General features: G+C 43.0%; 36 protein-coding genes, 1 tRNA gene, 2 pseudogenes and 1 CRISPR repeat array. Of the genes and pseudogenes, 32 read left to right on the forward strand and 7 right to left on the reverse strand.

Annotation, left to right across the window (positions count from 1 at the left end; genetic code table 11):
* The 7 genes and pseudogenes from LIZ66_RS20115 to csn2 form a co-directional block, all read left to right on the forward strand.
* Window positions 1-183: DUF6783 domain-containing protein (locus LIZ66_RS20115; RefSeq protein WP_408611558.1), on the forward strand; the 183-nt coding region annotated here is incomplete at its 5' end.
* A gap of 243 nt (window positions 184-426) precedes the next feature.
* Window positions 427-720, forward strand: a complete 294-nt coding sequence (locus LIZ66_RS14175; protein ID WP_226837023.1) for a response regulator — start codon at window positions 427-429, stop codon at window positions 718-720.
* Window positions 707-883 (forward strand): hypothetical protein, encoded by a 177-nt coding sequence (locus tag LIZ66_RS14180; protein WP_227200945.1) that lies wholly within the window; start codon window positions 707-709, stop codon window positions 881-883. Before LIZ66_RS14175 ends, LIZ66_RS14180 begins: the two co-directional genes overlap by 14 nt.
* A 196-nt stretch (window positions 884-1,079) precedes the next feature.
* Window positions 1,080-5,207 carry a type II CRISPR RNA-guided endonuclease Cas9 gene (gene cas9 / locus LIZ66_RS14185; protein ID WP_227200946.1) on the forward strand — a complete coding sequence of 1,376 codons (4,128 nt, stop codon included), beginning with the start codon at window positions 1,080-1,082 and terminating at the stop codon, window positions 5,205-5,207.
* 17 nt (window positions 5,208-5,224) lie between these two features.
* On the forward strand, window positions 5,225-6,100 hold the full coding sequence (gene cas1, locus LIZ66_RS14190; RefSeq protein WP_226837029.1) for a type II CRISPR-associated endonuclease Cas1: 876 nt from the start codon (window positions 5,225-5,227) through the stop codon (window positions 6,098-6,100).
* 4 nt (window positions 6,101-6,104) lie between these two features.
* The gene (cas2, locus tag LIZ66_RS14195; RefSeq protein ID WP_226837031.1) at window positions 6,105-6,410 is read left to right on the forward strand and encodes a CRISPR-associated endonuclease Cas2; all 306 of its coding nucleotides are present in this window, start codon (window positions 6,105-6,107) and stop codon (window positions 6,408-6,410) included.
* Window positions 6,411-6,433: 23 nt separating this feature from the next.
* Window positions 6,434-7,083 (forward strand): annotated as a pseudogene (csn2, locus tag LIZ66_RS14200) (type II-A CRISPR-associated protein Csn2).
* Window positions 7,084-7,132: 49 nt separating this feature from the next.
* A CRISPR array of direct repeats spans window positions 7,133-7,630; the repeat unit is 36 nt; unit sequence GTTTGAGAGTCTTGTTAATACGGAAGGAATTTAAAC.
* A 182-nt stretch (window positions 7,631-7,812) separates the two neighbouring features.
* Here the strand turns inward: csn2 and LIZ66_RS14205 are convergent.
* Entirely contained in the window at window positions 7,813-9,192 is a 1,380-nt protein-coding gene (locus LIZ66_RS14205) for an aldehyde dehydrogenase (protein WP_226837032.1), read from the reverse strand.
* Window positions 9,193-9,488: 296 nt separating this feature from the next.
* On the reverse strand, window positions 9,489-10,709 hold the full coding sequence (locus tag LIZ66_RS14210) for an iron-containing alcohol dehydrogenase (protein ID WP_195699072.1): 1,221 nt from the start codon (window positions 10,707-10,709) through the stop codon (window positions 9,489-9,491).
* A 368-nt stretch (window positions 10,710-11,077) separates the two neighbouring features.
* Here LIZ66_RS14210 and LIZ66_RS14215 point away from each other — a divergent pair, with 368 nt between their 5' ends.
* From LIZ66_RS14215 to LIZ66_RS20120, 6 genes and pseudogenes are all read left to right on the forward strand, one after another.
* On the forward strand, window positions 11,078-13,957 hold the full coding sequence (locus tag LIZ66_RS14215) for an NYN domain-containing protein (RefSeq protein WP_173716920.1): 2,880 nt from the start codon (window positions 11,078-11,080) through the stop codon (window positions 13,955-13,957).
* A 131-nt stretch (window positions 13,958-14,088) separates the two neighbouring features.
* Window positions 14,089-14,589: a transcription elongation factor GreA gene (gene greA / locus LIZ66_RS14220; RefSeq protein WP_118582273.1), complete on the forward strand. Its 501-nt coding sequence runs from the start codon at window positions 14,089-14,091 to the stop codon at window positions 14,587-14,589.
* Between the two features lie 409 nt (window positions 14,590-14,998).
* Window positions 14,999-16,768: a Na/Pi cotransporter family protein gene (locus LIZ66_RS14225; protein WP_148461683.1), complete on the forward strand. Its 1,770-nt coding sequence runs from the start codon at window positions 14,999-15,001 to the stop codon at window positions 16,766-16,768.
* A gap of 296 nt (window positions 16,769-17,064) precedes the next feature.
* Complete coding sequence (locus tag LIZ66_RS14230; RefSeq protein ID WP_227200947.1) at window positions 17,065-17,751, forward strand: response regulator transcription factor; 687 nt, start codon at window positions 17,065-17,067, stop codon at window positions 17,749-17,751.
* Complete coding sequence (locus LIZ66_RS14235; RefSeq protein ID WP_227200948.1) at window positions 17,748-19,082, forward strand: sensor histidine kinase; 1,335 nt, start codon at window positions 17,748-17,750, stop codon at window positions 19,080-19,082. Before LIZ66_RS14230 ends, LIZ66_RS14235 begins: the two co-directional genes overlap by 4 nt.
* Before the next feature lie 19 nt (window positions 19,083-19,101).
* Window positions 19,102-19,152 (forward strand): annotated as a pseudogene (locus LIZ66_RS20120) (DUF6783 domain-containing protein); the annotation flags it as partial.
* 35 nt (window positions 19,153-19,187) lie between these two features.
* Here the strand turns inward: LIZ66_RS20120 and nagB are convergent.
* Complete coding sequence (gene nagB, locus LIZ66_RS14240; RefSeq protein ID WP_173718210.1) at window positions 19,188-19,913, reverse strand: glucosamine-6-phosphate deaminase; 726 nt, start codon at window positions 19,911-19,913, stop codon at window positions 19,188-19,190.
* A 258-nt stretch (window positions 19,914-20,171) separates the two neighbouring features.
* Here nagB and LIZ66_RS14245 point away from each other — a divergent pair, with 258 nt between their 5' ends.
* From LIZ66_RS14245 to LIZ66_RS14305, 13 genes are all read left to right on the forward strand, one after another.
* Window positions 20,172-21,914 (forward strand): cache domain-containing sensor histidine kinase, encoded by a 1,743-nt coding sequence (locus LIZ66_RS14245; RefSeq protein ID WP_195391683.1) that lies wholly within the window; start codon window positions 20,172-20,174, stop codon window positions 21,912-21,914.
* Entirely contained in the window at window positions 21,889-22,644 is a 756-nt protein-coding gene (locus LIZ66_RS14250; RefSeq protein ID WP_227200949.1) for a response regulator transcription factor, read from the forward strand. Before LIZ66_RS14245 ends, LIZ66_RS14250 begins: the two co-directional genes overlap by 26 nt.
* Window positions 22,628-23,887, forward strand: a complete 1,260-nt coding sequence (locus LIZ66_RS14255; protein ID WP_227200950.1) for an ABC transporter substrate-binding protein — start codon at window positions 22,628-22,630, stop codon at window positions 23,885-23,887. The genes LIZ66_RS14250 and LIZ66_RS14255 overlap by 17 nt, the downstream gene beginning before the upstream one ends.
* Window positions 23,888-24,065: 178 nt before the next feature.
* A complete protein-coding gene (locus tag LIZ66_RS14260) occupies window positions 24,066-25,343 on the forward strand; it encodes an ABC transporter substrate-binding protein (RefSeq protein ID WP_195391680.1) in 1,278 nt (425 codons plus the stop codon).
* Window positions 25,344-25,426: 83 nt separating this feature from the next.
* Window positions 25,427-26,362, forward strand: a complete 936-nt coding sequence (locus LIZ66_RS14265; protein ID WP_227199100.1) for a carbohydrate ABC transporter permease — start codon at window positions 25,427-25,429, stop codon at window positions 26,360-26,362.
* A 19-nt stretch (window positions 26,363-26,381) separates the two neighbouring features.
* Window positions 26,382-27,236 carry a carbohydrate ABC transporter permease gene (locus tag LIZ66_RS14270; protein WP_148461675.1) on the forward strand — a complete coding sequence of 285 codons (855 nt, stop codon included), beginning with the start codon at window positions 26,382-26,384 and terminating at the stop codon, window positions 27,234-27,236.
* Between the two features lie 82 nt (window positions 27,237-27,318).
* Window positions 27,319-28,629, forward strand: coding sequence for an alpha-L-fucosidase (locus tag LIZ66_RS14275; protein ID WP_173716896.1), 1,311 nt, complete (start codon window positions 27,319-27,321; stop codon window positions 28,627-28,629).
* Window positions 28,630-28,635: 6 nt separating this feature from the next.
* The gene (locus LIZ66_RS14280) at window positions 28,636-29,886 is read left to right on the forward strand and encodes a Gfo/Idh/MocA family protein (protein WP_118582303.1); all 1,251 of its coding nucleotides are present in this window, start codon (window positions 28,636-28,638) and stop codon (window positions 29,884-29,886) included.
* A complete protein-coding gene (locus tag LIZ66_RS14285; RefSeq protein ID WP_118582306.1) occupies window positions 29,873-30,700 on the forward strand; it encodes an acyltransferase domain-containing protein in 828 nt (275 codons plus the stop codon). The genes LIZ66_RS14280 and LIZ66_RS14285 overlap by 14 nt, the downstream gene beginning before the upstream one ends.
* A 147-nt stretch (window positions 30,701-30,847) precedes the next feature.
* Window positions 30,848-31,777 carry a sugar phosphate nucleotidyltransferase gene (locus LIZ66_RS14290; RefSeq protein WP_195409690.1) on the forward strand — a complete coding sequence of 310 codons (930 nt, stop codon included), beginning with the start codon at window positions 30,848-30,850 and terminating at the stop codon, window positions 31,775-31,777.
* Window positions 31,778-31,813: 36 nt separating this feature from the next.
* Window positions 31,814-32,896 carry a phosphotransferase enzyme family protein gene (locus LIZ66_RS14295; protein ID WP_173716919.1) on the forward strand — a complete coding sequence of 361 codons (1,083 nt, stop codon included), beginning with the start codon at window positions 31,814-31,816 and terminating at the stop codon, window positions 32,894-32,896.
* Between the two features lie 237 nt (window positions 32,897-33,133).
* Window positions 33,134-34,150, forward strand: coding sequence for a UDP-glucose 4-epimerase GalE (galE, locus tag LIZ66_RS14300; RefSeq protein WP_118582312.1), 1,017 nt, complete (start codon window positions 33,134-33,136; stop codon window positions 34,148-34,150).
* Window positions 34,150-34,758, forward strand: a complete 609-nt coding sequence (locus LIZ66_RS14305) for an HAD family hydrolase (RefSeq protein ID WP_173716895.1) — start codon at window positions 34,150-34,152, stop codon at window positions 34,756-34,758. The genes galE and LIZ66_RS14305 overlap by 1 nt, the downstream gene beginning before the upstream one ends.
* 57 nt (window positions 34,759-34,815) lie before the next feature.
* Here the strand turns inward: LIZ66_RS14305 and LIZ66_RS14310 are convergent.
* Window positions 34,816-34,888 (reverse strand) — tRNA-Phe (locus tag LIZ66_RS14310).
* A 175-nt stretch (window positions 34,889-35,063) separates the two neighbouring features.
* Between LIZ66_RS14310 and LIZ66_RS14315 the strand changes: the two genes are divergently transcribed.
* The 6 genes from LIZ66_RS14315 (at window position 35,064) to LIZ66_RS14340 (ending at window position 41,525) form a co-directional block, all read left to right on the forward strand.
* The gene (locus LIZ66_RS14315) at window positions 35,064-36,920 is read left to right on the forward strand and encodes a DUF6020 family protein (RefSeq protein WP_173718213.1); all 1,857 of its coding nucleotides are present in this window, start codon (window positions 35,064-35,066) and stop codon (window positions 36,918-36,920) included.
* 161 nt (window positions 36,921-37,081) lie between these two features.
* The gene (locus LIZ66_RS14320) at window positions 37,082-38,080 is read left to right on the forward strand and encodes an NAD(P)/FAD-dependent oxidoreductase (protein ID WP_173718214.1); all 999 of its coding nucleotides are present in this window, start codon (window positions 37,082-37,084) and stop codon (window positions 38,078-38,080) included.
* Window positions 38,081-38,135: 55 nt separating this feature from the next.
* Entirely contained in the window at window positions 38,136-38,438 is a 303-nt protein-coding gene (gene trxA / locus LIZ66_RS14325; protein ID WP_118582321.1) for a thioredoxin, read from the forward strand.
* A 5-nt stretch (window positions 38,439-38,443) separates the two neighbouring features.
* Window positions 38,444-40,183 (forward strand): B12-binding domain-containing radical SAM protein, encoded by a 1,740-nt coding sequence (locus tag LIZ66_RS14330; RefSeq protein ID WP_173716893.1) that lies wholly within the window; start codon window positions 38,444-38,446, stop codon window positions 40,181-40,183.
* 210 nt (window positions 40,184-40,393) lie between these two features.
* Window positions 40,394-40,981 (forward strand): AIR synthase-related protein, encoded by a 588-nt coding sequence (locus LIZ66_RS14335; RefSeq protein ID WP_173735093.1) that lies wholly within the window; start codon window positions 40,394-40,396, stop codon window positions 40,979-40,981.
* Between the two features lie 43 nt (window positions 40,982-41,024).
* On the forward strand, window positions 41,025-41,525 hold the full coding sequence (locus LIZ66_RS14340; protein WP_173716891.1) for a tRNA (cytidine(34)-2'-O)-methyltransferase: 501 nt from the start codon (window positions 41,025-41,027) through the stop codon (window positions 41,523-41,525).
* Window positions 41,526-41,595: 70 nt separating this feature from the next.
* Here LIZ66_RS14340 and LIZ66_RS14345 read toward each other — a convergent pair whose 3' ends face one another.
* Genes LIZ66_RS14345 through LIZ66_RS14355 form a run of 3 tightly spaced genes read right to left on the reverse strand, consistent with a single transcriptional unit; the run spans window position 41,596 to window position 46,203 of the window.
* A complete protein-coding gene (locus LIZ66_RS14345; protein ID WP_173771763.1) occupies window positions 41,596-43,101 on the reverse strand; it encodes a sensor histidine kinase in 1,506 nt (501 codons plus the stop codon).
* A complete protein-coding gene (locus LIZ66_RS14350) occupies window positions 43,098-43,799 on the reverse strand; it encodes a response regulator transcription factor (protein ID WP_118582333.1) in 702 nt (233 codons plus the stop codon). Before LIZ66_RS14350 ends, LIZ66_RS14345 begins: the two co-directional genes overlap by 4 nt.
* Window positions 43,800-43,821: 22 nt before the next feature.
* Window positions 43,822-46,203 (reverse strand): endonuclease MutS2, encoded by a 2,382-nt coding sequence (locus LIZ66_RS14355; protein ID WP_227200951.1) that lies wholly within the window; start codon window positions 46,201-46,203, stop codon window positions 43,822-43,824.
* Window positions 46,204-46,275: the final 72 nt, after the last annotated feature.

The following is a 46,275-nucleotide window of genomic DNA, read 5'->3' on the forward strand; positions in this document are numbered from 1 at the left end:
TCTCCCACAAATTGTGACACACATCTTGCAGAAAGCCTTTTTCAAACACGCTCTAAAGCAGTTAAATCATCAATCGGCATAATCATTCACCTCAAATATATTTTATCGTTCCGATTTGCACAAAGGAATAACCTTATTGTACCTGCAAAGCAGTATGATTATGCTGATTTTGTGAGGAGATGAACGAGGACAAAGTTATATTGATCGAGTAAAAAAATTATAATATACTCTGCGTTACCGCTTAGAATAAGACACCATTGTATTTGTGGTTGTATCAGTGATGCTGAGAAGTGGACTGGTATTTGACTAATTTACCAAACTACAAAAAAACTCTTGTTGCTGGATGAACGTTTCTTAAACATAAGGGAAATAATGCACTTCATCATAAATTCAAAAAACTATGTTATTTTATAAATTGGAGGTGGAATGATGCAGAAGATTTTAATTGTCGAAGATGATATTGACATTCAGGATATATTGAAAAACCATCTGATTGATGCAGGCTATGAAGTTGCTGTTGCTTCTGACGGCGTGGCGGGGATTGCAATGTTTGATGATACAATCGACCTTGTGCTGTTAGACATCATGCTCCCTAAAATCGACGGCTATGGTGTATGTGAGGTCATTCGCAAAAGGTCACAAGTCCCTATTATTATGCTTACTGCGCTTTCGGATGAAGAAAACCAGTTGCGGAGGAGGGGGTATAATGATACCGGATGAGACTGTCAGTAAGCTGTGGAATCACCCGGAAAGAATAAAAGAGTCTAAAAGTCTTTTTGGGAAGGGGATTCTGAGCTATAGGGCTGTTTTTGATCTGAAAAGTGCAATCAGCATGAAATGTAAAGCTTATACAAATGTGATAAAAATAAATGAAAATACATAAAAGCAATGGTTGAAATGCCTAAGACATGATAGAATAATAGAAAATAAAAAAGCCGTGGAACACGACTTTTTCTGCCGCACCCTGCGGCGTCAGATGACGGTTTCGGGTTTCCCCTTATTTGAACTCGTCTTGTTAATACAGTATTACTGTAGCATCAGATATCGGGATTGTCAACTAGATTTTGGGAGGATTTCCTATGCATACAGATAAAAAAGCAGATTATTACGTGGGACTGGATATGGGTACCGGCTCCCTGGGTGGCGCGGTTATCGATTCGCAATATCATTTAATGAAAGTGAAAGGAAAAGATTTCTGGTTTGTCAGAGAATATGAGTCGGCACAGCCACAGCTGAAACGGAGAACACACAGAATCTCCAGAAGAAAATTACAGCGTCATCAGGTAAGAATCAGATTGCTCCGGTCTTATTTTGCAGAGGATGTGCTGAGACACGATCCACTCTTTTATATCCGCCAGGATAACAGCAAATATTACCGGGAAGACAAAGATTCCAGACTGAGGACAAAAGACAGTCTGTTCGCAGATCCCGGTTATGGAGACAAAGAGTATTATAAAGAATATCCTACGATTTTTCATTTGCAGCAGGCGCTTTTAAAAGATGAAGTAGCAAGTGAGGAACGATATTCCAGACTTTTGTATCTGGCGTTGATTCATCTGTTTGAACATCGGGGACATTTCCTTCTGAATACAGATTCCGGCGATTTGAATGCGGATATGGTAAAGGATGCCGGAGAAACGGTGATGAATTATATCTGCGAGTCTACAGAAGAAGCGAACGGTGATGTTTCTTATAAGCAGATCATAGAGAAACTGGCAGATAAAGAAATTTCCAGAAGTACCAAAAAAGATAAGATAGCTTCTCTGCTGGGAATAAAAAGATCGGACAAAAAGCAGATGGAGTTGGTCAAGTGTTTATGCGGTATGGATGCGGATGCCAGAGTAATGTTTCAGCTGGAAGCAGATGAAAAGATAAAAGTAGCATTTCAACAGGCGTCTTTTGAAGAAGAAAAAGAGGAAATCGAGGCGGCTGTTGGGGAAGAGTATTTTTTTATCATAGAAAGTATGAAACAACTGTATGATTACAGTCAGCTGCAGGCTGTGTTAAAAGGATTCGATTATCTTTCAGATGCCAGAGTAGCGATGTATAACAAGCATAAGGAAGATCTGAGACTTCTGAAAAAAGTGTATAAAAGAGATCTTGGTCAGGAAGCATATGACCGTATGTTCCGTTCCAGTGAAAAAGGAAGCTATTCTGCGTACTGCAATTCTCTGAATTCTACAGATTCGCTGGCGGCAGAACAAAAATATAGAAGAAACATGAAAAACGTGAAAGAACGTGGAAAGGGAGATCTGCATGACCGAATCAAGAAAGATCTGAAAAACCTTGCTAATGAAGAAACAACAGTTATTTTAAAAGAAATTGAACTGGAACAGTTTCTGCCCAAACAGATGACCGGAGCCAATGGAGTAATCCCCAATCAGGTACATCAAAAAGAGATGAAAAAGATTCTTGAGAATGCAGAAAAACATCTGGATTTCCTGAAAGAAACAGATGACAGCGGTTATACGGTTTCCGAAAGAATCCTGATGCTTTTTTCCAGAAATATTCCTTATTATGTAGGACCGGTAGGAAACGGATCAAAGACCGGCTGGGCTGTGCGCAGGGAACAGGGGCAGGTACTTCCCTGGAATATGGAACAAAAGATTGATATGAATGCGACATCCGAACGTTTTATTACCAATCTGATCCGTGAGTGTACCTATCTTTCCGGAGAAAAAGTACTGCCGAAGCAATCCTTGTTATATGAGGCATACTGTGTACTGAATGAAATCAATAATCTGCGGATCAATGGAAAACGTATCGTTCCGGAAGTAAAGCAGGATATCTATAAAGAATTATTTCAGGGTGTCAGACTGGGAAAGAAAGTAACCAGAAAAACACTTTGTTCCTATCTGATGAACCGGGGAATTTTGAAAGATGAGTCGGAACTTTCCGGTATTGATAAAGAAGCGAATGCCTATCTGTCATCTTATGGAAAAATGTATGCAGTCTTTGGCGAGCGGATGAGAGAAGAAGCAATACAAAAGGCAGTAGAAGAAATCATTTATTATGGAACTATCTATGGAGACTCGAAACTGATGTTCCGGAAAAAATTAGATCAGTATATCTCCAGTGGAATTCTTACGGAAAGTCAGGTAAAGAGAATCTCGGGTTACAAATTTAAAGACTGGGCAAGAATTTCCAAAAGTATGCTGTGCCTTTCTGGGCGTGATAATAGGACCGGGGAAATCCTTTCTCTGATTCGGGCAATGTGGGAGTATAATCTGAATTTTATGGAACTGCTCCACAGCGAAGAATTTACTTTTAAAGAAGAATTAGAAAAAAGAAAGCAGACGATACAAAAAACACTGAGTGACTTCCAGTTTGAGGATTTGGACGAATATTACTACAGTGTACCGGTGAAGCGGATGATCTGGCAGACGGTTCAGGCATTAAAAGAGATCACACAGATTATGGGGCATTATCCGAAACGAATTTTTATAGAGATGACCAGAACAGATGAAGAAAAAGGGGAACAGGGAAGAAAGAATTCCAGAGAAAAAAGACTGTTAAAGCTGTATGAGAATATCAAGGACGGAAGAAATTGGGAAACAGAAATAAAAAATGCCAGTGCATCCGGCAAACTCAACAGTAAAAAACTGTACCTGTATTATCTACAGATGGGAAAAGATGCTTATACGGGCAATGATATTGATATCGAGGATTTGTTTAAAGATAACAGATATGATATTGACCATATTTATCCAAGAAGTTTAACCAACGATAACAATATGGAAAATAATCTGGTGCTGGTGTCGAAAAAGATCAATCAGGATGATAAACAGAATGTTTATCCAGTGCCGAAAAAGGTAAGAGAGAATCCAAAGGTCCGGGAACTGTGGGCAGTTCTTCATAAAATGGGATTTATGAACGATGAAAAATATAATCGTCTGACGTCGAATGAAAAACTGACAGATGATCAGTTGGCAGGATTTATTGAGAGACAGCTGGTGGAGACAGCGCAGGGGGCAAAGGGAATCGCAGACCTTCTGAAATCTTTAATGCCGGGAACGGAAATAGTGTATGTAAAAGCGAGAAATGTATCGGATTTTCGGAAAGAATACAAGATGCTGAAAAGCAGACTGATAAATGATTACCATCATGCACAGGATGCCTATCTGAATATTGTGGTGGGAAATGTTTATTTTACGAAGTTCACCAGAAATCCTCTGAACTATGTGAAGAAGGAAGCACGGCGTGACGGCAAAAATTACAATTATAATCTTTACAAAATGTACGGTAAGGATGTAGTAAGAAACGGAGAAATTGCGTGGATTGCATCTAAAAATCAAGAACCGGGAGCGATTCGTCTGGTAAAAGAAGTGATGGAGAAAAACACTCCGATGATTACAAGGCAGACATTTGAACAAAAAGGGGAACTGTTTAATCTTCAGCCAGTAGGAAAATATTCTGCAAAAGCAGAAAATTATGTACCGTTGAAAGCAAAGGATGAAAAACTCCAGGATGTAACAAAATATGGTGGATATACTTCTTTGAAACCGTCTTACTTTGTTTTCTTCGAACATGGATCGGAAAAGAAGAGAAAGAAATGTTTTGAAGTAGTACACAGTTATTATGCTTCACAGATAAAAAATAAAGCAGATCTGACAAAGTTTCTGGAAGAAAAGGGATATAAAAATCCACGGGTGATTGCAGAGAAAATCAAAAAGAATGCGCTTATAAAATATAATGGATATTTTTTATATATTGTAGGAATGGATGCAAGAAAGAATGTGGAATTTTCCAATGCGACGGCGATGTGCCTGAAATATCCTTATGTACAATATATTTGTAAGCTGGAAAGACTACGTGCAGCGATGTTGTTGTCAGAAAAGCAAAAAATGAGTCTGCGCTGGGATGAAAAAGTAACAGGGGAGAAAAATCTGGAATTATATCAGGAATTGACAACGAAACATTTGCATGCAATCTATGCGGATCATCCAAAATGTATAGGAACATGTCTGGAAAATGGAGAAAGCTCTTTTAAACTTCTTGGCATAGAACAACAAGTGATGCTTTTATGTGATATTGTTGAGTATACCTCTTTTCAAAAAGGAACATTTTCGCTGCAGGCAATCGGCGGCCAAAAAGAAGTAGGAAGAATACGAATCTCCGGAAATATGACAGATGCAACAGAATTGAAACTGATCCATTATTCGATTACCGGAATGTATAAAAAAGAAGAGGATTTACTGCATATGTAAGAATGGGGGGAATGTTTATGAGCTGGCGGACAGTGGTAATATCCAGTACGGCAAAGCTGGATTATCAGATGGATTATTTGGTGATTCGTAAAGATGATGTGACTAAGATTCATCTTTCAGAAATTGAGAACTTAATGGTTGAATCAACAGCAGTTTCACTGACCGCCGCTCTTTTGTGTGAACTGACAAAGAAAAAGATAAAAGTAGTCTTTTGTGATGAAAAAAGAAATCCATCTTCTGAATTGATTGGTTATTACGGCGCTCACGATACGTCGCTGAAGGTCAGAAATCAGATTGCCTGGTCGGAGGATATCAAGAAACACGTATGGACAGAAATCGTAACGGAGAAGATACGAAAGCAGGCACAGCATCTGAAAATATGGGAACGGAAGGAAGCGGATCAGCTTTACGGCTATATCAGTGAAATCGAATTTGGGGATGCCACGAACCGGGAGGGACATGCAGCAAAAGTGTACTTCAATGCCCTGTTCGGAATGGATTTTACCAGAAGTGCGGAGAATGTTACCAATGTAGCTTTGAATTACGGATATTCGTTATTATTGTCTGCGTTTAATCGTTGTGTGGTGGCAAATGGTTATATCACACAGCTTGGTTTGTTTCACGATAATGTATTTAACCAGTTTAATCTGGCATGTGATCTGATGGAGCCATTTCGTCCATTTGTAGATCTGAAAGTAAAAAGGATGGCATTTCCATTCTTTGAAAAAGAAGAGAAACATGAGATGATCTCATTGCTGAAGGAAGAAGTGACTATAGCTAACCGAAACGAATACTTGACAAACGCAATCAGAATCTACACCAAGAGTGTTTTTGACGCATTAAACGATAATGATATATCACAGATAAAATTTTATAAAACAAATGAGTTATAGATATATGAGAGTAATGGTATTTTTTGACCTGCCGGTGATTACCAGTGCAAACAGGAAAGATTACAGGGAATTTCATAAATATTTGCTAAAAACCGGATTTTTGATGATGCAGGAGTCTGTATATTGTAAACTTGCGCAAAATTCCACGATGGCGGATGCGATTGTGGAAAATATAAGAAAAAATAAGCCGGCAGATGGACTGGTGCAGGTGTTGAAGATAACAGAAAAGCAATTTGGAAAGATGGAATTTATCATCGGTACGAAAAAGAGTGAGATCCTGGATACAGATGAAAGGGTGGTAATCCTTTGAGACTTGTGAATACCAGATTAGGGATGGAAATAGAACTATATGAAAATCAGGTTCTGAATCTGACCATCGAGACACCGGAACGATTTGCAGAAGTTGTATACAATGTTAGTAAACAGGTAGAAGGGGAAGAAGGAGACTTTATTCTTTCAGATATTGAAAAGGAACTCTCTCTGGAGAGAAAAGCAATCATGGTCAGCAATCCTCTGATGGTTAATTGTAATGAGAAAAAATTTTATCCAAACTTTATAAGAATCTGTCAGAGACAATCTCAGAAGATTACGCAGAAGAATTTGCAAGCGTGAATCAACAGATTTTATGCTTTATGGATAAGATTGTGAATACTTCTGCATATAATCTCACATTTGATATTGATTTTCCGGCAGCAGGGCTGATAAAATATTGTAATGTACATGTGGATTCCTGTTATCATAGTCTTGCAGAAAAATTTATAGATTATCTGAGAGCTATGAAAACAATCTGCAATACAGACATTGTGTTTGTGCTGAATCTAAAGCAATATTTCGGTATAGAGGATCTGAGAGAAATTTATAAACATTGTTTTTACACGAAAACTTGTCTGGTCAATTTGGAAGGAATAAAAACCAACCCAATCGAAGGTGACAGATATATAATCGTGGATAAGGATCTTTGTGTACTGGACCTGTCGTATTAACAGCTATCTGTCGAAAGATAGTAATGACTCGGTGAGAATCGGATTTGAGGTTTGAGAGTCTTGTTAATACGGAAGGAATTTAAACGATTCCAACGTCAAGGGTTATCGTGCAGCAGTTTGAGAGTCTTGTTAATACGGAAGGAATTTAAACAACAGAATAATAATGGTATCCTGTGGGTATGTTTGAGAGTCTTGTTAATACGGAAGGAATTTAAACCGTAACGGTGGTTTCGGATCAACTGACAAGGTTTGAGAGTCTTGTTAATACGGAAGGAATTTAAACCTCACCCGTCAAGAAGCTGAGAAGAAGTTGGTTTGAGAGTCTTGTTAATACGGAAGGAATTTAAACGCCCCTGCATGCTGTTTAACAGTCCGTCCAGTTTGAGAGTCTTGTTAATACGGAAGGAATTTAAACAGTCCAATAGAGGATCAGTAGACTGGCGCTGTTTGAGAGTCTTGTTAATACGGAAGGAATTTAAACTTTCGTCGTCGTTTGTCAGCCCTTGCGGGCGTTTGAGAGTCTTGTTAATACGGAAGGAATTACGCTAAAAACCAGCATAAAATATCAAAAAGAGTATGACAGAGATACAGAGCAGGAAATCCTGGCATTATTAGAAAAAAGCAGCAATGCAAAAGACTTTTCCTGGGAATCCAAAATTGAAGAGGTGGATGAAATTCAAAAGGACCGCGTTTATATCAATGATGTAAGGCTGCGGTCCTTTTGTTATATTATTTCAGAAACAGGTGTATCAGTTTGTCGTAAATCCGTCTGTAAGGCTGATATCTCATCGGCAGGTCGATCCATGTCTTTTTGTCTACAATGCTCTTGTAATGGGAAAAGGTTTCGAAGCCTTTCTGACCGTGATAGCCTCCCATACCGCTTTCCCCGAAACCGCCGAATGGCATTTCGCTGGTGGCGAGGTGAATGATCACATCATTGATACAGCCACCGCCGAAGCCACATTCAGAGGTGACTTTTTCGCAGATGGCTTTGTCCTGGGCAAAAATGTAAAAAGCCAGAGGATGTGCCATGGAATTTACATTTCGGATTACTTCATCTATGGAATTAAAGGTAAGGACAGGCATTACCGGACCGAAAATTTCTTCCTGCATTACGGCATCTTCGAAGGTTACCTGGTCCATGACTGTAGGCTCGATCTGTAAAGTCTCCGGACAGGCATTGCCGCCACAGACAACCTTGGCAGGATCGATCAGGTTCAAAATGCGGTTGAAATGCTTTTCGTTGATGATCTTTCCGTAATTTTTGTTATCCAGAGGCGACTTACCAAATTGCTTACGAAGCTGTTTCTGAATCTGCTTCAGAAGCTCATCCTTCACTTCTCTGTGGCAGTAAATGTAGTCAGGGGCTACGCAGGTTTGTCCACAATTCAGATATTTTCCAAATACAATACGTTTGGCGGCAAGCTTGATATTTGCAGATTTATCTACAATGCAGGGGCTTTTTCCCCCAAGCTCCAGGGTAACAGGAGTGAGGTGCTCGCTGGCATGGCGCATAACCTCTTTTCCCACAGCCTGGCTGCCGGTGAAAAAGATGTAGTCAAAGTGCTCCTGGAGAAGGCAGGAGTTTTCCTGGCGTCCACCCATAACAACGGCTACATATTCTTCCGGAAAACATTCGCGGACGATTTCGCAGATGATATTGCTGGTGGCAGGAGAATAGGCGCTGGGTTTTAATACTGCAGTGTTTCCGGCGGCGATGGCGTCTACCAGTGGATCAAAGGTGAGAAGGAAGGGATAGTTCCATGGACTCATGATCAGGGTGACACCGTATGGGGACGGCTTCATGTAACTTCTGGAATGAAACTGGGCAAGTGGTGTGTGCACTGTTTTTTCTTTGGAAAGAGAGCGGATGTGCTTCAGCATATAGGTAATCTCACTGAGAACGAGACCGGATTCGCACATATAGCTCTCGAAGCTGCTTTTTCCAAGGTCTGACTTCAGGGCAGCATTGATCTGCTCCTGGTGGGACTGGATGGAGGTTTGCAGCTTTTTCAGGGCAGTGATGCGAAAGTCAATATTTAAGGTAGCACCTGTATAAAAATAGTTCCGCTGCTTGCGGATGATTTCCTGGATTGCTTCCTGGGTCATGGGAAAGTCCTTTCTGAGTATTTATAATTTATTTGATGATACCAGTGTCAAAAGGTCAAAAAGCTGTTCGTGCTTGCACGATAAGGCTTTTGAGCTTGGGACACGCCAAATATGAGAAAGTAGCGATTTACGCAGTAAATCAGCGGATTTCGAATATTTGGAGGATTGCGGGAGCAGCGTAGCTGCGTAGCAATCCGGGTATCAAATGAGTGTCAAAAGACCTTTTGACACTCATTTAAATTGAGATTAATTCATGTAATGTTATAAAGGTGACAATATGGCATTTTACCAGCTTTTTATTGCACTGTGTTTTCTTTAGCCGGTATCAGCATATAATAAAATTTCTCCAGCTCCTGTGCATCCATCAGTACCGGTACCGGATACAGCGGATTCGCCTCTTTGTCCGCATAATGGGATAGCTTCGGAATGTCTTCTTCTTGGATTTCCGGGATGGTATCGCCGATTCCGAAGCGGGCCTTCATGTCTTTGACCGCCTGGATAAAGTTTAATGCGGCTTCTTCTTCCGGTGTTTCTTTGGAGGCAACACCGGCGGCAACAGCAAGGGCTGCCAGCTTCTTATAAATCGTTTTTCCGTAAGCTTCCAGAACATAAGGGAGAAGTACAGCGTTGGCAAGTCCATGTGGAACATTGTATTGTCCTCCCAGAGAATGGGCAACTGCATGTACATAGCCTACATAGGATTTTGTAAAAGCGCAGCCAGCGAAATAAGAGGCGCGGAGCATATTCCGGCGCGCTTCTTTATTGCTTCCGTCGGTGTAAGCAGTGTCCAGATTTTCGAAAATCAGCTGCACTGCATCCCGGGCATTTTTACGAGTGCCTGGTGTAGTGGAATTACCAATATAAGCTTCCACTGCGTGGGTGAGTGCGTCCATACCTGTAGTAGCGGTGATGAATGGTGGAAGGCTTAATGTGACCTTGGGGTCAAGCACAGCGTATCGGGGAATCAGCGGGAAGTCATTGATGGCATATTTATGCCGGGTTTCGGCGTCCACAATTACCGCTGCCAGTGTAGTTTCGCTTCCGGTTCCTGCAGTGGTTGGAACGGCGATAAGAAGTGGAAGCTTTTTGTGCACTTTCAGGATTCCTTTCATCTTTGCAAGAGACTGATGAGGTTTGGCGACTCTGGCACCTACTGCCTTGGCGCAGTCCATACTGGAGCCTCCGCCGAAGCCTATAATGGCCTGACAGTTATTTTCATGATAAAGTTCAAGTGCCTCAGCCACATTCACAGTGGTAGGATTTGCTACTGTTTTGTCATAAAGGATATAGGGAATGCTGCTGTCTGTCAACACTTTTTCAAGGCGGTCTGTAAGACCAAGCTTATGGATTCCTGCATCTGTAATAATCAGCACATTTTTACATTTTTTCTTTTTCAGCACATCGGGAACGGCTTTCAGACTGCTGATGATCTCAGGATTTCGGTATGGCAGGAATGGAAGGGCAAATTTGAATACATTCTGAAAAATCCGACAGTATATTTTTTTTAAGGGATTCATATGGAAGTTCTCACTTTCTGTTGATACACGCTCTAAAATATAACGTTGTATCAATCGGTTCTATTGTGTAATTGTTCAGTACCTTCACAGCTACATGCTTTGTGGAATAATTACTTTATTATTGTACTTTTTTTATCACGTATGAATTATACCATGTTATCAAATATTGTAAAGATAAAACAATTTTATTATAAAACAAATTTTGGCGTTCATAGCATAACACGCTCTGGTGATTTATTGAAAATAATGAAATAAACACCTGTGTCTCGACTGGCGCCTTCTGTTGTGATATACTGAAACAAGAGATTTTTACAGCAGGAGGCGTTTTCGTGGGTGAACAGTCAGAGAAAATAAAGAAAAATATTTGTATGGGGCTGTTGGCCCATGTAGATGCAGGAAAAACTACATTGTCAGAAGCACTTTTATATTTAAGCGGCAAGATACGAAAGCTTGGAAGAGTGGATCACAAGGATGCATATCTGGATACCTCTCCCCTTGAGCGCGAGCGGGGAATCACGATTTTTTCCAAGCAGGCAGTGCTGGAATTCCCGGAAACAAGAGTTACCATTCTGGATACGCCTGGGCATGTGGATTTTTCTGCAGAGATGGAACGTACCTTGCAGGTTCTGGACTATGCAGTGCTTTTGATTAACGGTGCAGATGGTGTGCAGGGACATACGGTGACTTTATGGAAATTGCTTGAGCGGTACCAGATCCCCACATTTATTTTTGTGAACAAAATGGACCAGGATGGAACGGATCACGATGCTCTTTTGACCGAATTGAAAAAAAGGCTGAATGAGAACTGCATGGATTTTTCAGAAAATGAAAATGCTGATGGGGATTTGGAACCGGAATTACCGGCTGGTGAAAAAGAACAGCAGAATTTGATGGAAAATAAATTTTCAGAAGAATTTCTGGAGAGCCTTGCTATGTGTGACGAGAAACTGCTGGAAAAATATCTGGAAACAGGAGAAGTATCCAGGAGAGAGATCACCGGTCTGATTGCAGATCGAAAGGTTTTTCCATGCTATTTTGGCTCTGCATTGAAAATGGAAGGAGTAGAGAAGCTGATCCGCGGAATGGACAGGTACACCAGATGTCCGGTATATCCTGAGGCTTTTGGTGCGAAGGTCTATAAGATTGCCAGAGACGATCAGGGAAACCGTCTTTCCTATATGAAGATTACAGGCGGGGCACTGAAAGTAAAAGAACTTCTTACTACCAGCAAGGGAAATGTGGCAGCAGGAGAGGACGTGTGGGAGGAAAAGGCTGACCAGATCCGGATTTACTCTGGCGCCAGATTTGAATTGGTGAAAGAAGTGCCCGCGGGAACCGTGTGCGCAGTGACAGGCCTTTCTCATACTTTTCCTGGACAGGGACTTGGCGTGACAGAGAACTCCAATATGCCAGTACTGGAGCCGGTACTGAACTATCAGATTATTTTGCCAGAAGGCTGCGATGTGCACCAGATGCTGAAGAAGCTGAGAGAACTGGAAGAGGAAGATCCTCAGCTTCATATTGTATGGGACGAGCAGCTGGGAGAAATCCACGCCATGCTCATGGGAGACGTGCAGATCGAAATCCTGAAAAGGCTGATCTGGGAGCGGTTCCATGTGGCTGTGGATTTTGGAACGGGAAATATTGTATATAAAGAGACCATTGCGGCACCTGTGGAAGGTGTGGGACATTTTGAGCCTTTGCGCCATTATGCGGAGGTTCACCTTCTTCTGGAACCAGGGGAGCAAGGAAGCGGAATGCAGTTTTTTACCGCCTGCAGTGAGGATGTGCTGGACCGGAACTGGCAGAGACTGATCCTCACCCATCTGGAAGAAAAGGAACACAGAGGAGTGTTGACTGGTGCACCGATCACAGATATGCAGATTACCCTGCTTACCGGACGGGCCCACCAGAAACACACAGAAGGCGGAGATTTCCGTCAGGCTACTTATCGGGCTATCCGCCAAGGGCTTAAGAAAGCACAGAATGTTCTGCTGGAGCCTTACTATGAATTTCGGCTGGAAGTGCCGGTGGAGGTTGTTGGCCGTGCAATGAATGATATCCAGAAAATGCAGGGAACTCTTCTTCCTATGGAGACAGAGGAAAATACCGCTATTTTGAAGGGAAAAGCGCCTGTTTCGACTATGCGCGATTACCAGAAAGAAGTAGTTTCTTATACAAGGGGAATGGGAAGGCTGTTCTGCAGTTTAAAAGGATATGAGCCTTGTAAAAATCAAGATGAGATCGTGGAACAGATCGGCTACGATTCTGAGCGGGATCTGGATAATCCTACCGGGTCTGTATTTTGTGCCCATGGAGCCGGATTTGTGGTGCCATGGTATGAAGTGGAAGAGTATATGCACCTGGATACTGGGATTATGGCAGAGTTTGAGGACGATCTCAGCGAGGAAGACTGGGAGGATGCTGCGTCAGGCTCTGGAAATCCTGCAAGTGGAGACGGTACTGCTCAAAGTGCCAGAAATTCAGCATGCAGTGGAGCTGGCAGTACAGGAACTGCCAGAAATACATCTGGAAGTAGAAGTCGTGCGGGAAGTGGTTACCAGCCGCCGGAATCTGCCTACCGTGGAAGCTATGAGGATGACAAAGAACTTCAGGCCATTTTTGAGCGTACCTTTGGTCCGGTGAAAAGAGACCGCGTGTCTTCTTATAAAAAAGTGGTAAGTGCCCTATCTTATTCTGGCAGCAGTTCTTCTGCAAAAAAAGACCAGGAAGAATACCTTCTTGTGGATGGTTATAACATTATTTTTGCCTGGCCGGAGCTGAAAGAACTGGCAGATGCGGATGTCCGTGCAGCACAGACGAAGCTGATGGATATTTTAAGTAATTATCAGGGATATAAGAAATGTACTTTGATTCTTGTATTTGATGCTTACAAGGTGGAGGGACACCAGGAGGAAGTGCTTACTTATCACAATATTCATGTGGTTTACACAAAAGAAGCGGAGACTGCCGATCAATATATTGAAAAAACAGTCCACAAAATCGGCAGACAGCATCAGGTAACGGTTGCTACTTCAGACGGACTGGAACAGATTATCATTATGGGGCAGGGCGCCAGTCGTATTTCCGCAAGAGGTCTGAAAGAAGAAATCGAAGAGACCAGAAAGCAGCTCCGCCAGGAATGGCATCAGCACCGCCAGTCCAGTCATACCTATCTTTTTGATCATGCAGATGCTGAGACTGCGAAGCTGATGGAAGAAGTCCGACTGGGGAAAAAGAAATTATAGGGTTTCTGTTTATGGAGTGAACAATAGCATTATTGGAATTAATGTTTTCCATTGGTAATTTGACAAACTCTTTGCCATCTGTTAAGGTGGTGTGCAAAGTGGTGTTGCAGCTATAAAGGAGATGTATAAAAATGAGAGAGAAGCTCACCAAAAAAGACGTAGAGAAAATTGAACAGGAGATTGAGCACCGTAAGCTGGTTGTCCGCAAAGAGGCAATTGAGGCAGTAAAGGAAGCACGTGCCCAGGGCGATTTAAGTGAGAATTTTGAATACTACGCTGCCAAGCGTCATAAGAACCAGAACGAGAGTCGCATCCGCTATCTGGAGAATATGTTAAAAACAGCAACCATCGTTTCTGATAAATCCTGTAGTGACGAGGTTGGAATGGATGACATTGTAGAAGTTTATTTTGAGGAAGATGACGAGGTTGAGAAATATAAGCTTGTTACTTCCATCCGGGGAAATTCCATGGAGAACAGAATCAGTATTGACTCTCCGATTGGCATGGCACTGAAAGGTCATAAGATTGGCGACAGAGTGGAAGTAAAGGTAAATGATAGTTACAGTTACTTTCTGGAAATCCGCTCCATCGATAAAACCCATTCAGAGGAAGAGGAAATCCGAGGATTTTAAAGGTATCAGAGTCTTTTTCAAACAGGCTCTAGAACGAGTCTGATGATGTTATTCCGCGAAGTGTGTAACAGTGAAGATACTGAATCATTACATGTATTATATAAAAATCCCTCATGAGATATGCAGCGATAATTGTAAAATTATTCTTCATGTTTCCTGGGGGATTTTTTTGAATGTAAAATTTGGAAAATACAGTAAAATCAACTATCAAACAAATATTTTACATTTTCAACAGCCTGGCTTTACATTTTTCCTGTATAAGAAAATCCAAGATTGTAAAGTATTTTACATATATTTAACATTCTTCTCACCCGAAACTTTACACAGCCCACTTATATTGGTTTTGTAAACAAAAGAAATTAAGAACCCAATAAACTTTTAAAAGGATAAAAAAAGGAGAGGAAACGTAATGGATTTTTTTAGCATTCTGACATTGGTCGGCGGACTGGCGATGTTCCTTTATGGAATGCAGGTAATGGGAGACGGTCTGGAAAAGCTTTCCGGCGGTAAACTGGAAAAGATTCTGGAAAACCTTTCATCTAACCGTGTGAAAGCAGTTTTGGTTGGTGCAGCAGTTACTGCAATCATTCAGTCTTCATCGGCAACCACAGTTATGGTAGTCGGCTTCGTAAACTCGGGAATCATGCATCTGTCCCAGGCTGTTGGCTTTATTATGGGCGCAAATATCGGTACTACTGTTACCGCATGGATTCTCAGCCTGGCAGGAATTGAAAGCTCCAATTTCTTTGTAAGACTTTTGAACCCAAACTCATTTTCACCGATTCTGGCATTGATCGGAGTTGTTTTTATTGTCTTCCTTCATGATGAAAAGAAGAAAGATATTGGAAACATTCTGGTTGGTTTCGCAGTGCTGATGTTCGGTATGAATACCATGAGCGGTGCCGTAAAACCTCTGGCAGAGGTACCGGAATTTACAAACATCCTTCTGAAGTTCTCCAACCCTGTTTTAGGTGTGCTGGCCGGTGCACTTCTGACTGCTGTTATTCAGTCTTCATCAGCTTCTGTTGGTATTCTCCAGGCGCTTTGTGTAACTGGTGCAGTCCGTTACGGAGCAGCGCTTCCGATTATCATGGGACAGAATATTGGAACCTGTATTACAGCAATGCTTTCTTCAATCGGTGCTACTAAGAATGCAAAACGTGCAGCAATCGTTCATCTGTACTTCAATATTGTAGGAACTGTTACATTTATGGTTGTATTCTATGTGCTGAATGGATTTTTACATTTCTCTTTCATTGAAGAAGTGGCAGGTCCTGCCGGCATCGCAGTGATCCACAGTGCCTTTAACATCATTGCAACACTTGTACTTCTTCCATTTGGAGATATGCTTGTAAAAATGGCATGTGCAACTGTCCGTGATACAAAAGAGGAGAAAGTTATTTCCGCAGAAGATCAGGAGTTTATGATCCTGGAATCCCGTTTTCTTAGTAATCCTGGTATTGCTATTGAGCAGAGTAAAACAGCTGCCAGGAAAATGGCAGAGCAGTCCAAAACCGCTTTGAACCTTTCTTTTGGTTTGCTGGATGATTTCCAGGAGGAGACAGCTTTCCGTGTGGAAAAGATTGAAGCAAAGGTTGACCGCTATGAGGACGAACTGGGAACCTATCTGATCAAGTTGAATCAGAAAGATCTTTCTCTGGAAGACAGCCACAGCTTGTCCATTATGCTTCACTGTATCGGAGATTTTGAGCGTATTTCCGACCACGCACTTAGCATTATGAAATCTGCAAAGGAAATTTCAGAAAAAAATGCCCGCTTTTCAGACAAGGCAGTGCAGGAACTTCACATTATGGAAAAAGCCGTGTCGGATATTGTGGAAAAAGCGTATAGCGTTTTTGCAAATCAGGACATGAGAGCAGCCGAAGAAATTGAACCTCTGGAAGAGGTGATCGATGAGCTCAGCCGTGAGCTGAAAAGACGTCATGTAAATCGTCTTCGTGCCGGAGAGTGTACAATAGAGATGGGATTTGTGCTTTCTGATATTACAACCAGCCTGGAGAGAATCGCAGATCATTGTTCCAATATCGGAGTCTGTGTGACTCAGGTGCATGAGGATCTTTATGATACACACAGTCACCTTGACACTGTAAAAAATGCACCGGGAGAACATTTCCATCACGAACTGGAGGTTGCCCGTGTGAACTATATGCTTCCGTAACCGGGAGAGTAGATGTTGCCAGTTGCTGCTCTGGAAAAATTCCTGTGAGAATCATTTCCGGAGGCAGCAACTGGTAATATAATTTTTGCGGCGCGAAAACATGCGAATGCATGATTTCTGTGCATCGCGAAGCGTGTCACTGGCCAGGTCGTGAACGGTAACCTGTTTTCCTGCTTTTTACCGTGACTTTACAGTTGTGCACTTGTATAAGGGGAAAAAAGTACGTATACTAAGAAATAATGATGATTTACAGGTAATGTAAAAATAGGTAAGACATGGGAGGAGAATACTAAAAAATGATTTTTTGTGTTGAAGATGATAACAACATCCGTGATCTTTTAGTATATACATTGGAGACGACCGGATTTCATGCAAGAGGGTTAGAAGACTCCCAGGAATTGTGGAAAGCCCTTGCAGAGGAGGAACCAGAGCTGATTCTTCTTGATATTATGCTTCCGGGAGAGGATGGATATTCCATTCTGGAAAAACTGAAAAAATCTTCCGGAACCAGAGATATTCCCATCATTATGGTAACTGCCAAGGAAGCAGAATTTGATAAGGTCCGTGCTCTGGAAGCTGGGGCAGACGATTATATTACCAAGCCCTTTGGAATGATGGAATTTATAGCCAGAGTGAAGGCGGTGCTCAGGCGCAGCAGCCGCCACGGAGATGACAGAGAGCTTAGCTGTGAGGAACTTCGTATTTTTCCAGGCCGTCATCAGGTGTATTGTGATGAGCAGCCTGTGGAGCTTACCCGCAAGGAATTTGAACTTCTTCTGTATCTTATGGAAAACAGAGGAATCGTTATGACTCGTGACCAGATTTTGTGCCATATATGGGGCTATGATTTTGACGGGGAGACCAGAACTGTGGATGTACATGTGCGAACCCTTCGGCAGAAGCTTGGGGATACCGGCAGACTAATCGAGACTGTCCGCGGCGTAGGTTACAGAATGGCAGACAAGGGAGGCAGTCAGGGATGAAAAAGAAAATCCTCAGTCATACCAGTGTGATGATCGTTCTCACGGTTATCCTCACCTTTATAGCCGCCAGCTTTGTGATGTATGATAAGTTTAACAGTACTATGAAAAAGGGCGTCCGAGATGAAGCTGAATATGTAAAAGTGGGGATTGAAGAAGTTGGAGAAGAGTATTTAAACGGAAATGTGGGAAAAACCACAGATACACGTATTACGCTCACCGATTCAGATGGAAACGTGCTCTATGATAATGAGGCAGAGGCTTCAAAGCTTCCAAACCACAGCAGCCGTCCGGAATTTATCCAGGCCATGGAAGATGGACAGGGAGAAATTGTCCGTTATTCGGAAACCTTGTCACACCAGACCTTTTATTATGCGGTGAGGTTGAATGATGGCAGAATCCTCCGCCTGGCAAAAACAACAGACAGTGTGTTCCATACGTTGCTTAGCAGCTTTATCTGGCTGGGACTTTTGATGCTTTTGATCATTCTGGTAGAAATCGTGCTGGTGCAAAGGCAGACAAAGAGTCTGATCGAGCCGGTGAACAACCTGGATCTGGAGCATCCTCTTTCGAATGTATGCTACGAAGAACTCCGTCCTTTGCTGATGCGGGTGGATCAGCAGAATAAGCAGATTGCAAGCCAGCTGGAGGAGTTGAAGAAGACAGAGGCTGTGAGAAGGGAATTCTCTGCAAATGTTTCTCATGAATTAAAGACACCTCTGATGTCCATTTCCGGTTATGCGGAGCTGATGATGAATGGAATGGTGAGACCGGAGAATATTGCTGATTTTTCAGGACGAATCTATAAGGAGGCCAATCGTCTGGGAAATCTGGTGGCAGATATTATCCAGCTGTCGCGCCTGGATGAACAGCAGGATGCAGTGGTCTCCATGGAAAGTGTGGAGCTTGATGAGCTGGCAAAGGATGTGGTAAACAATCTCCGGGATCATGCGGAAAAGAAAAACATTTCGTTGGATTATTGTGGTATTCCAATCAACATTCAGGGAGTACGGCATGTTTTATATGAAATGCTGTACAATATTGCGGACAATGCTGTCCGTTACACCAATCCGGGAGGACATATTCATATTTATGTGGGCAGAAAAGGAGACCGTCCTTTTTACCGGGTAGAGGATGATGGAATCGGAATTCCGAAATCTGAACAGAAAAGAATATTTGAGAGATTTTACCGTGTGGACAAAAGTCATTCACGGCAGACCGGAGGAACTGGTCTTGGACTGTCCATTGTAAAGCATGGGGCAACCTTACATCATGCCCAGATCAATGTGGACAGCGATCTTGGAAAAGGTACAAAAATGGAGCTGCTTTTTTAGAGCGTGTTGAAAAAGGCTTTCTGCAAATTGTGACGTACAGCTTGCAGAAAGCCTTTTTGGAACATATTGAAGCAGCTCCTTTTTATATAAGCATAAATTAAAAAATTACAGTTCGCTCAGTGCATCCTCATCTGCCACAATAATTGCATTTGGATGGAACTGAAGGATGGAAGCCGGGCACTGTGGGGTAACAGGTCCTTTGATCGCAGCAGCGAGAGCCTTGGCTTTGTTCTTGCCGTTAGCTACAAGAAGAATGGTCTTTGCGCTCATAATATTGCCGGTTCCCATAGAAATAGCCTTGCGTGGCACATCCTCCTCGCTTGCAAAAAAACGCTTATTCGCCTGGATGGTAGCCTCTGTAAGATCTACACAGTGTGTGCCAGCCTGGAAATGGTCGTCTGGTTCATTAAATCCGATGTGGCCATTAGGTCCTATTCCAAGAAGCTGAAGGTCTGCAGCTCCCATATTCTTAAGCAGCGTATTGTAAGCTTCGCAGCAGGCCTCTGTATCCGGATTGGTTCCGTCCGGAACATAGGTATTCTTAATATCTATATTGACTCTGCTGAACAGGTTCTTGTTCATGAAGTAACGGTAGCTCTGGTCATTGGATCCGTCCAGTCCTACATATTCGTCCAGGTTCACAGATTTTACATGGGAAAAATCCAGTATTCCCTCTTCATACATAGCAGCCAGCTGATCGTAGGTACCTACCGGGGAAGAACCGGTAGCAAGTCCAAGGATACAATCCGGTTTGGACAAAATAACACCGGCGATAATGGTAGCTGCAGTACGGCTCAGCTCTTCATAATTCTTAACTTTAATTACTTTCATTTTACCTCTCCTTCTTTGTCAATAAGTGAGTATGATCACTTTAACAAGGTGCAAAAAAATGACGGCATTATCAGAATGCTGTCATATAAAAACCCTGCCCTTGTTCCTAAGACAATATCAGTATACCCTATATTTAGGCGAAATGCCATAAATATTTCTGCTTTTTTTTGCTTTTTTTGGTGAAAACTGATTGCAAGTTTCGAAAGCTTTTCCTATAATGAATTTATAACATAGAAATTTACCCTGGGGATAAATAAAATGAAAAAAACGTACACCCTGAAAAGGGAACTTACTCTTCTGATGATAGTGACCTCTGTATGCACCTTGCTGTCTGTATGCGCAGCTGTTTTCTATGTCTTTTTTTCTTTCTTTTTCCAGAAAACACAGGAAGATATTGAATATGTACTTCGCTATACCAGTCAGCAGTATGAGGCGCATATGCAGTTTATTGAGGATAGCGTGATCGCCATACGTCATAATACGGTACTGGATGAATTTTTTCAGAAGGAAGAATACGACCTGGAGGAAATAGAACCACAGCTTTCCTACAGCATGGAACTTTTTTCAGAGCGGAATATGGTAGAACGTCAGCTGCCTTTTGTCACTGGAATTTATTTGTTTAATAATGGAAATGAATGTATTTATGAGCACTATTATGCAACTACCCTGGCAGCAGGGAGAGAACAGAAGCGAAAATACGAAAAACTACAGCAGGAGTTCAAAGGCACCAGTGACCAGTATGCCTGTTTGTCCGATGAAGATGAATTGAATATTTTTTTTCGTATTTATGATGAGAATATGGCAGAAAAAGGAACCGGAATCGTGCAGATCAGCCAGAGTGCAGTAGCGAAAGTTCTGGAAACGGTACAGCTGTATCATAATGGAGGATGGGCAGTCCTGGACAAAAATGATCAGTTGCTTGTCTCAGAAGGCGCCCCGGAGCTGGTGAAAAAGCTGCAGACCTCTGAGAATTCATGGAGTGGAACAAAAGACCTGGAGGGTGCGAAAGTGATCGGCTATGGAAATCCCTGCGGATTTGGAGTACGCACGGTGATCACAGTGGGATATGGGAATATTTTTTCTATTTTGAAGCCCACTCTTTTTATTGTTCTTGTGGGTTTTGTTGTGGTACTGGGAATTGCATTTCTGGTTTCATATGCTATCAGCTACCGCTTTACAAAACCGGTCACCAGGATGATCCAAAGCATACAGGCCTTTGGAAAACCGGATCTGAATGTCAGAATGGAAGATTCTTCTATTCTGGAGTTTCATGACATGGGGATCGTGTTTAATGAGATGGCAGACAGAATCGAATATCTGATCACCCAGGTTTACGAAAAAGAAATTGTGGCAGCCAGATCCCAGGTAAAATATCTCCAGTCCCAGATAAATCCCCATTTCCAGTTTAATATTCTGGCCATGCTGAGTCTGAAAGCGAAAATGGCAGGAAATGAAGAAGTTTACGATGGGCTGAATGCTTTTTCCAGACTGATGCAGGGCAAGATATTCCGGGAAAAAGAGATTAAGATAAAGGTAAAAGAGGAACTGGAAATCGTTCAGTTCTATTTATATCTGCAGAAGAGCCGTTATCAGGCCAAACTGTCGTATGAGGTGAAGCTTGAGGATGAAAAAATCGGCGAAGATCTGATTCCTCGTCTTCTTATTGAGCCTTTGGTGGAAAATGCAGTTTCACACGGTCTGGAACCAAAGCGGGAAAAAGGAAATCTGCAGGTCCTTTTATATGAAAGGGAAATGCTTTATATCTGGGTAAAAGATGATGGAGTAGGCGTTGGTCAGAATCAGATGAAGGCAGAGGAAAATAAAGAAAACATTCCCCATACCCATGTGGGATGGGAAAATACAAAGAAAATGCTCCGGATCCTGTATGGGGATCATTACAAGTTCCAGGTCTGGAGCGAACCGGGAAAGGGAACGGAAATAGAAATTGCAGTTCCAATTGAAAGAGGTGGAAATTATGTGGAAAGTGATAGCAGCCGATGATGAAGGATACATCAGAGAGGCTTTGCAGAAGCTGATAAACTGGGGAAAAATGAACTGCTCTCTGGAGAAAGTAGTCAGTGATGGACAGGAGCTGTTGGAAGAAATCGGGGAAGAAATGCCGGACATTGTGATCACAGATATACAGATGCCTGGTGCTGACGGGTTAGAAGTATGTAAATATATATACGAAACCTGCCCGGAAACCCAGGTGATCATCCTTACCGCATATTCGGATTTTGAGTATGCCAAACGTGCCATTAAATACAGTGTATGTGAGTATGTGCTTAAGATTTCCATTATAGACGAACTTCCCCAGGCAGTGGAAAAAGCAATCGGAAAGCTGTCCAGACTGAAAAAAGAGCTTGAAATCCAGGAGCATACGAAGGCAGAAGAACCGGAATCATTGCTTGACCAGATCGAACAGTATCTGGAAGAAAATTTTCGCAAAAAGATCACGCTGGATGATATTGCAGATACCCTGCATGTGAACCGCAGCTATCTCAGTCGTTATTATAAGAATAAAACAGGTGTGAATCTGTTTGATGAGATTTTAATGAAAAGGGTGGAAAAGGCAAAAGAATATCTGCAGAATACAGAGATGAAGACTTATGAGATTTCAGAAGCGGTAGGAGTGGAAGATGCTGGTTATTTCTCAAAAATGTTTAAAAAGATAACCGGGGTATCACCAAAAGAATTCAGGAAAAGAGAACAACATGAAGAGAAAAATTAGAGGTCTTTTCTTTAGTATCGGAATAGCCGGGAGTCTGATCCTTGGAGGCTGCGGGAAAGAAGAAAAAGAGCCTGTAACTATCACAATGATTCATGCATGGGGCGGAACTGGTGAAGATCATGTAGCTATGAGGGATATTTACGATGGATTTCAGAAGGAGAATCCGGACATTGAGGTGCGGCTGATCTCCATGCCAGGAAGAAAGGAAATGCTGCGTAAGGTGGAAGATATGATCATGGTGGGAGATATGCCGGATGTGATCACCTTCAGTGGTATGGGACAGAATACAACCTATGATTTTATTGTGGAAAATAATATGGCGCTGGATATTATGCCCTATGTGAAAAAAGATGAAGAGTTTGCCTCCGATATTTCCCAGACCAATTTGAACTATTGGACCACAGAAGAAGGGGAGCTGTTTACAGTGTCAGATGTTTTGTCCTTAAGTGGTGGTTATTGGTATAATGAAGATATTCTGCATGCAGCTGGCGTAAGGGAAATTCCCAGGACCTGGGATGCTTTTCGCGGTATGTGCTACAAGATCTGGAAATGGTCGGAGCGTGAGAATAATGAAATTGCTTCGCTTCAGACATCTCCGGAGGGCTATCTTTATTTTATGGACCATATGCTTCTGGAAGAAGGTACAGAAAAGGACAGAAACGATATCGGTACAATTTCAGAGGTGTTGAAACGGCTGCAGGAAATTTATGTATATTCCACCTCCGAAAATGCAGAATACAGTTATTTGGATGAGACCAGATTGTTCAATGAAGGAAAGCTTGCCATATATGTGAATGGCGTATGGGGCGCTTCCTTGATTTCCGAAAACATTAATGCCAAGTATGCACTGCTTCCAACTACATCCGGGAAAAATCTGTCTTGCGAATCTGCCTGTTTTGGTTATGTGCTTGGAAAAAGTGGAAACGAACAGAAAGAGGAGGCTTCCATCCGGTTCCTGAAATATATGCTAAGCAAGAAGGTGCAGACGCGGATTTTGGAGGAAACAGAGCAGATTCCGGCGAATAAGCAGGTAGTTCTGGATTCTTACGAGAAGGAAATGCCGCGGCTGTTTCAGGCTGCTTCTCTGGTTCTAAGTGCAGAGGATAAAATTGAAGTTCCGGATAATCTGTGGACTTATGAACAGAAAGCCTATTTTACAGAAAACATTTTCAGAGAGCTTACCGGTAAAATTTCACCGGAAGCTTTTACCCGGCAGCTGGGTGAAATGAAAATAGATAAATAGGGAAAATAAAGATAAGGAAAATATTGCCGTCAGGTAAATATTTTCCTTATTTTTATTGTGAAAATGTCAATAAATACCTGTAAATTGCAAATGGGATTCATTCAAAAATACTAAAAACAAGGGTAAAATAAGGACAGTTAAAGCAAAGACGTATAATTTATGAAGGAGGATTTTTGTAATGAAGAAAAAAATGGTAAGTGTTTTACTGGCAGCAGCAATGGGGACTACTGCACTGGTTGGATTTGGAACGACTGCTTATGCAGATGATGATGTTCTGGAATTTTACCATGGATATTACCAGGATGAGAGCGAGTGGGCTGCAGCTCAGGTTATGAGGGATATCTATGATGAGTTCGCAAAGGAACATGCTGATGGATCAGTTACATTCAAACCAATCGCTGTAGAAAACAGAGATGACATTGTAAGTGCACAGGTTGCTGGCGGTTCCTTCCCGGATCTGGTAGATGTAGGCGGTGGCGGAGTTCCGCAGGCAGCACTTTCCCAGGATCTGGTATACGATCTGAAACCGTATATCGATGAAAATGGTCTGCAGGATGCAGTTGGTCTTAACTATACACAGCATGATATGGATGGTCATATTTATGCAGTGCATGATCAGATTGAGAGCCGTGGCTTATGGTATAATTCCGATATTTTTGAAAAAGCCGGAATTACAGAGGAGGCGTTTGCAGACTGGGATTCTTTTGGAGAAGCAATGGAAAAAATCCGTGCTTTGGACGAGGATGTGTACGGATACATTGCAGGACAGGGCTCCAGCTATATTGTAAACACGGTTATGGCTTCCACAGATGCAGGCAAGAAAATGCTGGAATCTGAGCTGACAGAGGACACCATCAATTCAGAGGAATTTGCAGCTGCATTTAAGACTGCTGCAAACCTGGATCAGGCAAATGGTTCTGAGCATACTACAGATGATAACGGAAATCTTATGGCAGAATTTAATACAAATGGTAAGGCTGGTGTTCTTTTCAATGGTGTATGGAATGCAAGTGGAATTGATGCGTCTTTAACAGATGCCATTGAGCCTGCTTTATTCCCTGGAAATATTGCAATCGCTTCTGCAGGCGGCGGACTTGCTGTGGCAAATAACATGAGTGATGAGAAAACAGAGCTGGCACTTGAGTTTATCAAATATATGACAAGTGCTGAGGTTCAAGAAAAAATCTTCACTGGCGTACAGGCAAATCCATGTAACACAACAGTTGATTTGAACGCACTTGCAGAAGAGAGTGATGATGCAGCTACAAGAAAGCTTGCACAGGCTTGTTCTCAGGTAAATGAAGCTGATACTGTAGTGATTGACATGAACTATACCTGGGGATCTGACGTGGACAAAGCTATCATCAATGCATTGATGGAGTGTGCGGTATCAGGAACAGATATTGATGCAAGATTTGCAGCACTTCAGACAGAGCTGATCGCGTTGGTTGCTTAAAGCACACAGCTGTGATGAACAGAAACTATGAATGAAATAGAAGAGGGAGGGGAGAAATCTCTTCCCTTTTTGGAGGTATGAATTTGGAAAATCAGAATGCTGCGAAAAAAAGAAAGAATAAGCTGGGTACGCGGAGAAAAGGATTTATTATAGCGTTTCTTGCGCCTACCCTGATCGCATTTTGCGTATTTTATCTGTATCCCATTATTACGGTGTTTATCACTTCTTTCTGCAAATGGGATTATACCAATATTACTAGTCCGGAGTTTTTCGGCTGGAGCAATTTGTGGGATAATTATGATTATATTTTTAACAAGTATCCATTTTTCTGGGAAGCACTGAAAAATTCAACCACCTGGGCCATTCTTGGAACAGTGGTACAGATTCCCATTGCTGCTTTGATCGCTCTGGCCCTGTCCAGAAAGGTAAAAGGTATTAAATTTGTACGAAATGTCTATATTATTCCGAATATGATCTCAACTGCCGCTATGGGCATTGTATTTTTACAATTGTACAACCCTTCTTATGGAATTATCAACCCGATCATTCGTCTTTTCAACAAAGAATTCAGGGATAATATCCTACTTCTGAAAGGACCGGCTTTTGTGGCCATGACCTGTGCCTATATTTTCTTTACAGGAACTACAACTTTAATGATTTTGGGGAATATTATGGCAGTGCCGGAAGAGGTAAGAGAAGCAGCTATGCTGGATGGGGCAAGCGGTCTGAGACAGGACTGGTATATTACAATCCCTATGATCAAAGGAACTTTAAAAACAGTATCCGTTCTTGCTGCAACCTCCGGCTTCCTTCTTTATAACGAGGTTTATTTCCTGACAAAAGGAGCTGCAGGAACCTACAGTATCAGTTACATTATCCGCGAGCTTGCCATTACCAGTCCGAGAACCCAGTTTGGACGAGCCAATGCAGTGGCAATGATCCAGATCCTGGCTGGGATGGTGATCATTCTGGTGATTAATTTTGTATACAGCATTTCTTTCAGGAAAGAGAAAGAATAAGAAGGAAAAGAGGATGAATATGAAAAAAACAAATACCCTGAAAGGTGTAAATAGTATGCCGGCGGGAACCAGGATCGTGACTTACATTTGTCTTGCGTGGGCGCTGATCGTGTCGTTGCTTCCCATTGGCTGGCTGGTTTTATCCAGCCTGAAAAAAGATCCTATGGCGAGACCTGGCTTTCAGCTTCCGGAATCCATTTGTCTGGATGGTTATATTTCCACATTTAAAGATTTACATGTGATGAGATATTTTGGAAACAGTCTTTTTGTCGCAGGTGTTTCCGTGGTGATCAGTGTGGTGATGATTTCCATGTCTGCATATGTGGTAGCGCGAATGGAATTCAAAGGAAAAGCACTGGTAAATGTACTTTTGTATTCCACCATGTTTATCCCAGCCACAGCCCTTACTTATCCGGTATATAATCTGGTAAACCGCCTGCATTTATATGATACAAGATCTGCGCTGATCCTGATTTATTCCTGCAGTGGAATTGCAGTGAGTTTTTTTGTGATCAAAAACTATTACGACAATATCCCAAGAGAGCTGGAAGAGGCGGCGAGAATTGACGGATGTGGGTATGTACAGACCTGGATGAAAGTAATTTTTCCAATTGCACGTCCGGGAATTATGACAGCAGCTGTGCTTGCGTTTTTGAATAATTGGAATGAGTATTACTGGGCCTCTCTTGTGCTGATCACAAGGGAAAAGCTGACAGTACCGGCGCTTTTGTCTACTTTCACAACAGCCTTTAACACCAATTATAACGGACTTTTTTCCGCTATGGTGATTATCATTCTTCCGCCTGTGCTTCTGTACTGTATTTTCAGCAGATTCTTTATTGAGGCACTGTCTGGCGGAGCCGTGAAAGGTTGACAGGTGAAATGAAAGTTTTTTGATAAAAATGCTGAATATACAAAATTTTCTGATATAATGAAGAAGACAGGAGAATAGAAACATGAATGAGGAAATAAGACAGCGCACCAAATGGTTTATGGAAGACAGATTCGGTATGTTTATTCATTGGGGATTATACTCCATTCCAGCATGCGGTGAATGGATGATGTCACAGAAAGAAATGACAATTGAGGAATACAGTAAGTATTTTGATCAGTTTGATCCTGTGGATTATGATCCGAAGAAATGGGTTTGTCTGGCAAAAAAAGCAGGCATGAAGTACGTGGTACTTACAGCAAAGCACCATGACGGATTTTGTCTGTTTGACTCTAAACTGACAGACTACAAGTCAACAAACACAAAAGCAGGCAGAGACCTGGTAAGAGAATTTGTAGATGCATGCCGAGAGGAAGGATTAAAGGTTGGTCTTTATTTTTCCATTATCGACTGGCATCATCCGGATTTTCCTAAATATGGAGACAGGCAGCATCCTATGCGAAACAATCCGGCATATAAAGATGAAAAAATTGATTTTGACAGATATCTTGCGTATATGCATGGCCAGATAAAGGAACTTGTAACAGGGTATGGCAAGCTGGATCTTCTATGGTTCGATTTTTCCTATGACGATATGACCGGAGAAAAATGGAAAGCCACAGAGCTGATCAAAATGGTTCGAAAGTATCAGCCGGATGTGATCATTGACAACCGTCTGGAAGGTGCGGGGGATAACCATGGCAGCATTACAACAGAGAAACCACTGATTTACAGCGGTGATTTTGCAAGTCCGGAGCAGATCATTCCTCCAAAAGGAGTATGTGATGACAAGGGAGAACCCATTCCATGGGAACTTTGTGCCACTATGAATAATCATTGGGGATATTGCAATTTCGACCATCAGTATAAGACCCCTCAGATGCTTGTAAGAAAGCTGGTGGAATGTGCCAGCAAGGGTGGAAATATGATCCTGAACGTGGGACCAGATGCCCGTGGAAATATTCCGGAGGAGAGTGTTCAGATTCTCACAGAAGTTGGAAAATGGATGAAAAAAAATGGGGAGAGCATTTACGGATGCGGAATTTCCAAATTGGAAAAGCCGGATTGGGGAAGATATACCCAGAAAGGTGACATCATTTATGCTCATGTTTATGAGACACCGCTTGGAGCACTTCCGCTGTATGGAATCGGCCCGGATAAGCTGGAATCTGTTACATATCTTGCAGACGGCAGTGAGGTGAACAGAGGGGAAGCATGGAATACGGTGCTGTATCCGGATGTGGCCTTTGTTTCCTTCGGAGATGATCCGGTATTTACCTATCCATTGCCAGATGAAAAAGATACGGTTTTAAAAATACGTTTGCGACAGGAGTAAAAGAGTATGAAAAAGGTAACGAGTATTGTAATTGGAGCAGGCCTTAGAGGAGGTCATGTTTATTCTCAGTATGCACTGGACCATCCAGATGAATTTCAGGTGGTGGCAGTTGCAGAGCCGGATAAAGAGCGCAGAGAGAGCTTTGCAAAAAGACACAATATTCCGGAAGAGCTTTGCTTCGAAAGCTATGAAGAGCTTCTTGGAAAAGAAAAGCTGGCAGATTGTGCCATGATCTGCACCATGGACAGGATGCATTATGAGCCTACGATCATGGCTCTGAAAAAGGGATATCATGTACTTTGTGAAAAGCCCATGTCTCCCGACAAGAAAGAAATCATTGAAATGGGAGAGATGGCGAAGAAATACGACCGTATTCTGTCCGTGTGCCACGTACTTCGGTATTCTCCGTTCTTTTCCAAATTAAAAGAACTTCTGGAAGAAGGCAAAATAGGAAGACTTATGACTATCCAGCATATGGAAGAGGTAGGTTACTGGCATCAGGCACATAGCTTTGTAAGAGGAAACTGGAGAAATGCAGAGGAATCCAGTCCTATGATCCTGCAGAAATGCTGTCATGATATGGATATCATGCTGTGGCTGGCAGACAGTAAATGCGAAAGCCTTAGTTCCTTTGGTGAACTGTCTTATTTTACAGAGGAAAATGCACCGGAAGGAGCTCCTGCTTATTGTCTGGATGGATGCCCACATAGAGATGAATGTGCTTTCTATGCACCACGCTTTTATCTGGAGAATTTAGATGGCTATCTGGTACGTGCAGTGACCGATCAGACAGATCCGGAGCATGTATTGGAGGCTTTGAAAAAAGGACCTTACGGAAGATGTGTATTCCACTGTGATAATACAGTAGTAGATCACCAGTCCGTTGACATAAAGTTTGAAAATCAGGTAACAGCGTCCTTCCTTATGACAGCCTTTACAGACCAGTGTGCTAGACGGATCCGTCTTATGGGAACAAAAGGTGAGATCAAAGGCGATATGGATGCAGGTACTATTGAGATCAGAGATTTTGTCAGTGGGAATCTGGAGACAATAGAGCTTCACACACCTGCAAACGGACATAACGGAAGTGATATGAGTATGATGCATGATTTTGTCCGTATGGTAGGAGAAGGAAGAAAGGGTAAAACAGACGCTGCTGTTTCCGTGGAGAGTCATCTGATGGCACTGGCAGCAGAGGAAGCAAGAATAACGGGACAGGTTGTAAATCTCAGAGGATTTGCCAATGAAAATAAATGAATTTTTAGCTGAAATCAACATGCTGCCGGAGGCTGTGCATCTGCTTAATGAGCTTCAGGAATCCGGACGCATTGGGGAGGAAGAATATCAGGAAAATAAGCTTTTGTATGAGAAAGACAGAGCTTTGTTTTATGAAAAAATTCTTTTGGAAAAGGATTATCGGCTTGTGTTTCTGTATTATTTATGCCGCATGGGCGCCGAAACCTATGATGCTTATGAAAAGCGGGGAATCAGCCGGGAAATTTTCAGGGACACTTTTTACGATCTGACCTTTTGGTGTGAAAACTGTTTTCTGGAATATGGAGAGTATGGAATTGATGAATACGACTGGTTTTTCCGCCATATGAAGCTTACCATTTTCAGGCTTGGAAGAATGCAATTTGAAATCATGGATTCCCGCTGGAATTTTACAGCAGGAGAAAGAATGGTAAAAAAAGGAGATCCAATCATCAGTATTCATATTCCACAGGGCGAAAAGCTCACACTGGAGAGTGTGAGGGAATCCATTATTCAGGGAATGGCTTTCTGGGGGAAAGAGATGCCGTATCTGTGTCATTCCTGGCTGCTCTATCCGGGGCTTAAAGACATTTTGCCGGAGAAAAGCAATATCATTATGTTTCAGAATCAATTTCAGATCGTAGAAACAGATTGGGATGAGCGTGAGGCTGAATGGCGTATTTGGGGGAAAGTACAGCGGAACCTGAATGTATATTCCGAGAACACATCTCTTCAGAGAGCTGCAAAGAAATATCTGAAGTCAGGAAAAGTGCTGGGGAGCGGTCTGGGAATATTAAAACCGGAGTATTTCCTGTGAAATAATTGATAGAAATTGACAAGAAGAGATTTGTCTGTTACCATCGAACCAGGGGCAATTGTTTGTCCCTGGTATCGTTATGAATAAGCAACAAAGCGGATCAGGAATCTCCGCTTTGACAAATAAAAAATGGGAGGCAGCAATAACATGAAAAAGCCGGTATTGGTAGTAATGGCAGCAGGTATGGGAAGCAGATATGGTGGCCTGAAGCAGATCGATCCTATTGATAAGGACGGGGACATTATCATTGATTTTTCTATCTATGATGCTATTCAGGCAGGGTTTGAAAAAATTGTATTTATTATAAAGAAGGAGAATGAGGCTGATTTCCGTGCCGCTATCGGAGATCGTATGAGTAAGCATATCCAGGTGGAATTTGTATTCCAGGATCTGCATAATCTGCCGGAAGGCTTTACAGTTCCGGAAGGACGTGTGAAGCCATGGGGAACCGGACATGCGATCATGAGCTGTATTGATGTGATTGATGGACCTTTTGCCGTTATTAATGCGGATGATTATTATGGACGTCATGCATTTAAGATGGCATATGATTTCCTTACAGAGAATCAGGATAAAGACGGCATTTATCAGTACATGATGGTAGGCTACAAGCTTGAGAACACATTGACAGATAATGGACATGTGGCTCGTGGTGTTTGTGTGACAGACGAAGAGGGATTTCTGAAGGATATTAATGAGCGCACCCATATTGAGAAGAGAGATGGCGGTGCTGCTTATACCGAGGATGATGGTGCTACATGGACAGAGCTTCCTATGGATGCTACGGTGTCTATGAATATGTGGGGATTTTCTGCAAGCATTCTGAGAGAACTGAAGGACAGATTCCCATTATTCCTGAAAGAAAATGTGGAAAAGAATCCTCTGAAATGCGAATATTTCCTTCCATTTGTTGTAGATGAGCTTCTTGGCGAGAAGAAAGCAACTGTCAAAGTTCTGAAATCTATGGACAAATGGTACGGAGTTACCTATAAAGAAGATAAGCCGGTAGTAGTTGCTGCAATTCAGAAGCTGAAAGATGACGGTCTTTATCCTCAGAAGCTTTGGGAGGAAAAATAAGTGGGAAAAACAAAAGATGTAAGCCATCAGGAACTGATGGAAGTAATCAACAGCTTTGATTTTGGCGGTAAACTTGAAGAGGTTGGCATATTCGGAAATGGCCACATTAATGAGACTTACTGTGCTGTATTTTCCACAGAAGCCGGACAGAAGCGCTATATTCTCCAGAAAATGAACAAGCAGATTTTCAAAGATCCTGTTGGTCTTATGGAGAATATCAGTGGTGTCACCTCCTGGCTGAAGAAGAAAATCCTGGAAAATGGCGGGGATGCAGAGCGCGAAACCCTGAATATCGTAAATGACCGTGCTGGAGCTCCTTATTTTGTAGATAAAGAGGGAGAATACTGGAGAGCGTATCTGTTTATAGAAGATGCAACCTGCTTTGATCAGGTGGAAAATGACGAGGATTTTTACCAGAGTGCTCTTGCATTTGGTAATTTCCAGCGCCTTCTTGCTGATTATCCGGCAGATACTCTTCATGAGACAATCCCGGATTTTCATAATACAGTGAAGCGATTTGCCAATTTTAAAAAGGCTGTGGAAGAGGATGCATGCGGACGGGCGGCTGATGTTCAGAAGGAGATACAGTTTGTCCTGGAAAGAGAGCAGCTGGCCCATACACTTGTGGATTTACAGGATGCAGGTAAGCTGCCTCTTCGTGTAACGCACAATGACACAAAGCTGAATAATATCATGATCGATAATGCTACACATAAGGGAATCTGTGTGATCGATCTGGACACGGTAATGCCGGGACTTTCTCTGAATGATTTTGGTGATTCCATCCGTTTTGGCGCAAGCACGGCAGCAGAGGATGAGCAGGATATTTCCAAAGTGTCCTGTGACCTTCATCTGTTTGAGGTGTATGTAAAAGGATTTCTGGAAGGCTGCGGCGGTGCCCTCACAGATCTGGAGGTGGAAATGCTTCCGATGGGTGCAATCCTGATGACCTTTGAGTGTGGAATGCGTTTCCTGGCAGACCATCTGGAGGGAGATCATTACTTCCGCATTCATCGAGAAAATCAGAATCTGGATCGTGCAAGAACCCAGTTCAAGCTGGTGTGGGATATGGAACAGAAATTATCTGAGATGAAATCTATTGTAGAAAAATATAAATAGTGGTATTCTAAAACTGGCAGGCATAAAACAGTTACTGTTCACTCCGTTCACGGTAACATAAAACATGTCTTCCAGGTTACGAATAAAGATTGCAAAGAATGGACATAAACCATCACAGTTGCTGTTTGCAGATAACATTCCGTGTAGTGCTGTGAAAAGAGAAAACAGCAGAAGGTTATTTGTTTATTGATTGTGATGAGTGGTGGGAACTTTGCAGCAAACGAGGAGGAAAATATCATGGCAATTTTAGTAACAGGCGGTGCAGGATACATTGGAAGCCATACAGTTGTAGAACTTCAGAATTCCGGTTATGACGTAGTAGTTCTGGATAATCTGTCTAATTCCAGCGAGAAGGCCCTTGACAGAGTTTCCAAGATCACAGGCAAGCCGGTTAAATTTTATAAGGCAGATATCCTGGACAGGGAAGCCCTTGACCAGATTTTTGACAAAGAAGACATTGACTCCTGTATTCATTTTGCCGGACTGAAGGCTGTTGGAGAGTCCGTTGTAAAGCCTTGGGAATATTATGAGAATAATATTGCAGGAACCCTGACTCTTGTAGATGTAATGAGAAAACATGGTGTTAAGAATATTATTTTCTCTTCCTCTGCAACTGTATATGGAGATCCGGCACAGATCCCGATCACAGAAGAATGCCCGAAAGGACAGTGTACCAACCCATATGGCTGGACCAAATCCATGCTGGAGCAGGTTCTTACAGACATCCAGAAAGCAGATCCGGAGTGGAACGTAATGCTGCTTCGTTATTTTAATCCGATCGGTGCACACAAGAGCGGAACCATCGGCGAGAACCCAAATGGTATCCCGAACAACCTTATGCCATACATCACACAGGTTGCTGTTGGCAAACTGAAAGAGCTTGGCGTATTCGGTAATGACTATGACACTCCGGATGGAACCGGCGTGAGAGATTATATCCATGTAGTAGATCTTGCCAAAGGTCATGTAAAAGCGCTTAAAAAGATCGAGGAGAATCCTGGACTTGCAATCTACAACCTTGGCACAGGAAAAGGCTACAGTGTTCTTGATATTGTGAAGAACTTCGAAGCTGCAACAGGCGTTAAGATCCCATATGCGATCAAACCACGTCGTGCAGGCGATATTGCTACCTGCTACTGCGATGCTTCCAAGGCAGCGAAAGAGCTTGGCTGGACAGCTGAGAATGGCATCCGTGAGATGTGCGAGGATTCCTGGAGATGGCAGAGCAATAACCCGAATGGTTATGAAGACTAATGATTCGGAATTTAATTTTTGATGTTGGAGATGTACTGGTGGAGTATCGCTGGTTTGAGATGCTGACCAGGGACTACGGCCTTTCTGAAGCTGAGGCGAAGAGAATTGGCGAGGAAATGTTTGACAATGAGATCTGGGTACAGGGACTTGACGGAGGAAGGCTGAGCCTTGAGGAAGCCATTCATCAGTATGAACTGAAGTACCCGGACGATGTGGATGTGATGGGCTGGTTCCTTCGAAACGGAGAGCAGATGGCTGTAAAGCGTCCGGAGGTCTGGGACAAGGTTGCAGCGCTGAAGGAAAAGGGTTATAAGATTTACCTGCTTTCCAATTACTCAGAAGAGCTGCTCCATGTGCACACCAAGGGAGCGAAATTCCTGAATGTACTTGATGGGGGAGTTGTTTCCTATCAGGTTCACGCCCTGAAGCCAGACAGGGAGATTTATGAAATTCTTCTGGAGAAATATAGCCTGAAAGCAGAAGAGTGTCTGTTTTTCGATGACCGCATGGATAATGTGGAAGGAGCGAAGAAGGCAGGAATTCAGGCGATACAGGTGACATCCAGAGAGATGCTGAACGAAACATTAGATAAAATGCTTACAAAATAAATGAGGCCGCCCCTTCGGGGGCGGCTTTTTCCAGAGCGTATCTGAAAAATAAAAAAATGCCCAGAGCCGGAATCGAACCAGCGACACGAGGATTTTCAGTCCTCTGCTCTACCAACTGAGCTATCTGGGCATTTATAAGTTCTCTGAACTTACAGTGCATATAATAGCATAGAAACTGCTTTGACGCAACAAAAATTTCAAAAAATCTGTAAATTCCAAAAATTTACCTTGTAAAAACCACGCCTTGCTTTTCATATATAGTAATGTTAGAATGGCAGTGTGATAAAAGTCGGGAGGATTTATTGGTGGAAAAAAAATTAAAAAAATATACTTTGCCGTTTATTGCCGCCATTTTAACAGTGTTTGCTCTTTCCATGACGGGCTTGTATGCTGGTTCGGCAGATAATCCGGGAGAAACATTTCTTTCTTTATGCAAGAAAGAGATGACAGGAATCGGAATCGACAAACTGGTGGTTCTCATTGCAATCATTGCATTGTACATGAAATGCTGGAAGAATTTTTGCAGAAGCTGTAAATGGATCACGCATCTGATCGCCGCCATGTTTTCTGTTTTTATGCTGATCGGAATGTCCTTTTCCGTGCAGGGAAACTGGACCTTCTTTACAGCTGGGAGAAATCAGATTCTGATCGCATTGCTTACATGGGCAGGATTCTTTTTTCTGTTTGATATAGTGATCAGTCTTTTATATGCATATGGAGAGAAGCATCCTTTTCTGCACAGCAGGAATATAAAGAAATTTCCGGAATTTATGGAAAAACACTACCTTCTGGTAGCATTTTTGCTGATTTTGGCAGGATGGCTTCCCTATATCCTGATCTTCTGGCCAGGAAGTGTTCCCTATGATGGCTTCCGGCAGCTGAATATGTTTGCCGGAAATCAGAGATTTACAAACAAGCATCCATGGGAATTAAGCCTTATAATGGGAGCCTTGATGACAATTGGAAATGTGATCAGTGATAACTGGGGCATTTTCATGGTGGTTGGCGTGCTGGCACTGATTTATGCGGTATGTTATGCCACTGTTTGTTATAAACTGAAATCATGGGGAGCACCAAGATGGTTCAATATCTGCTGTATTGCATTTTTCAGTCTTGTGCCTGTATTTGGAGCTTATTCCCAGACGATCATTAAGGATGGAAGTTTCAGCGCTCTGTTTTCCCTTTTCATGGTAATCTATGTGGAATGTTGCATTCCCACCCTTCGGGAAAAAAGCGGTCAGTCTTTAAGACAGCAGCTGACAGTGCTGTTTCTGGTTGGCTTTGGCATGTGCATTACCAGAAATAATGGACTTTACATGGTGCTTCCTGCATTTATCCTGTTATTCTTTTTCCTTGGAAAAAAACGCAGACTGTATGCAGTTGGAATGGTGATCCTTGTGACAGTGGGCTACATGGGGCTTCAGAAAGAAGTGGCACCGAGACTATACATTGGTAATTTCCCATCCAGAGTATTTTTCTCAATTCCAATGCAGCAGACAGCCAGATATCTGAAGGAATATCCGGATGATGTGACAAAGGAAGAAGCTAAAGCAATTGACGGGGTGATGAAGTATGATGAGATTGCGGATTTGTATAATCCGGAACTGTCTGATCCGGTAAAGGCAACTTATCGCGGCGGACATATTACCATGGCGAAGCTGAAACGCTACTTTAATGCCTGGTTCAGCATGTTTCTGAGGCATCCGGGGGTGTATATAGAAGCCACACTTCATAACAGCTATGGATATTATTACCCATTTCATAATTGCACCGCGCAGAGCTCCTACCGCTTCTATACAGTAAATGAGCCGCTGATTGAAGAGTCAGATTATCATCAGATCTTTTCCGCAGAGACAAGGAATCAGCTGAAACGTTATGCCGATCTGTGGAGTCAGATTCCAGGTCTTGCGCAGATCTGCAATGCGGGAACCTACACATGGATCGTGATTCTGCTCCTTGGATATCTGATCTACAGGAAGCGATGGAAAGGAATCCTGGTATTGGCTGCCCCGGCGCTGAATGTGGCAATCTGTATAGCTTCTCCGGTAAACGGTCTTCTGCGTTATGCGTTTCCGTTGATGGCGTGTATGCCAGCTGTGATATTCTGGGGACTGGCTTATGCAGAGAAGGCTATAGACGATAAAAGAACCGACGAAAAATGAAAAGTCTGAATTTCTTTTATAGAAAGTATATTGTCAGGTAACTATTTAGCAGGTACCCTTCAGGGAATGGGGTAACTGTGAAGATACGGAACAGTTACATGGTAAATAACAATATGTGGAAATGATTGGAATCATAAGAAAGGCAGGTGATTCTGAAGTATATGGAAAAAATAATCATTATCGGTGCCGGACCGGCAGGAATTTCCGCAGCTTTGTATGCTGCCCGGGCAAATATGGATCCACTGGTGATCAATAACGGCATTGGTGCTTTGGAAAAAGCAGAAAAAATAGAGAATTATTATGGTATGGAACATCCTGTTTCCGGGAAAGAATTATTTGAGACAGGACTTGCACAGGCGAAAGCATTAGGCGTGCGGATCCTGGAGGCACAGGTGCTGGGGATTGGCGGGTTTGATACTTTTACAGTAAAGACAACAGCAGGTGATTTTGACACCATCAGCGTGATTCTTGCCACAGGAAGCAAACGAAAGGCTCCTGCAATTCCGGGGATTAAGGAACTTGAGGGAAGAGGTGTCAGCTACTGTGCTGTGTGCGACGCATTTTTCTACAGGGGAAAGGATGTTGCAGTGCTTGGAAACAGCGACTTTGCTCTTCATGAGGCAGAAGAACTGGCACCTATGGCTGGTTCTGTTACCATTTACACAGATGGGAAAGAACCGGAGTTTTCCAGGAAATCTTCTTTTGCGGTGAATACAATGAAAATTCAGTCTGTAGAGGGAGACGAGAAGGTGTCCGGACTGCGTCTGATCTCTCAGTCTGAGACGGATGCAAAATCAGATACTGACGGAGAGAAGAACTTTCAGCTTTTGCCAGAAGGAAAGGAAGCTGAAATGGAAGCTTCAGAGCTCCATAACCCGGAGAGTCCGGTAAGGGATTCCACGGAGACATTTGTCCCGGCAGACGGCGTTTTTGTAGCGCTTGGAACTGCAGGAAGCGCAGAAATGGCAAGACAGATGGGCGCGGCACTTACTGAGAAAGGCAACATCAAGGTAAATGAAAAGATGGAGAGCACCATTCCGGGGCTTTTTGCAGCAGGTGACTGTACCGGCGGTCTTTTGCAGGTGGCAAAGGCAGTTTACGATGGTGCCCAGGCGGGACTCAGTGCAAACCAGTATGTGAGAAACAGACAAAAAAAGTAGAATTTCGACATGAAATCAGAGAGAAGAATAGACCGATAGAAAGGATGGATCAATTATGGCAAAAGTAATCACAACACAGAATTTTGAAGAGGAAGTATTAAAATCCGAGAAACCGTTTCTTCTTGATTTCTGGGCAACCTGGTGCGGACCATGCATGCGTCAGGGGCCAATCGTGGAGGAACTGGGAGAGGAAGGTTATGCAGTAGGAAAGCTTGATGTGGACCAGAACATGGAGCTTGCACAGCAGTTCCGGGTTATGAGCATTCCTACCCTGATCATTTTCAAGAACGGAGCAGAAGCACACCGTCTGGTTGGTCTTACGGATAAAGAAGAGTTAAAGAAACTTCTGGACGAGTAAGAACGATGAAGATATTACTTGCAGCATGTAATGCAAAATATATACATTCCAATCTGGCTGTCTTTAACCTGAAAGCCTGCGCAAAAGAATATGACAGCAATGTTGTACTTCGGGAATACACCATCAATCAGCAGAAGGATGACATTCTGAAGGATATTTACAGATGTCATCCGGATGTGATCTGCATATCCTGCTATATCTGGAATATTACTTTTGTGCGGGAACTGATGCAGGATCTGAGAAAGATCCTGCCGGATGTTCCTTTCTGGGCGGGAGGCCCGGAGGTATCGTATGATGCAGAGGAATTTCTGAAAAAGAACCCGGCATTTGATGGTGTAATGGTTGGAGAAGGAGAGGAGACCTTCCTGGAACTGGTGAAGCACTATATGAATGGAAGTCCTTCTCTGGAGAAAACCACCGGACTTGTGTACTGTAAACCGGACGGTACAATTCAGAATAACGGATGGCGGCAGATCATGGATTTAAGCAGGGTACCTTTTGCTTATGAAGATCTGAAGGATTTTGAAAATCGTATTATTTATTATGAGAGCAGCCGGGGCTGTCCTTTTTCATGTAGCTATTGTCTGTCATCTGTGGACAAGAAACTGCGTTTTCGCGACCTGGAACTGGTAAAGAAAGAACTTCAGTTTTTCCTGGATCATAAAGTGCCACAGGTGAAATTTGTGGACAGAACCTTTAATTGTAAGCACGATCATGCAATGACCATCTGGCAGTACATAAAAGATCATGATAATGGAATTACCAATTTCCACTTTGAGATTTCCGCAGATCTGTTGAGGGAAAATGAACTGGAACTGATGAGCACCATGCGTCCGGGGCTGATCCAGCTGGAAATCGGTGTACAGTCCACAAATCCGGACACTATTCGTGCTATCCACAGGACTATGGATTTTCCGAAGCTGGCAGGGATTGTAAACCGCATCCATAGTTTTAAGAATATTCACCAGCATCTGGATCTGATCGCTGGTCTTCCTTATGAGGATTATGACAGCTTTCACCGGTCCTTCAATGATGTTTATGCACTTCGTCCCCAGCAGCTTCAGCTTGGATTTCTGAAGGTTCTGAAGGGCTCTCATATGAAAGAGATGACAGAAGAATATGGCATTGTGCATAAAGAACTGGAGCCATATGAGGTACTGGGAACCAGATGGCTGCCATATGAAGACATTTTGAAGCTGAAAATGGTGGAAAGTATGGTGGAACTGTACTATAATAGTGGACAGTTTCAGAATACCATCGCCTGTGTGGAGCCTTTGTTTGAGGATGCTTTCACATTGTATGAGAAGCTGGGACAGTTTTATGAGAAAAAAGGTTATTCAGAGATTTCCCATTCCAGAATGCGCAGATATGAGATCCTGCTGGAGTTTGTGAAGGAAGAACTGGAAGAAAAATCCGCAGGAAAATCTGGAAATCAGGATCCTGAGGTGGAGAATCCTGCGGGAAAAGCTGCGGAAGATTGCAGAGGAATGGAAACTGCGACCTGGGAAAAGGTGGCAGACAGCATGATCTACGACCTGTATCTTCGCGAAAACCTGAAAAGCCATCCATCCTTTGAGTATGACCAGAAGCCCTATGAGAAAGCAGTCTGGGAGTACAGGCGCCAGGAAAAGGTGCCCAAGACAGCGCATATTGAGGTGTTCCGGGATGGAAAAATATTGCTGTTTGACTATGAAAACCGGGATCCACTGCTTCATAATGCGGCAGTGAAGGAAATTCAGATATAATAAAGAAAGGGTGTAACTGTTCGGCTGGCCGTATTGACATGGCGTATATTTGTAGTCTGTAAAGTGCCGGATGGTTATGAGAGGTTAAAAATTATGGGAATGTTTGATCCAAAGAAAAGAAAACTTGTAACTGCGATCATTGCTGTTATTCTTGTTCTGGCAATGGTAGTTCCTGCTGTCCTCTCTCTTCTTCTGTAGGGAAAAGAGAAAATGAGGCTTGGAAAAGCGGCTATGGAAGCACTGCAGGCTGAAATCAGCGGGCTTCTTACGCCTGGAAACGAACTGGTGGTGGCTGGAGCCATTGCTCTTTACGGCACAGCGCAGATTGCAAGGGAAAAACATGAGATTTTAAGAGAGCATTTTTCAGAAGGTTTTTTACGGGAGGCAGAGAATCTGAGAACCCTTTACGGGACTGCGGATGAGATAAATGTAAAAGAGGCTGGCGCTACCGCTTTTTATGCAATGGGTGAGGGTGGTTTTCTGAGTGCTCTGTGGAAGATGGCGGAGGCTTCCCAGGTGGGACTGGAAATGGATTTTTCCAAGGTACCCATACGCCAGGAGACAATTGAAATTTGTGAAATCTTTGACATTAATCCTTATAAGCTGAATTCGGAAGGGGCTGTTCTGATCGGTATTCCGGCAGGAGAAGCATTGGTGCAGGAGCTTCGCAGAATGGGCATGATGGCTGCTGTGATTGGACAGACGAATGCTGGAAATGACAGAATGCTTTACTACAATGGGAATGGCAGGTATCTGGAGCGGCCGGCTAAAGACGAGATATATAAGATATTGCCTTAAAATCGAAATAAAACTGCTGTAATTACAGGAGAGTATAAAAACTATGGGAACATTAAACATTGTACTTCATGAGCCGGAGATTCCGGCGAACACAGGAAATATAGGACGTACCTGCGTGGCTACAGGAACCAGGCTCCATCTGATCGAGCCGTTGGGATTTTCATTAAGTGAGAAAGCACTGAAACGTGCCGGAATGGACTACTGGAAAGATCTGGATGTAACTACTTATCTGGATTATGAAGATTTTCTGGAGAGAAATCCTGGAGCGAAGATTTATTATGCGACTACGAAAGCACCTCAGACTTATGCGGATGTGAAGTATGAGGACGACTGCTTTATCATGTTTGGCAAGGAGAGTGCCGGAATCCCGGAGGAGATTCTCCGTGACAATCAGGAGACCTGCGTAAGGATTCCCATGCTGGGAGAAACAAGATCTCTGAATTTGAGTAATTCGGTTGCCATTATTCTTTATGAAGCCTTTCGTCAGCATGACTTTGCCCATCTGAAACTGGAGGGGCATCTGCGCAAGTATGACTGGAAATAGTAAAAGACCTGGAGCTTTTTTCAAACACGCTCCAGGTCTTCGTTTTTTATAAAAAGAATTGCTGAATAATTTATTTTGCTTTCTTTAAAGTAAAAATGAATTCTGTTCCAACACCTTCCGTGCTGATCACATTAATATTCTGATTATGAGCTTTGATGATCTCTTTCACAATAGAAAGCCCAAGTCCTGTACCTTTCCGGTCTTTTCCGCGGGAGGTATCTGTCTTGTAAAATCTGTCCCACACCTTGGACAGGCTGTCCTTGGGGATTCCTACTCCGTGATCCTTCACAGAAACGAAAACCTTATCATTTTTTACGGATGTTTCAATGTTGATCGAGGAATTGTCATTACTGAATTTGATTGCATTGTCCAATAAATTGTACAGTACCTGCTGGATCTGTTCCATATCTGCCTCTACGAACAGCTCTCTTCCGGAAAGCAGCAGTTCCAGGTCAATATTCTTTTTGGAACAGATTACCTCAAACGTATTGGCAGTATTTTTGATCACATCATTAATATCAAATTTGCGGATATTCATCATCCGTTTCCGTTCATCCAGATCATTCAGCACCAGAAGGCTCCGCGTCAGTTTTTCCAGACGGTCAGCTTCATGGGAAATGATATTTAAATATTTGTCCTGCAATTCCGGGGGGATGGTGCCATCCAGAATTGCCTCCACATATCCTTTGATGGAAGTCAGAGGAGAGCGGAAATCGTGGGAAACATTGGCAATAAAGGTGCGCTGGTATTCTCCGTTCTGGTTGATCCTGTCTGCCATGTAGTTCAGGGTTTTGGCAAGATAGCCCATTTCGTCCTCGGATTTCACTGGAATGCGATAACTCAGATCTCCGTTGGCATATTCGGAAGCCCCCTTGATGATCTGTTGCATTGGAGTATGGATCCATTTCTGATAGCAGAGAAGGAGCAGTCCGCACAAGGCATACACGGCAAAAAAAACCATCTGAAGAATTCCAAGAAGACCGCTTCGTTTCTGATAAAGCTGCTGCATGTCATAATGGTAGGTAACATAGCCTTCTGTTACACCGGAATTTTCCACCGATATCATCACATTAAGATGGGGACTGGAAAAATAGCCATAAAAATTACTGATCTGATATTGGGTATTAAGCCAGAAGTCCAGATCAGAATAGGGGATGGAAATTGTGTTTGCAGCAGAGAATTTTTCAGAGGATGTTCCATTCTCTGGGATTTTATCTGTTTCTGAAGTCTGAACTTCAGAATCGGCAGTGGATTTCGCAGAACTGACGTTATATTCCAGATTTGAGGACTGCACGATCACATGGAAATTTTTATCCAGGATCAGTATCCCGGCTTCCTCTCCGGAAGCCAGAATATCCATAATCTTTTCCAGTCCTTTGCTATCATTGTCTGCAACCTGCTGTACAGTGACAGCATCAGAAGCAAATCGTACAGCACTGTCATACAGCCTTGCGCCAACTTCTTCTTCCAGATAGGTTTCCACGAAATGAGAGCCACCTGCTGTAGCGAAAAGGAAGCCTACAATTCCAATGAAAATGTAACTGCAGATCAGTTTGCTGTGAACCGTTTTTCTCATTCGCTTTTTACCTCAAACTTGTATCCGATTCCCCAGACTGTAGAAATAGACCAGTTCGGATGATCTTTGATTTTTTCGCGCAGACGTTTAATGTGAACGTCTACAGTTCTGGTATCGCCAATATATTCGTAGCCCCAGATGTGGTCCAGAAGCTGCTCTCTGGTGAATACCTGATTGGGTGAGGAAGCAAGGAAATAGAGAAGCTCCAGCTCCTTAGGCGGCATGTCTACCTGTTTTCCCATATAAGTAACGGAATAGTTGGTAAGGTTGACAATAAGATCCGGATAAGTGGCACATTTCTCATCACTTACAACTGCAGCCTGTTTGGGCTGGAAACGGCGTAGAACTGCACGGACACGGGCAACCAGTTCTTTTGAATCAAAAGGCTTGATAATGTAGTCGTCGGCGCCAAGCTCCAGGCCAAGTACCTTGTCAAAGGTTTCTCCTTTTGCGGAAAGCATAATGATCGGCACGTCTGAGGTGTGGCGGATCTCACGGCAGACCTGATAGCCGTCAATACCTGGAAGCATCAGATCCAGAAGAATCAGGTTCGGGCGAAAAGTCTGGAATTCTTTTAAAGCCAGCTCGCCATCGTTTACAATTTTGGTTTCGAAACATTCTTTGGTAAGATACAGAGAAATCAGCTCTGCAATATTGTTGTCATCATCGACAATGAGGATTTTCTGTTTAGCAACCATAGTTTCTCCTTATAAAATATAGTTATTTCTTAAATTCTACAATGGTAACACCAGCATCTCCTTCGCCAAATTCAGCCAGGTGGAAATCAGCCACATGCTTCTGGCGGCGGAGATAATTGTGTACTCCTTTTCGAAGGGCACCGGTACCTTTACCATGTACGATACGCACGCTCTTTAAGTGTGCCAGATAAGCGTCATCCAGATATTTATCCAGTTCTGCCACAGCCTCATCTACAGTTTTTCCAAGAAGATTAATTTCAGTGGAAACACTGGTAGACTTGGACATGCGGATCTTGCCTGCTCCTGTTCTGGAAAGTCCAGGAGTGTTGATAACTGGTTCGTCAACAAGCTCCAGGTCAGAAATATGAACTTTGGAACGGATGATACCCATCTGTACAAAAAGAAAGCCTTTGGAATCGGGATGACTGCTGACAGTTCCTTTCAGATTCATGCTCAGTACCTGAACGGTGTCTCCAAGGGAAAGATCCTTAGGCTTCAGCTCTTTTTTCGGTTTCTTTACGGTGGTGTTCATGGACATGCCCTTTTCGGCTTTGTTCATGCGGTTTCTAAGATTCTGGCGTTCTTTTTCAATGGCAGCAGTGTCCACGTGATCTTTCTGGAATTTGTGGAACATTTTCATGGTCTGATCTGCGTATTCCTTAGCATCTGCAAGAATCTTACGGGCTTCTTCGTTGGCTTCGCGCAAGATCCGCTCTTTACGTTCGTCCAGCTTCTCCTGCTTGGACTCTAACTCCTGTTTCAAGGAAGCAATCTGGGTTTTGTAACGCTCTGCTTCCTGACGCTCATTTTCGATGATCACGCGGCTGTTTTCCAGGGAGGTAAGTACATCCTCGAAGGACTCGTCCTTCTGGCTGATCTGATCTTTGGCGCGCTCAATGATAAAGTCCGGAAGTCCAAGTTTGGAAGAAATCGCAAAGGCATTACTCTTTCCAGGAACACCGATGAGCAGGCGGTAAGTAGGACGCAGGGTTTCCACATTAAACTCACAGCAGGCATTTTCAACGCCGTCAGTGGACAGGGCGTAAACTTTCAGTTCACTGTAATGGGTGGTTGCCATAGTGCGGATGCCTTGTTCATGCAGGAAGGACAAAATGGAGATGGCAAGTGCCGCTCCTTCTGTCGGGTCGGTACCAGCGCCAAGCTCATCAAAAAGCACCAGAGAGTCCTGATCTGCTTTTTTCAGGAAAGACACTACGTTGGTCATATGTGAGGAAAAGGTACTGAGAGACTGCTCGATGCTCTGCTCGTCCCCGATATCTGCGTAAACCTCACGGAAAACAGAAAGCTCGGAGCGGTCCAGGGCTGGAATGTGAAGTCCCGCCTGTCCCATCAGGGTCAGAAGTCCAACTGTCTTAAGGGAAACGGTTTTACCACCAGTATTTGGTCCGGTTACAACAAGGAGGTCGAAGTCTTCTCCAAGACGGATGTCAATGGGAACGGCTTTTTTTCTGGGAATGAGCGGGTGGCGTGCCTGTTTCAGGTGAATGCGTTTCTCTGTATTGAAAATGGGTTCTGTGGCATTCATATCCAGTGCAAGTCCTGCTCTGGCAAAAATGAAATCCAGCTGGATCATAATGTCAAGGTCTGCGCGAATGGCGTCCACATTCTGGGCTGTCTGTTCACTTAAGGCAGCGAGAACTGCCTCAATCTCTTTCTGTTCTTGAAGCTCCAGCTCGCGGATGTCGTTGTTTAGTTTGACAATCGCCAGAGGCTCAATGAATAAAGTGGAGCCGGTGGAAGACTGGTCGTGGATCATACCTGGAACCTGACCTTTGTATTCGGCTTTTACCGGGATACAGTAGCGGCCGTTTCGCATGGTGATAACGGAGTCCTGAAGGTAATTACGGGCGCTGCCGTTTACCAGAGAGGCCAGCTGGGTGTGGATGCGGTCATTGGCAACTTTCATGCTGCGGCGTACATGCATCAGACCGGCACTGGCGTCGTCACTGATTTCGTCCTGGGAAATGATGCAGCGGCGGATTTCGGCTGAGAGGGGAGTCAATGGCTCCAAACTCTCAAACATGCCGTCCAGAGAGTCTTCTCTTGCATCTCCGCGCTCATTTCGGGAGTAGGCTTTGACACGGTTGGTATTTTCCAGAAGTCCGGCAATGGCAAGGAGTTCGGAAATTCCAAGGGAACTTCCGATTTCCAGACGTTTCAGTGAGCCGCGCACGTCTTTTACGCTTCCAAAGGAGATGTTTCCTTTCTGGAAAAGGCGTGTGAGGGCGTCTCTGGTCTGGGTCTGCATATGACGGATTTCGTAAACATCTTCAGAGGGCAGGAGGTGCCTGCACAGGTCTTTCCCCATCTGGGAAGAAGCCTTCTCTGTCAGTTGGTCGATGATCTTGTAGTATTCAAGTGATTTTAAAGCTTTTGGATTCATAATATCTCCTATAAATCAATTGCTATTTAGTTGATTAAAAGTTCTTCAATGCGGACGCATTTGGACAATGTG

The sequence above is a fragment of the Blautia faecis genome, from assembly GCF_020554845.1.
Classification (GTDB): Bacteria; Bacillota; Clostridia; order Lachnospirales; family Lachnospiraceae; genus Blautia_A; species Blautia_A faecis.

Bases quoted from the DNA above. Each gene is read 5' to 3' on its own strand.
- LIZ66_RS14175 (WP_226837023.1), top strand. From the start codon at position 427: ATGATGCAGAAGATTTTAATTGTCGAAGATGATATTGACATTCAGGAT.
- LIZ66_RS14180 (WP_227200945.1), top strand. From the start codon at position 707: ATGATACCGGATGAGACTGTCAGTAAGCTGTGGAATCACCCGGAAAGA.
- cas9 (WP_227200946.1), top strand. From the start codon at position 1,080: ATGCATACAGATAAAAAAGCAGATTATTACGTGGGACTGGATATGGGT.
- cas1 (WP_226837029.1), top strand. From the start codon at position 5,225: ATGAGCTGGCGGACAGTGGTAATATCCAGTACGGCAAAGCTGGATTAT.
- cas2 (WP_226837031.1), top strand. From the start codon at position 6,105: ATGAGAGTAATGGTATTTTTTGACCTGCCGGTGATTACCAGTGCAAAC.
- LIZ66_RS14205 (WP_226837032.1), bottom strand. From the start codon at position 9,192: ATGACCCAGGAAGCAATCCAGGAAATCATCCGCAAGCAGCGGAACTAT.
- LIZ66_RS14210 (WP_195699072.1), bottom strand. From the start codon at position 10,709: ATGAATCCCTTAAAAAAAATATACTGTCGGATTTTTCAGAATGTATTC.
- LIZ66_RS14215 (WP_173716920.1), top strand. From the start codon at position 11,078: ATGGGGCTGTTGGCCCATGTAGATGCAGGAAAAACTACATTGTCAGAA.
- greA (WP_118582273.1), top strand. From the start codon at position 14,089: ATGAGAGAGAAGCTCACCAAAAAAGACGTAGAGAAAATTGAACAGGAG.
- LIZ66_RS14225 (WP_148461683.1), top strand. From the start codon at position 14,999: ATGGATTTTTTTAGCATTCTGACATTGGTCGGCGGACTGGCGATGTTC.
- LIZ66_RS14230 (WP_227200947.1), top strand. From the start codon at position 17,065: ATGATTTTTTGTGTTGAAGATGATAACAACATCCGTGATCTTTTAGTA.
- LIZ66_RS14235 (WP_227200948.1), top strand. From the start codon at position 17,748: ATGAAAAAGAAAATCCTCAGTCATACCAGTGTGATGATCGTTCTCACG.
- nagB (WP_173718210.1), bottom strand. From the start codon at position 19,913: ATGAAAGTAATTAAAGTTAAGAATTATGAAGAGCTGAGCCGTACTGCA.
- LIZ66_RS14245 (WP_195391683.1), top strand. From the start codon at position 20,172: ATGAAAAAAACGTACACCCTGAAAAGGGAACTTACTCTTCTGATGATA.
- LIZ66_RS14250 (WP_227200949.1), top strand. From the start codon at position 21,889: ATGTGGAAAGTGATAGCAGCCGATGATGAAGGATACATCAGAGAGGCT.
- LIZ66_RS14255 (WP_227200950.1), top strand. From the start codon at position 22,628: ATGAAGAGAAAAATTAGAGGTCTTTTCTTTAGTATCGGAATAGCCGGG.
- LIZ66_RS14260 (WP_195391680.1), top strand. From the start codon at position 24,066: ATGAAGAAAAAAATGGTAAGTGTTTTACTGGCAGCAGCAATGGGGACT.
- LIZ66_RS14270 (WP_148461675.1), top strand. From the start codon at position 26,382: ATGAAAAAAACAAATACCCTGAAAGGTGTAAATAGTATGCCGGCGGGA.
- LIZ66_RS14275 (WP_173716896.1), top strand. From the start codon at position 27,319: ATGAATGAGGAAATAAGACAGCGCACCAAATGGTTTATGGAAGACAGA.
- LIZ66_RS14280 (WP_118582303.1), top strand. From the start codon at position 28,636: ATGAAAAAGGTAACGAGTATTGTAATTGGAGCAGGCCTTAGAGGAGGT.
- LIZ66_RS14285 (WP_118582306.1), top strand. From the start codon at position 29,873: ATGAAAATAAATGAATTTTTAGCTGAAATCAACATGCTGCCGGAGGCT.
- LIZ66_RS14290 (WP_195409690.1), top strand. From the start codon at position 30,848: ATGAAAAAGCCGGTATTGGTAGTAATGGCAGCAGGTATGGGAAGCAGA.
- LIZ66_RS14295 (WP_173716919.1), top strand. From the start codon at position 31,814: ATGGAAGTAATCAACAGCTTTGATTTTGGCGGTAAACTTGAAGAGGTT.
- galE (WP_118582312.1), top strand. From the start codon at position 33,134: ATGGCAATTTTAGTAACAGGCGGTGCAGGATACATTGGAAGCCATACA.
- LIZ66_RS14305 (WP_173716895.1), top strand. From the start codon at position 34,150: ATGATTCGGAATTTAATTTTTGATGTTGGAGATGTACTGGTGGAGTAT.
- LIZ66_RS14320 (WP_173718214.1), top strand. From the start codon at position 37,082: ATGGAAAAAATAATCATTATCGGTGCCGGACCGGCAGGAATTTCCGCA.
- trxA (WP_118582321.1), top strand. From the start codon at position 38,136: ATGGCAAAAGTAATCACAACACAGAATTTTGAAGAGGAAGTATTAAAA.
- LIZ66_RS14330 (WP_173716893.1), top strand. From the start codon at position 38,444: ATGAAGATATTACTTGCAGCATGTAATGCAAAATATATACATTCCAAT.
- LIZ66_RS14335 (WP_173735093.1), top strand. From the start codon at position 40,394: ATGAGGCTTGGAAAAGCGGCTATGGAAGCACTGCAGGCTGAAATCAGC.
- LIZ66_RS14340 (WP_173716891.1), top strand. From the start codon at position 41,025: ATGGGAACATTAAACATTGTACTTCATGAGCCGGAGATTCCGGCGAAC.
- LIZ66_RS14345 (WP_173771763.1), bottom strand. From the start codon at position 43,101: ATGAGAAAAACGGTTCACAGCAAACTGATCTGCAGTTACATTTTCATT.
- LIZ66_RS14350 (WP_118582333.1), bottom strand. From the start codon at position 43,799: ATGGTTGCTAAACAGAAAATCCTCATTGTCGATGATGACAACAATATT.
- LIZ66_RS14355 (WP_227200951.1), bottom strand. From the start codon at position 46,203: ATGAATCCAAAAGCTTTAAAATCACTTGAATACTACAAGATCATCGAC.